Origin of the sequence: Nocardia sp. NBC_01499 (assembly GCF_045040275.1) — a bacterium.
Lineage (GTDB): Bacteria > Actinomycetota > Actinomycetes > Mycobacteriales > Mycobacteriaceae > Nocardia.
The window spans coordinates 4,080,684-4,137,587 of record NZ_CP109426.1 but is presented as its reverse complement, the minus strand read 5'-3'; the positions used below and the strand labels follow the sequence as shown (position 1 = coordinate 4,137,587).

The following is a 56,904-nucleotide window of genomic DNA, read 5'->3' as shown; positions in this document are numbered from 1 at the left end:
TCGGGTGGTGCGCCCGCCGCCGTCGCCATCAATCCCGGCGCGGGTGCTCCGGCCGCGCCGAATGCCGCTGCGCCGAACAGTTCCGTCCCGCTCGGCGCTGGGGGCGCGCCGAACAGTTCGGTTCCACTCGGCGGTTCCGGTGGGAGCGCGCCGAACGGCTCTGTGCCGCTCGGTGAGGCGGGCGGTAGTAATCCGTTCGCCGCCGCGCCGCTGGCCGCGCAGCCCGCCTGCCCCCTCGGCTGGCCCGCACCGAAGCAACAGGGCGGCCTGGCCTCCCTGATCGGCCTCGCACCGCTGGCCGGGCCGTTCTCCTCGGAGGCGTTCGCACTCGGCTCGGTCTACCAGCCGATCCTGCAGCTGGCGGGGCCGGTCCTGGCCGAGATCGCGCCGGTGCTCGCGCAGTACCAGCCGACGATCGACCCGTTCATCACCCAGGTGCAAGGCGTGGAAGCCGTTGTGCTGCAGGCGATCCTGCCGTACTACGGGCCTTACCGCGACCAGCTTATCGCCGCCGAGGGTGACCTCGCCAAGGTGCTGGCCCCGATCCTGACCCGCGCCTACAACAGCGAAGCCGCCTCCTGCTTCGTTGCTTGGCAAGGCCAGATCATCGACCAGGCCAAGGGTGGCCGCATCACCGTCGCTTCCCTCGCCCACCCCGGCGCCGTCGTGGAGCTCGGCCCCGAATCCTGACCCCGCGCATCTCTCCCGTCGCGCCGCGCACGATTTCGCCGCATATGTGTCGTGCGCGGCCTGATGGGACGTATGCGCGGCGGCGGTAAAGGTGGGATGAATCACACTCGAGAAATACATGGACGTCCAACTATAGGATGACCGCATACCGCGCTGCGCGGTGTCATGGTCGGCTACGAGAACAGGACTGGCATGGTTCGCGAACTCACTCACTTCATCGGCGGGCAACACGTCGCGGGTACCTCCGGCAACTTCGGTGACGTCTTCGACCCGAATCTCGGTCAGGTGCAGGCTCGGGTGCCGCTGGCGAGCAAGGCCGAGGTCGCGGCCGTCATCGCGAATGCCGAAGCGGCGCAGCTGGTCTGGGCCGCGTTCAACCCGCAGAAGCGGGCGCGGGTGCTGATGCGGTTCCTGACGCTGGTGCAGGACGAGATGGATTCGCTTGCCGCGCTGCTCTCTTCGGAGCACGGCAAGACCATCGCCGACGCGAAGGGCGATATCCAGCGCGGCCTCGAGGTGATCGAGTTCGCCGTCGGCGCCCCGCACCTGCTCAAGGGCGAGTACACCGAGAGTGCGGGCACCGGCATCGACGTCTACTCGATGCGCCAGCCGCTCGGCGTCGTCGCCGGTATCACCCCGTTCAATTTCCCGGCCATGATCCCGCTGTGGAAGGCGGGTCCGGCGCTGGCCACCGGAAACGCGTTCGTGCTCAAGCCATCCGAGCGCGACCCGTCGGTGCCGCTGCGGCTGGCCGAACTGTTCCTGGAGGCGGGTCTGCCGCCGGGTGTCTTCAACGTCGTCAACGGTGACAAGGTGGCCGTCGACGCGCTGCTGCACGATCCGAGGATCAAGGCCGTCGGCTTCGTCGGCTCCACCCCGATCGCCCAGTACATCTACGAGACCGCGACCGCGAACGGCAAGCGCGCCCAGTGCTTCGGCGGCGCGAAGAACCACGCGATCGTCATGCCCGACGCCGACCTCGACGATGTCGCCGACCAATTGATCGGCGCCGGTTACGGTTCCGCTGGCGAGCGCTGCATGGCCATCTCGGTGGCCGTTCCGGTCGGCGAGGAGACGGCGGATCGCCTGCTGGCCAAGCTCACCGAGCGGGTGGAGAAGCTCAACATCGGTCGCTCCGACGATCCCGGCGCCGACTACGGCCCGCTCGTCGGCCAGGACGGCGTGGAGCGGGTGAACAAGTACGTCCAGATCGGCATCGATGAGGGGGCCGAGCTGGTTGTCGACGGTCGCGGCGTGGTCGTCGCTGGCGCTGAGGACGGATACTTCGTCGGCGCAACGCTTTTCGACAAGGTCACCCCGGAAATGCGGATCTACAAAGAAGAGATCTTCGGTCCGGTGCTGACCGTGGTGCGCGCCAAGGACTACGAAGAGGGCCTGCGGCTGGCCAACGAGCACGAATACGGCAATGGCGTCGCGATCTTCACCCGCGACGGTGACACGGCCCGTGACTTCGCCGCCCGCGTGCAGGTCGGCATGGTCGGCATCAACGTCCCGATCCCCGTGCCGATCGCGTACTACACCTTCGGCGGCTGGAAGCGTTCCGGCTTCGGCGACCTGAACCAGCACGGCCCGGACTCGTTCCGCTTCTACACCAAGACCAAGACCGTCACGCAGCGCTGGCCTTCCGGCATGAAGGAAAGCAATGCCTTCGTCATTCCCACGATGGACTGACAGATGTTCATCCTCGACGACGACGAGAAGGCGATCCGCGACACCGCGCGCGGATTCGCCGACGAGTTCCTCGCCCCGAACGCCCTGGAATGGGATGAGCAGAAACACTTTCCGGTCGACGTGCTGCGCAAGGCGGGCCCGCTCGGCCTCGGCGGCATCTACGTCAAGGAGGACGTAGGCGGCTCAGGCCTGCGCAGGCTCGACGCCGTGCGCATCTTCGAGCAGCTCGCCACCGGATGCCCGGCCATCGCGGCCTACATCTCCATCCACAACATGGCGACCTGGATGATCGACAGCTACGGCGATGGCGCGCAGCGCAATGCCTGGCTGCCGAAGCTGACATCGATGGAGCTGCTGGCGAGTTACGCGCTGACTGAACCCGGCGTCGGCTCGGACGCGGCGGCGTTGAGCACCAAGGCCATTCGCGACGGTGACGACTACATCTTCAACGGCACAAAGCAATTCATCTCCGGCGCGGGCGCCACCGACGTGTACGTGGTGATGGCGCGCACCGGCGAAACGGGCGCGCGCGGCGTCTCGGCATTCATCGTGCCTGCCGACACCCCGGGAGTCTCCTTCGGCGCCAACGAAAGAAAGATGGGCTGGCATGCCCAGCCAACCCGTCAGGTGATCTTCGAGGACGCCAGGGTGCCCGCGGCGAACCTGCTCGGCGCGGAAGGCGACGGCTTCCGCATCGCGATGAACGGCCTCAACGGCGGACGACTGAACATCGCCGCCTGCTCGGTCGGCGGCGCGCAGGCGGCGCTGGACAAGACCGTGCCGTACCTGGCGCAGCGTCAGGCCTTCGGCAAGCCGCTGTTGAAGAACGAGGCGCTACGGTTCCAATTGGCCGATATGCGTACCGAATTGGAGGCCGCCCGCACCCTGCTGTGGCGTGCCGCGGCGGCGCTCGATGCCGACGCGCCGGACAAGGTCGAGTTGTGCGCCATGGCAAAGCGTTTCGCGACCGACGCGGGCTTCGAGGTCGCGAACAAGGCCCTTCAACTGCACGGCGGCTACGGTTACCTGGCCGAATACGGTCTGGAGAAGATCGTCCGCGATCTGCGGGTGCATCAGATCCTCGAGGGCACCAACGAAATCATGCGGGTGGTCGTCGCCCGCGCGGTGGTAGGAGCGGCATGACCGAACCGGAAGTTCTGATCGAGAAACGCGCTGGGCTCGGGCTCATCACGTTGAACAGGCCCAAGGCCATCAACGCGCTGAATCACCCGATGACACTGGCCATTACCGACGCGCTGCGCGCCTGGGCCGATGATGACGAGGTCCGCACCGTTGTCGTCACCGGCGCGGGGGAGCGCGGCCTGTGCGCGGGCGGCGATATCGTCGCCATCCACACCGATGCCACCGGCGGTGCCACCGGCGCGGATTCGCCGACCGGTCGCTTCTGGCGCGACGAGTACGTCCTCAACGCGCTGATCGGGCGCTACCCGAAGCCCTACCTCGTGGTGATGGACGGCATCGTGATGGGCGGCGGCGTCGGGCTTTCCGGCCACGGCAGCCACCGGATCGTCACCGAGCGGTCCAAGATCGGCATGCCCGAGGTCGGCATCGGCTTCATCCCGGATGTCGGCGGCACCTACCTGCTCGCGCGCAGTCCCGGCGAGATCGGCACGCACGTCGCGCTGACCACCGCCAGGATGGCCGCCGGCGACGCCATCGCGGCCGGTTTCGCCGACTACTTCGTCGCCACCGAACACCTTCCGGCACTGCTGGATACGCTCTGCACCGAGGCCGTCGAGGTCGCGATCGCCAAATTCGCCACGGCCGCACCGGAATCCGGCCTGCTCGCGCAGCGGACGTGGATCGACGCCTGCTACAGCGCTGACAGTGTCGAGGAGATCGTCGCGAGGCTGCAGGCACACGATGCGCCGGAGGCCGCCGAGGCCGCAGCCGACATTCTGACGAAATCGCCTGTCGCGCTGAAGGTAGCGCTACGGTCGTTGCGTTCGGCGCGCACCGCGCCGAACCTGGAGACGGTGCTGAACGAGGAATACCGGGTCTCCATCGCGGCGCTGTCCTCGCCCGATCTGGTGGAAGGCATCCGCGCGCAGGTCATCGACAAGGACCGCAAGCCGCGGTGGTCACCGGCGACCCTCGCCGAGGTCAGCACCGCGCAGGTCGACGCATACTTCGCCGAATTGGGCGATCAGGAACTGGGTTTGGTGAGCAATGACTGAAAAGATCGGATTCCTCGGACTCGGCCACATGGGCGCGCCGATGGCGGCGAACCTCGTCAAGGCCGGATATGAAGTGCTGGCCTATGATCCGGTGCCCGCCGCGCAGGAGCAGGCCATCAAGGACGGCGCCACCGTGGTGAGCACGGCCGTCGAAGTCGCGGACGCCGGTGTGGTGATCACCATGCTGCCCAACGGAAAACTCGTCCTCGACGTGTACGCCGAACTGCTCCCGGCCGCCAAGCCGGGCACCCTGTTCGTCGACTGCTCCACCATCGACGTCGCCGACGCCAAGTCGGCCGCGGTCCTGGCCATCGGCGCTGGCCATCGCGCCCTGGATGCCCCGGTCTCCGGCGGCGTCGCCGGCGCGGCCGCCGGCACGCTGACCTTCATGGTCGGCGGCGGTGCCGAGGACTTCGCCGATGCGCTGCCGCTACTCGAGATCATGGGCGGCAAGGTCGTGCACTGCGGCGGCTCCGGCGTCGGCCAGGCCGCCAAGATCTGCAACAACATGCTGCTCGGCATCTCGATGATCGGCCTGTCCGAGGCCATGGTCCTCGGTGAAAAGCTCGGTCTGACCCACCAGTCGTTCTTCGACGTGGTGTCCACCGCCTCGGGCCAGAGCTGGGCGCTGACCAGCTACTGTCCGGTCCCCGGCCCGGTGCCGACCAGCCCGGCCAACAACGACTACCAGCCCGGTTTCGCCACCGCCTTGATGAACAAGGACTTGGGTCTTGCCGCAAATGCGTTGCGCGAGAACAGCATCGACGGCCAGCTCGGTCTGCTCGCGGCGGAGATCTATCAGCGGTTCAACGAGTCGTCGGGCGCACGGGACTTCTCGGCCATCGTCACCGAGATCCGCGACCGAAGTGACCGTCCGGGCCCGGACGCCTGACCCGCGAGATAGTTGACACGTCTCGAACATGCGTTCGACTCGAGGTATTGTTCGAGCCGTGTCTCCACTCTCCCGCAAGGACTGGGCAAGGATGAACCTCGAGCAGGTCCGTGACCAGCTGCTCGACGCGGCCGCGTTCGGCAAGTACCTGCCGCCCGAGCAGCTCGAGAACGCCGCGGGGAAGATCGCCGAGGGCCTGCGGGTGTACACAGAACTGACAAGTGACCGGGGCGAAGCCGGATAGGGCTTGTATCGTCACCGGTGATCCTGACCAATCCCGACCGAGAAGGTGCCTGAAGATGACTGCATCGCGAAGCGATTCCGTGGGGGGCGACGGCCGGGCGACGGGCGGGCCCGAATTCGAGACGATTCTGCTGGAGCGCAAGGGCCGGGTCGGCTGGATCACGCTGAACCGCCCGAAGGCGCTCAACGCACTCAATGCCAAGGTCCTCGACGATGTCATCGCCGCGCTCGACGAGCTGGAACGCGATGACGAGATCGGCGCCGTTGTCATCACCGGCTCAGACCGCGCCTTCGCGGCCGGTGCCGATATCAAGGAGATGCAGCCGAAGTCGTACATGGACATGTTCCTCAACGACTACTTCGCGCGCTGGGACCGGCTCGCCCAATTCCGCAAGCCGACCATTGCCGCGGTCGCCGGATACGCCCTCGGCGGCGGCTGCGAACTCGCCATGATCTGCGACATCCTGATCGCGGCCGACACGGCGAAGTTCGGCCAGCCCGAGATCAAGCTCGGCGTCATCCCCGGCATCGGTGGTTCGCAGCGGCTCACCCGCGCGGTCGGCAAGGCCAAGGCGATGGACCTGGTGCTCACCGGACGCAACATGGACGCGGAGGAGGCCGAGCGCGCCGGGCTGGTTTCGCGCATCGTGCCCGCCGCCGAACTCCTGGACACCGCGCTCGAGGTCGCCGACACCATCGCGTCGATGTCGTTGCCGGTCACCATGATTGCGAAGGAATCGGTCAACCGCTCCTTCGAAACCACGCTCGCCGAGGGGCTTCGCTTCGAACGCCGAGTGTTCCACTCGCTCTTCGCGATCGAGGATCAGAAGGAAGGCATGGCCGCCTTCGTGGAGAAGCGTCCCGCGAAGTTCACCAACCGCTGAGTCATTCCGTCAACGGCACCTGGCCGCGCACCAGGTGCCGTTGATCATGATGAGGTGCGGTCCGCGGCAGAATGGCTGTCCACTTAGCCGCGGACGAGCTAGCCGAAAGCCGACGGCGACGGCCCGACGATCTCGATCGGCGTCGGCGTGGTGCCGTGGCTCGGTTCGGCCGAAGTCCGGTCCATGGCAAGGATTCCCGCGATCGTCGCGCCGAGCGCCGCGGTCACCGCGACGGCGGCGATGAGCTTGCGCCGGTCGACCGGGCCGTGCACCAGGGAGGCGGACAGCGACGCGCCCGCCCGCACCCGCGCCATCCGCACGTCGCCGCTGTGGCGTTCCGCCGCGAGCAGCACCGCGCCGCGGGCCGAGACGTAATCCGGTTCCGGGTCGTAGATGATCGGCAGATCGATCAGCTCCGCGAGCTCGTCACGGATGCTCGGGTTGCGGGTGCAGCCGCCGAGCAGCACCAACGCCTCCGGCTGCACGCCGCTCTCCTCGATGAGCTGACGCACGAACGACGCCGAATGATGGATGCTCGCCGCGCACAATTCCGCCAGGTCACTGCGGGTGACCACCTCGCGGCCGCCGGAGATCGGATCGATCGCGGTGACTACCCGCTCGCTGCTCAACGCCTCGCGATGCCTGCGGCTGGTCAGCTTGTCGGTGAGCACGCCGCCGCGCGCGAGCTGCCAGCGCAGCAGCGCGTCGTAGCCGTCGCCGCCGAGCACCGTGCTGCGTTTGCCGGCCAAGATGGTGTCGTTGCGGCAGTCGGCGTGCGTAATGGTCAGGCCGGAGGTGCCGAGGTCGTAGAGCAGCACCGAGCCGTCGTCGGGCAGCTGGCCGGTGAAACGCAGATAGCGCAGCTGGGCGAGCGGTTCGTCGACGATGGTGAGGCGGTTGCGGCCCGCGATGGTTCGGATGGCGTCGGCGTGCATGGTGCAGCGGCAGGTCACGGCCGTTCCGGTGACCAGTTCGTCGCGCCGGTCCGCGGCGCCGCGCATCTGGCGGATGGCCTCGAAAACGGGTTCTTCGATACTGCCGCCCGCGCGGCGCGGCACCTGGCAGCGGTCGATCGGGGGGAGGTGTGGCTGATCGGAATGTGTCAGCATCGCGCGTGCGCCACCAGCGCCCGCCGATACCCCCAAGACCAGCACCATGGTTTACATGGTGAACCCTTTTGGGCCCGCTGCCAAGACAACGGGCCGGTAAATTCGCTAGTTGGATGCCGGACCGTTACCCGGTGGTCAATCAGCGGGTGTATTGAACCGACCAGTACGGACGTCTCGTTTCCGCTAGGTCGTGGACCAGCGCGCCTGTTCGCCGCCGGTATCGAAGTCGCCTGCGGCCTGTCGGAATTCCGCGAGTAACTGCAGCAGCGTGTGCAGCCGATCCGGCGCGAGACCGGGCAGTGCGAAGACCTTCGTGTTGAGTTCCTCGGTCGCCTGAGCGACCAATTCCCTTCCCGCCGCGGTGATCTCGATCAGGGTCGCGCGCCGGTCGGTCGGGTGCGGCACCCGCTCGACCAGCTTCGCCGCCTCGAGCCGATCGACGGTGTTGGTCACGCTGGTCGGGTGCACCTGCAGCCGGGCGCTGGCCTTCGCCATCGGCAGTGCGCCGGTCTTGCTGAAATTCAGCAGCATGAGAAGTTCGTATCGGGAGAAGGTCAAACCGGTCGGTTTCAACGCCTCGTCCACCCGGGCCATCACGATTTGCTGGGCGCGTACCAAGGAGGTCACCGCGGCCATGCCATCGGCCACGTCACCCCAGCCGTGGCCGACCCATTGGCGATGGGCCTCCTCGATCGGGTCGAGCGGAAGTGGGCGTGGCCGAGACATGTTCCGATCATTCCATGTGCGCTTCGAATCAGTGTGAGCGCAAGGGTGTGGCCGGGAGTCCGTTCGCGGCAATATCTATCGCGAGGCGGGCGTGGCTGAGTGGTTGAGGCAACGGTCTGCAAAGCCGTTTACGCGGGTTCAATTCCCGCCGCTCGCTCCAACAGGGTTCGAGGGTCGCCTCAGGCGGTAACGCTCGGTTCGGCATTCGCCACAATGCCGAATCGAGCACCTCGTCCCTCGGCGTCAGCCGAGTCCCGAGAAGTCGCGCAGCACAACGTGATTGCGGTCGGCGGTGGTGCCGAGGGTGTAATCCGGGAGCAGGCCGAAGTATTCGGATCTGGTGGTCGCGCTCCAGCGGCGGGCCGCGTCGGTGCGGGTTTTGTAGAAGTTGAGCATATAGCCGCCCTCGTACAGGCGGAGCAGGCTGTAACCGCCCGGATATTCCTTCACCGCAGCCACTTCCAGGAATTCGACGGCGCAGGCGGTGTCGGGTCGGGTGCGGCGATTGCGGTGGGTATGGCCGCTGTGGTGCAGGAAGACGCCGGGGGATCGGTCATACAGTGCTTGCAGTTCGGCGCTGTCGCGGCAGTTGAGGACGAATCCCGGTCCCGCGAGATTGGTCAGGCCGGATTCGATGGTGACCGGGTGGTGGCCGAAGACGAGGGTCGGCCGGTCGGGGTCGGCGCGCAATCGCTCGGCGAGCACGTCGAATTGCGGGCGATCGATGGTGCCGCCGGAGCCGTCGAGCTCGCTGGTGTCCAAGCCGAGCAGGCGCAGGCCGCCGAATTCGTGCTCGATCAGCTGCTGGCGCGGGAGGAACGCGTCGGCCCAGCAGTCGTAGTGGTCGGCGGGTGCGGGCTGACAGCTCGCGTAATCCGGGCCGACGTGTGGACGATCGTGGTTGCCGCGCACGACGAAGTAGTCGCTGCCGAGCGTGCCCCACGCGTCGAGCTTCGCGCGCACGGCGCGCGAATCCCGCTGGGACGCTTCGCTGGTGAGGTCGCCCGCGATGAGCAGGTGCTCGGCGCCGCGGTCGGGGCGGCGCACATCGTCGAGCAGGGCGGCTAGCATCACCTCGGGGTAGGGCGGCACGTCCTGACGGACGCCGGGCGGCAGATTATCGACGATCAGGCCGCTGACCTCTTCGCCGTAGTGCACGTCGTTGGCGAGGGCGAGGGTGTGCAGCTGGCGGCCCGGCGGTGGCACCAATGTGGTGAATTCGCCGGTGGTTTCGGGAGTTCCGGGGCTGAGCGTGGTCAGCGAGAGCGTGGGGATCGCGCGCACGCCGTTGGACCAAGCCTCGAAACGGTAAGTGCGGCCGGGTTCGAGGCCGTCGATTTCGGCGTAGTGGAACGGTGTCGGTTGCGGGTCGGCATGCATTGGAACGGGTGCGCTGGCCGAATCTGACGGGACAAGACGGACTTCCGCGTCGGCGTCCACCGGCGTCAACCGTCCGGTGGGATCGGGCGTCACCGTTGTCCAGGTCACGATCACCGAGGTGTCGGTGATCGTGACCACCTCCAGGTCGGTCGCGATCAGCGGATTCGGTTGGGCCCGAGCCGAACCGGGCCGCGCCAACGGCAGCAGTGCGGCAAAACCGATGGCGCCGAGCACGGTTCGCCGGGTCGGCCCGCAGCATGCCGTGCCGATGGTTCGGTTATTCATGGGCGTAGGCGCGGCGTCAATTCTTGCCCGAGCCCGCGGAGCAGACCTTCCACTTACCGTCTTCCTTCTTCAGGTGTTCGGTGGTGCTCGTGTCGGTATCGGGTGCCTGACCCGGCACCTCCAGGGTGAGTTTCCCGACGATGTGCGCGGTCGCGGCTTCGCCGTTGATCACGATGTTCTCGATCTTATCGATGTTCACCGCGACCGTCGCCGACTCGAACTCTTGCTTCTGTTCCTCGGGCAGCGCGTCGAACTCGGCCTGATCCGCCGCGCACGCCTTGCCCGCGGCCGCCCGGAATCCCTTGGCCTGCAGCGTGTCGTAGAAGTCGTGGATCGCGACCTCGATCCGCTTCCCATCGGAGGCGAGCGGTCCCTTGCCCTGCGTCGTCAGGACGGCGCCGAGGACGACCACGCCGCCGAGCGCGAGCAGTAGCACCACGACCAGCGCGACGATCAGGCCGATCTTGCTCTTGCGCGACGGCTGATGGCCGCTCGGCGGCGCCTGCTGGTAGCCCGTCGGCGGCGGATAGCCGGTGGGCTGCTGCGGTCCGTGCTGCGGCGGCTGCCCGCCCGGCGGATAAGTCATCGTCTCGTCCTCCGTCAGCCCCCTCGGCTTCCTGGAAGATTACGGCAACCGCATGCCAAGGCGAGTGAAAAGCGGCTCCGGCCGATGTCGACGGCGACGTCGCGCCCGCGGACGCCTATATTGGCCGGGTGCGGGATCACCGCCCATCTTCGTTCGTACAGAAGGAGATTCGGATGCGCAGGCTATTCGTCATGTCCGTGCTAGGCGTCGGGCTGCTTGCCATCGCGCAGGGCGCGGGAACCGCGGGTGCCGACCCGGTTCCCGCTGGTCAGGGCGCGCTGCGGGTGCAGGCCGCGACCACAGGTGCCGAGCCGGCCGCCGTCGCCGGCGTCCAGATCGGGATCACCACGTGCGCGGCGGGCCCGGTGCTCGCCACCCTGACCACCGGCCCGGACGGCAGCGCGACCACGAACCTCGACCCCGGCTGCTACCTCGCCCAGTTCACCTCGGTCTCCGGCTGCGAGCCGAAGAGCTCGACGTCGGTCAAGCTCGAGGTCACGCCCGCCAGCACCCAGACCGCCGCCTTCCAGGTCAGCTGCGCCTAGCCGCTGTTACGAGTGCGGCGCGACGGTGCGTCCGGCGAACGCGGCGAGACGGTCGAGGGCCGGGGCGGCGTCGTCGATGGGTTTCGGCTCGGCGAATTGCGCGCCGCGTGGACGGGTGGCGAGTTGCTCGCGCAGGAACGTCAGTGATCCTTCGGCAAGCTCGGCGGGGACCTGGACCGGAATTCCGGTGGCCTTGGCGAGATCCCAGCCGTGCGTGATCAGGTCGGCGAGGCGAAGCCGCAGTCGGTCGACACCGGGGCTGTCCGATGGTGTCCGCGCGAGCGCGTCCAGCAGCGTTGCGGCAGACGTGCGGAAGGCCGCGACCGGGTCGTCACCGAGGCGGTCCACGCCGAGCTCGGGCGCAGGACCGCCGCCGAGCTGAGCCGCGAACGTCAGATTCACTACGACCAGGTGATCGACCACGCCGCGCACATCCCACGCACTGCACGGTGTCGGCGCGGCCCACTGATCGGGCCGGATCGCGGCGAGCAGATCGCCGACGGCTTCGGACGCACGCGCGAGATCATCGACGGAAGCGGTCACCCGGCGAGACTACGGTGTGCCGCGCACGGCCGCTACGGATTTCGCCGCCGCGCCGATTTCGCTGATAGCGCAACGGATTCCAGCAACGCGGTCGTAGACCTACCGTTGGCGCATGAACTCACCGATCACGGGAACGGCTGCTGGCGTGCCGTTTACCGCATTGCCGCCAGCCGGTGACGCCACCGCGCCGTTGATCGTCACCTGGCACATGCTGGACGCGCCGAGGTCGGACGCCGCGTTCGCGGCCGCGTTGCCGATGAACCACCTGCCCGCGTGGCGGGTGCACCTCGGTATGCCGATGTGCGGTGCGCGCATGGTCGACGGCAGCACGGACGCCGTCGTGGCACTGTTCAACAAAGACCCGCTGATGTCGTTTCTGTACCCGTTCGCCCGACAGGCCGCCGAGGAGTTCCCGGCCGCGCTGGCCTCGATCCGTACGCAACTTCCGGTCGATGACGGCCCGATCGGCGTGCTCGGCGCCTCGCTCGGCGGCGCCGTCGCGTTGCGAATCCTCGCCGAGACCGAGCTACCGATCTTCGCCGCCGCCCTGGTGAACGCCGCCATCCGGATGCGCTCCGTCGTCGACCTGTTCCCTGGCGACTACCCGTACGACGCCGAGTCCGAAAAGGCCGTCGACAGCCTGGATTTCGTCGAAAAGGCGAGCGCCATCGCCGGTCGCGCACCCCTGCTCGTCATCAGCGGCGAGCTGGATCACCCAGCGCTGCGCACCGACGCGCGCGACCTCGTCGACGCGGTAGGAGATAGTTCCGAATTGCGGTCGATCCCCGGCCTGGCACACCCACTCGCCGACGAGCCCGGCATCGAACCCGCACCACAACTGCCTCACGCCCGCGCGGTCGACACCGCCCTCACCACATGGTTCCGCCACCAACTGCCGGATGCGGGCTAGACGAGGCGGGTCGACCGCTGGAACGAGAACGGCCCCTGATCGCAAGTTCTGCTGATCAGGGGCCTCTCTGCTGTGTGCCCTCGGCAGGATTCGAACCTGCGGCCTTCTGCTCCGGAGGCAGACGCTCTATCCCCTGAGCTACGAGGGCGGGATAGGACCGGTCGGGGCTGTGGGGCCGCCGATCGGGCGGGGAAAGCGTATCGCATCGGCCGCCGTGCGCCAAAAAGGGTTGTCGGGGGCGGCGGTTCGGGTCAGCTCGTGGCGAGTGGGGTGGCGTTGCGTGCGGTGAGCATGGTGGTGATGAGTTGGGCTTCGCCGCGTTGGGTCTTGTCCATGGTGTCGGCGAGGGTGCGTACGGCGGTGGTTTCGGCGTGTTGGGCCGCGTATTGGATCATCGTGAGCCCGCCTTGATGGTGGCGCAGCATGAGTTGCAGGAAGAGGGTGTCGAGCGGGGGGCCGGTGGCTTGGCGCAGCGCGGCGAGGTCGGCGGGGGTGGCCATGCCCGGCATGGTCGACATGGGACCGGACATGGTCTGGGTCGCGCTGGAATGTCCGTGGCCGCTCGGCTGCTCGTTCATCCAGCCCATATAACCGTCGACGCTCTGCGCGGGCTTGCCCCACAGCTGCAGCCAGCCCTGCATCCGACCGACCTGGTTCTGCTGGGTGGTCATGATGTCGTAGGCGAGGCGGCGCACGTCGGTGTCGGTGGAGCGGACCAGCACGACGCCCGCCATCTCGACGGCCTGCGCGTGGTGGGCCGACATGTCCTGGGTGAAGCCGATGTCGACCGCGCCGGGGTCCGGTTCGGACGAGGTGTTCAGCGGCAACCGAATCAGCGTGCCGATGGCGACGCCGATCAGGATGGCGCCGATCGCGCCGAGGATCAGCAGTGCGGTGCTCTGGCGGCGGACCTTGGCACCGAGGCCGGACTCCGCGGAATCCGGCTCGATTTCGGTGGCCACTAGCGGCTCGGCTGCGGCTGGCCCGGCACCGGCTGGGCCGGGTTGGGCACGGGCTGGGCCGGGTTGGGCCCGGGTCGCGGCGCAGGCTGGTTCGGCAGCGGCATGCCGGGCAGACCTGGCAGCCCCGGAACCCCGGGCACGCCGGGCAGACCACCGGGCATCCCGCCCGCCTCGGTCTGATCCTGCTGCAGGCCCTTGCCATCCATCGGCACCGCGTCGGGTCCGGGCGGCGTCGGGTCGAACGGCGGCGGATTGTCGGTGTCGAACGCGATCGTCGAGCAGTCCGCGCCGACCTCGGGGTAGGTGTAGTTGTTCAGGCGCAGTGCCTGGATGAACTGGCCGACGCGCTCGTCGTTCGCGCTGTCCAGCTTCAGCTGATGGCCCCACGCCTGCAGCGAGACCGCGTGATCAAGACCGGGATACGGCGACATCAACGAGTACGGCTTGCCCTGCACCTTGCTCTTCAGCGAGTCGATACCGGCCGCATCGACCTTGTCCGGGTTGTAGGTGATCCAAATCGCGCCGTGCTCGAGCGAGTGCACCGCGTTCTCCATCCGGATCGGCTTGTCGTACACGACACCGGTACAGGTCGCCCAGGACGCGTCGTGCGGTCCGCCGAACGCGGGGCTCTGGTCGTAGGCCACCCGCTGCGTCGGGCCGATGTGCAGCCCGGCCGGGTATTCCTTCTTGACCACGCCCGTGATCGCGTCCGACGGGTCCTTGCGCTCGGCGCTCGGCGTGAACTTCTCCAGGTCGGCCTTCTCCTGGTACTTAGGTACCAGGGTGTAGGCGAGTGCACCGATCAGTGCGATGATGACTACGGCCGCGCCGAGGGCCAACCAGGGGATCTGACGATTCTTCTTGGGAAGTTGACCTCGCCCGCCCCCTTTGCGGGGACCCGACAACTTGGCGGCGGCCTTGGCCGATTTGGCGCTGGGACTGCTCGGCATCGCTCGTTGTGCTTTCTCGATGTGATGGATCCGCGGTATGGCTGTGGATTGCGGACGGTTCCGGCGCAGTGCCCACTCGAGGTGTACACCCGCCAAGACCATAGGATAGAGACTCGTGACTCCAGCTGACCTTGCAGATCTCCTTCGCACTACCGCGGCGAAGGTGCTTGTCGAACGCGGACTGGACCCCGCGGTCCTGCCCGATGAGGTCACTGTCGAGCGCCCCCGCAACCCGGAACACGGTGACTATGCCACGAATGTGGCGATGAAGGTCGCGAAAAAGGCGGGCGTGAATCCGCGCGATCTGGCGACCTGGCTCGCCGAGGCGCTGAGCGCGGCCGACGCGGTGTCCTCGGCCGAGGTGGCCGGGCCCGGCTTCCTCAACATCCGGCTCGCCGCGTCCGCGCAGGGCGCGATTCTGGAGCAGGTGCTCGCCGCCGGTGCCGCGTACGGCAGCTCGGAGACGCTGAAGGGCACCAGGATCAACCTGGAGTTCGTATCGGCGAACCCGACCGGGCCGGTGCATCTCGGCGGGACCAGGTGGGCCGCGGCGGGCGACGCGCTCGGCCGAATCTTGGCCGCGCAGGGCGCCGACGTGGTGCGCGAGTACTACTTCAACGATCACGGCGCGCAGATCGAGCGGTTCGCCAGGTCGCTGGTCGCGGCGGCCACCGGCGCGCCGACGCCGGACGACGGCTACGCGGGCGCCTACATCGGCGAGATCGCGAACACCATCGTCGCCGCGCATCCGGAGGCGCCGACACTGCCGGAAGCCGAGCAGCAGGAGCTGTTCCGCGCCGAAGGCGTCGAGCTGATGTTCGCGCAGATCAGGCAGTCGCTGCACGAGTTCGGCACGGACTTCGATGTCTTCTTCAACGAGAGCTCGCTGTTCGAATCCGGTGCGGTGGATCAGGCCGTCGCGAAGATGAAGGATTCCGGCGACCTTTATGAAAAAGACGGCGCGTGGTGGATCGCGAGTTCCGAATACGGGGACGATCAGGACCGCGTCGTCATCAAAAGCGACGGCAAGCCCGCATATGTCGCCGGTGATATCGCCTACTTCCAGAACAAGCGCGAGCGCGGTTTCGATCTGTGTATTTACATGCTCGGCGCCGACCATCACGGCTATATCGGCCGGTTGAAGGCGATCGCCTCGGTATCCGGTGACGATCCGGCCACCGTCGAGGTGCTGATCGGGCAGATGGTGAATCTGCTCAAAGACGGTGTCGCCGTGAAAATGAGCAAGCGTGCCGGCACCGTGGTCACCCTCGAGGATTTGGTCGAGGCGATCGGCGTTGACGCCGGTCGGTACGTGCTCGTGCGTTCCTCGGTGAACTCCAGCATCGATATCGACCTCGATCTCTGGACCAGCCAGAGCAGCGAGAACCCGGTCTACTACGTGCAATACGCGCACGCGCGGACCGCGTCGATCGCGCGCAATGCCGCCGAACTCGAATACGACAAGGTGACACCGGATCTCGCGCTGCTGACCTCCGACGAAGAGGGCGAGCTCATTCGCACCCTCGGCGAGTACCCCAGGGTGGTGAGCAGCGCCGCTGGCCTGCGCGAGCCGCACCGGGTGGCCCGCTACCTGGAGGAACTGGCCGGTACCTATCACCGGTTCCAGACCAACAAGAACCTGCGCGTGCTTCCCCTCGGGGACGAGCCCGTCAGCCCGACCAATGCCGCGCGCTTGGTGATGGTCAACGCGACCCGTCAGGTCCTCGCGAACGGCCTCGCCCTGCTCGGCGTAAGTGCACCGGAGCGCATGTGAACGGGCACAAGACTTTTCAGACGAGCGCCAGGGAGGATTTAGTATGAGTGCACACCCCGCTGGACCTCGGCACGCTGAGATTCCGCACGCCCCCAATCTGCCGGAGCGTCCCCGTGACCCGCGGCAGATGATCGATCTGCCCGCGAATGTGTGGCCGCGCAACGCCTCCCGCGACGCCGACGGCGTGGTGCGGCTGGCCGGTGTGCCGGTGCACGAGCTTGCCGCCGAATTCGGCACCCCGCTGTTTGTGATCGACGAGGACGACTTCCGCTCCCGCTGCCGCGATATGGTGCGCGCGTTCGGCCCGAACGCGCGAGTTCACTACGCGTCCAAGGCTTTTCTGTGCGGCGAGATCGCCCGATGGATCCGCGACGAGGGCCTGTCGCTCGACGTGTGCTCCGGCGGCGAACTCGCGGTCGCCCTGCACGCCGGCTTCCCGGCCGAGCGAATTGCCTTGCACGGCAACAACAAATCGGCGACTGAGCTGGAGGCCGCGGTGGCCGCCGGTGTCGGCCACGTTGTCGTCGATTCGCTGATCGAGATCGAGCGACTAGAGGCTATCGCTGGCCGCGCCGGTGTGCTGCAGGACGTGCTCGTCCGAGTGACTGTCGGCGTGGAAGCCCATACGCACGAATACATTTCGACCGCGCACGAGGATCAGAAGTTCGGCTTCTCGATCGCCGGTGGTGACGCCATGGAGGCGCTCGCGCGCGTCTTCGACGCGGACAACCTGCGCCTGGTCGGCCTGCACAGCCACATCGGTTCGCAGATCTTCGATATCGACGGCTTCGAGATCGCCGCGCGCCGCATGCTGCGGTTGCTGCACGACGCCATCGAAAAGTTCGGCGTCGACCGCACCGCGCAGATCTCCACGCTGGATCTCGGTGGCGGACTTGGTATTTCGTACCTGCCGAGCGATGACCCGCCGCCGCTGGACGACTTCGCCGGTAAGGTGTGCGACCTGGTCGCCGCGGAGGCGGCCGTCATCGGCCTGCCGCAGCCGAGGATCGCGGTGGAGCCCGGCCGCGCCATCGCCGGACCAGGCACCGTCACCCTGTACGAGGTCGGCACCGTCAAGGACGTCTCCCTCGACGGCGGCCTGCGCAGGCGCTACATCAGCGTCGACGGCGGCATGAGCGACAACATCCGCCCGGCGCTGTACCAGGCCGACTACGACTGCCGCCTGGTCTCCCGTTCCTCCGATGCCGCGCCCGTGGTCGCGCGCGTCGTCGGAAAGCATTGTGAGAGTGGCGATATCGTCATCCGTGACACCTGGATGCCCGAAGATGTCGGCCCCGGCGATCTCGTCGCCGTCGCCGCGACGGGCGCGTACTGCTATTCGATGTCGAGCCGATACAACCAGCTGACCCGCCCCGCGGTGGTCGCGGTGCGTGACGGACAACCGCGACTCATTCTGCGCCGGGAAACGGTGGCGGACCTGCTCAGCTTGGAGGTGCAATGAACTCTGTATCGCGCAGCGATTCCATCGGGGGTGGTGGCCGGGCGGCGGGTGGGCCCAATCCCGCTCAGAACACCTGGGGGAGAGATCAACCGATCGGCGTCGCGGTCCTCGGCATGGGCAATGTCGGCACCGAGGTGGTGCGGATTCTGCGTGAGCATTCCGACGATATGCGTTCCCGCGTCGGCGCGCCGCTGGTCCTTCGCGGCGTCGCCGTCCGCAATCTCGACACCGACCGCGGCCTGCCTGCCCACCTGCTGACCACCGACGCGGACGCCCTGGTCGCCCGCGACGACGTCGACCTGGTTGTCGAGGTGATCGGCGGCATCGACCCGCCGCGCCGCCTGATCCTGGCCGCGCTGAACGCTGGCAAATCCGTGGTGACCGCGAACAAGGCGCTGCTGGCCGACTACACCGGCGAACTCGCGGCGGCCGCCGAACGCAACCGCGCCGACCTCTACTTCGAGGCCGCGGTTGCCGGTGCCATCCCGGTGGTCCGCCCGCTGATCCAGTCGCTGGCCGGTGACCGGGTCAACCGGGTCGTGGGCATCGTCAACGGCACCACCAACTTCATCCTCTCCGCGATGGACGAGACCGGCGCCGACTACTCCGACACCCTGGCCGAGGCCACCCGCCTCGGTTACGCCGAGGCCGACCCGACCGCCGATGTCGAGGGCTACGACGCCGCCGCCAAGGCCGCGATCCTGGCCTCGCTCGCCTTCCACACCAGGGTGACCGCCGCCGACGTGTACCGCGAGGGCATCTCCAAGATCAGCTCCGAGGATCTGGAGACCGCGTCCGCGCTGAACTGCACGGTCAAGCTGCTCGCCATCTGCGAGCGGGTGCCCGCCGGACCCGGCGAGCCGAGCCTGGCCGAGGGCGGCAAGGAGCGCGTTTCGGTGCGCGTCTACCCGGCCCTGGTGCCGCGCAAGCATCCTTTAGCCGCCGTGAGCGGCGCGTTCAACGCGGTGGTCGTGGAGGCCGAGAACGCGGGACGGCTGATGTTCTACGGACAGGGCGCCGGCGGCGCGCCGACCGCGTCCGCGGTGCTCGGCGATCTGGTGATGGCCGCGCGCAACAAGTTCTACGGTGGCCGCGCTCCCGGCGAATCGGTTTATGCTGAGCTACCGATCGCGCCGATCGGCGATACACCCACCCGCTATCACGTGAACCTGCAGGTGGCAGACCGTCCCGGGGTACTTGCCGCGGTGGCGGGCGAATTCGCCAAGCACGGGGTGAGCATTTCGACCGTCCGCCAAGAGGGGCACGGCACCGGAGCTCGCTTGGTCGTGGTTACCCACCACGCCGTGGAATCCGCGCTCGCGGACACCGTCGCCGCCCTTGGCGAGATGGAATCCGTCACATCAATCACCAGTGTTTTGAGATTGGAAGGCACCGAAGAATGAGTAGGACTGGCGTGGCGCCGCAAGCAGGAGTGCACTCCCGCTGGCCGGGTCTGATCGCGGCTTACCGCGATCGGATCGCGGGCGCGGCCGAGTGGGAGCCGGTCACCCTGTACGAGGGCGGTACGCCGCTGGTGCCCGCACCGCACCTGTCCGAATTGACCGGATGTGATGTTTATCTCAAGGTCGAGGGCCTGAACCCGACCGGCTCGTTCAAGGACCGCGGCATGACGGTCGCGATCACCGACGCCAAGTACCAGGGTCAGCAGGCGGTGCTCTGCGCGTCCACCGGCAACACCTCGGCATCCGCGGCGGCCTACGCCACTCGCGCGGGCATGACCTGTGCCGTGCTGATCCCGCAGGGCAAGATCGCGATGGGCAAGCTGGCCCAGGCGGTCATGCTGGGCGCCAAGATCATTCAGGTGGACGGCAACTTCGACGACTGCCTGGAGCTCGCCCGCAAGGTGACCTCGGACTTTCCGAGCATCGGCCTGGTCAACTCGGTGAACCCGGCCAGGATCGAGGGCCAGAAGACCGCGTCGTTCGAAATCTGCGACGTGCTCGGCAGGGCGCCCGACGTGCACGCGCTGCCGGTGGGCAACGCCGGCAACATCACCGCCTACTGGCGCGGCTATCGCGAGTACTACGCCGACGGCATCACCACCCAGCTGCCGCGCATGCTCGGCGTGCAGGCCGCCGGTGCCGCGCCGCTGGTCAACGGCGCCCCGGTGCGCAATCCGGAGACCATCGCGACGGCCATCCGGATCGGCGCGCCCGCGTCCTGGAACGGCGCGATGGCGGCCAAGGACGAGTCCGGCGGCGCGTTCCGCGCCGCCACCGACGACGAGATCCTTGCGGCATACCGCCTCGTCGCCGCGCGTGAGGGCGTGTTCGTCGAGCCAGCCTCGGCGGCCAGCGTCGCCGGTCTGCTCGCCGCGCACAAGGAGGGCTGGCTCGACTCGGGCCTGACCGTCGTGTGCACCGTCACCGGCAACGGGCTCAAGGATCCCGACACCGCGCTGCTTGGAATGCCGCAGGTGCAGGCGATTCCGGTCGACCCGGTCGCGGTCGCCGCCGAACTAGAGCTGGCCTGAGTTGGATTCGCGCGAAGGCCAGCTGTACGTACGGCCGCGGACCGCGAGCCCGAGTCGTACGCTGCCAGCGGGTCTTTCGGTGACCGCGCGGGTGCCGGCCTCCAGCGCGAACCTCGGTCCCGGATTCGATTCGCTCGGTATGGCTTTGGGGATCTACGACGAGATCGAGGTGCGCACTACCGATTCCGGGCTCAACATCCGGGTCGAGGGTGAGGGCGCCGACGATGTCCCCTGGGGCCCTTCACATCTCGTGGTGCGCGCGATCGAGCGCGGACTCGAATCGGCGGGCGTCTGGGCCGACGGGCTCGATGTGGTGTGCCGCAACGTGATTCCGCATTCGCGCGGGCTCGGGTCCTCGGCCTCGGCGGTCGTCGGCGGGCTGGCCGCCGGGTGCGCCATCGCGGCGAAGTTCGATCCGGAGCTTGCCATCTCCACCGACCAATTGGTGCAGCTCGCAGCGGAATTCGAGGGCCACCCGGACAACGCGGCGGCCAGCGTGCTCGGCGGCGTCGTTGTGTCCTGGACCGAGACCGACCGGGCCGCCGACATCGGCCAGGACGGCGTGCCGGTGGCCGAGCACCACGGCCGGGTCTACCGGGCCGTGCGGCTCGACGCTCATCCGGCGCTGCGGCCGGTGGTGCTCATTCCGGAAGAACGCTCGTCCACCGCGCACACCAGGGGTTTGTTGCCCGAGGTCGTGCCGCACGGTGACGCCGCGTTCAACGTAAGCAGGGCCGCTTTGGCGGTGGTGGCGCTGACCCAACGTCCCGATCTGCTGATGCCAGCGACAGCCGACCGGCTGCACCAAGCCCAGCGCGCGCCCGCGCTCCCGCTGACCACCACCTGGATTTCCCGGCTGCGCGCGGCGGGCATCGCCGCTACCGTGTCGGGGGCAGGCCCCACCGTTTTGGCCTTGAGTACCTGCGAATTCCCTGCCGAACTCCGTGAACTCGCGGCCATCGACGGGTTGCGGGTGGTCGAACCGGGACTGGCCGACGGAGTACTGATCGACTGACGGCGAGTCTGGCTTGCCGAGATTCGCAATGGGCAGCTATCCTGAGCGAGTCCGTACATCGTGCGCATCAGACGCCGGTGCTTCATCAGGGCAATCGCTCCAGCAGGCTCCAGGCTCGAGCCTCCAGGCCATGGGGGTGCTGCGTAGCTGCGCAACTGGAATGATCACTCCCCACCTCACACCACCGGTGGCGAAGCGGACGGACGCATCCGAGTCCGGCAGAATGCCCGGACTGCGGGACGAACCCTCGAAACAGCACACGGCAATCGGGGGAAGGAAAGGATTTCCGTGACAGATACGGACCTGCTCGCAACACCCGGGGTGGAATCCAACCCAACATCTCCGGGGGACCGCGAAAGTGACTCCGGACAGATTTCGAAGATGAGCGAACAAACCGACGTCGCACGATCGGGGCTGACTGGAATGTTGTTGCCGCAGTTGCGCGCGCTCGCGGGGGAGCTCGGTATCCGAGGCACCTCCGGAATGCGCAAAGGCGATTTGATCGCCGCTATCAAGGAAAATCAGTCCGGGAAACCGGCCAAGGGTGAAAAGCCCGAAGGGGGACAGGCCAAGTCCGCGGTTTCCGCCAAGGCCAACACACCCGGTAATGCGGAAGCACCGGCCGCCGCGCCGGCGCCCGCTCGCGCAGAGCAGGGGACCCTCGATGTGTCCACCGCCCCGGCGAAGGAAACTCCGGTCGTCGAGGCTGCTGCCCCGGCGAAGGAATCCGCTCCCGTGAACTCGGCACCGGCCGAGGCCACACCGACCACCACGACCGAGTCCACCGAGGATTCCGGCCGCGATGGCGGTCAGCGTGGTCGTGGTCGGCAGCGGCGCGGCCGTGACCAGGCGCGATCCGGAGGCGGCGAGACCGCGACGGCCGATGCGCGTGGTGACGAGCCGAAGCAGGACACCGAGCAGGGCGAGCGGCGCCGCGAGCGCAACCAGTCGGGCGAGCGGAACCAGTCCGAGCGCAATCAGGGCGAGCGCAGTCAGTCGGGCGAGCGCAATCAGGGCGAGCGCAATCAAGGTGAGCGCAATCAGTCCGGCGACCGCGCACAGTCGGGTGAGCGGAATCAGTCCGGTGAGCGCGGCCAGTCCGGTGAGCGCAACAACCAGAACGGTAACGGTGGCGGCAACGCCAACGGCGGCCGGAACAACGACCGCAATAACGCTCGCAACAACAATGACGACGACGAAGGTGACGGGCGCGGTCGGCGGGGACGCCGATTCCGTGAGCGTCGTCGTGGGCGCGACCGCGAGACCGGTGGCGGTGGCGGCGAGGCACGCGAGCTGGAGATCCGCGACGACGACGTGCTTCAGCCGGTCGCGGGCATCCTCGACGTGCTGGACAACTACGCCTTCGTCCGGACCTCGGGCTACCTTGCCGGGCCGAACGACGTCTATGTCTCGATGAACCTGGTGCGCAAGAACGGCCTGCGCCGCGGTGACGCGATCACCGGTGCGGTGCGTGCTCCGCGCGACGGCGAGCAGAACAACCAGCGACAGAAGTTCGATCCGCTGGTCCGGCTCGACACCGTCAACGGTGGTGACGTCGAGGATTCGAAGCGTCGGCCCGAGTTCAGCAAGCTCACCCCGCTCTACCCGAATCAGCGGCTGCGCTTGGAGACTCAGCAGAACAAGCTGACGACCCGAGTCATCGACCTGATCATGCCGATCGGTAAGGGCCAGCGCGCCCTGATCGTCTCGCCGCCGAAGGCCGGTAAGACGACGATCATGCAGGACATCGCCAACGCCATCGCCATCAACAACCCCGAGGTCTACCTCATGGTTGTGCTGGTCGACGAGCGTCCTGAAGAGGTCACCGACATGCAGCGTTCGGTGAAGGGTGAGGTCATCGCCTCGACCTTCGACCGTCCGCCGGGCGACCACACCTCGGTCGCCGAGCTCGCCATCGAGCGGGCCAAGCGGCTGGTGGAAATGGGCAAAGACGTTGTGGTGCTGCTCGACTCGATCACTCGACTGGGTCGCGCGTACAACAACTCCTCGCCCGCTTCGGGTCGAATCCTGTCCGGTGGTGTCGATTCCACCGCGCTGTACCCGCCCAAGCGGTTCCTCGGCGCGGCGCGCAATATCGAGAACGGTGGCTCGCTCACCATCATCGCGACCGCGATGGTGGAGACCGGTTCCACCGGTGACACGGTCATCTTCGAGGAATTCAAGGGCACCGGTAACGCGGAGCTCAAGCTGGACCGCAAGATCGCGGAACGGCGCGTGTTCCCCGCGGTGGACGTCAACCCGTCCGGCACTCGTAAGGACGAGCTACTGCTCAACCCCGACGAGGCCGCGGTACTGCACAAGCTGCGCCGCGTACTGTCCGGCCTTGACTCGCACCAGGCGATCGATCTGCTGATCGACCGTTTGAAGAAGTCCAAGAACAACCTCGAGTTCCTGATGCAGGTGAGCAAGACCGCGCCTGGCGCCTTGGACGAATAGGTTCGCACGTTGTACTGCCGAAAGGGCCTCGCTACGGCGGGGCCCTTTCGGCGTTCTCGGCACGAAGAACATGAGCCCGATGATGGTCGCGCCGCTGATCAGGAAGCCGAGGATGATCGCCGAGGTTGCCACCGCGCTCCCCTCCGGGGCGGTGGTCGAGGCCTGGAAGTACCCGGCGGTTCCCGGAGCGGCCGAGGCGGCGGTGTCGGGCAGAGCGCACCAGCCGACCACGACGGCGAGAATCAACAGACCGAAAATCGCCGACGCGACCCGGATGTTCACAAGTTCTCCCTTCGCTGGTCACGGCACGCCGCTGTGCCAAGGTCTCACACTCTATGAACGAAGCTGTTCGCATACCTGAGTAGCCAACTACCCGTCTTCAGGGTTGCTGAGACAGCCGCGAAGTGCGTGCCCGGAGTTCCTGGGGCGGGGGCGATAGGGGGAGTACCTAGGGTGGGAACAAACCGCTTGCCGGGGGCGTTTTGGGAGCGTAGGGACTGTTCTGGCATACTGAACGGTCGTTGCGTCTGCTCTGTTTCGAGCAGACCTCCCGCCTAAGTCGGCTCCGGTTCACGTTCCCGCGATTCGCGCGCGAGCGACCCGGCGGCCAATATCGAGAGGACACCCATGAAGGCAGGAATTCACCCCACGTATGTCGAGACCACGGTCGTCTGTGGTTGCGGCAATACGTTCCAGACTCGCAGCACCAAGGAGTCGGGACACATCAACGTCGAGGTCTGCTCGCAGTGCCACCCGTTCTACACCGGCAAGCAGAAGATCCTCGACACCGGTGGCCGCGTGGCCCGCTTCGAGGCTCGCTACGGCAAGCGCGCGGGCAAGAAGGCCGACGCGGACGACGCCGCAGCCAAGTAGCTTCCTCGCCGACGCCCGGTCCTGCTCCGCAGGCCGGGCGTCGGTGTTTTTTGTATGGGGTCCTTTTTAGACAGGGAATTCAGGAAGAGGAAGCACAGTGACGCAACCGTCCGCGATCGACGACATTCTGGCCGAGCACGCCGGCCTGGAGACGCAGCTGTCCGATCCGGCGCTGCACAATGATCCGGGCGCCGCGCGCCGGGTCGGCAAGCGGTTCGCCGAACTCGCGCCGATCATGGCCACCTATACCAAATTGAAGTCCGCGCGTGACGATCTCGCCGCCGCGCAGGAACTCGCCGCCGACGACGCGTCCTTCGCCGCCGAGGTCCCCGACCTGGAACGCCAGGTCGCCGAGCTGGAGCAGACCCTCGCCGACCTGCTCGCCCCGCGCGACCCGCACGACGGCGACGACGTGGTGCTCGAGGTGAAATCCGGTGAGGGCGGCGAGGAATCGGCGCTGTTCGCCTCCGACCTGGCGCGCATGTACGTCCGCTACGCCGAACGGCACGGCTGGAAGGTCGAGATCCTCGACGTCACCGTGTCCGATCTCGGTGGGTACAAGGACGCGACGCTGTCGATCAAGAGCCGCGACGCCGCGCGCGACGGTGTCTGGTCGCGATTCAAGTTCGAGGGCGGCGTGCACCGCGTGCAGCGCGTCCCGGTGACCGAATCGCAGGGCCGCATCCACACTTCGGCCGCCGGTGTGCTGATCTATCCGGAACCCGACGAGGTGGAAGAGGTGCAGATCGACGAGACCGACCTGCGCATCGACGTCTACCGTTCGTCGGGCAAGGGCGGCCAGGGCGTCAACACCACCGACTCCGCCGTCCGCATCACCCACCTGCCCTCCGGCATCGTGGTGACCTGCCAGAACGAGCGTTCGCAGCTGCAGAACAAGGCCCGCGCCATGCAGGTGCTCGCCGCGCGACTGCAAGCTCTCGCCGAGGAGCAGGCCGATCAGGAAGCCGCGGCGGGCCGGGCGAGTCAGATTCGCACCGTCGACCGCTCCGAGCGCATCCGCACCTACAACTTCCCGGAGAACCGGATCGCCGACCACCGCATCGGTTTCAAGGCGCACAACCTGGATGCCGTGCTGGACGGTGACATGGACGCGTTGCTCGACGCACTCGGCAAGGCGGATCGCGAAGCTCGAATGGCCGCGGAATAAACACCTTTCGGGAAGAGTCGTTGCCATGTCTATGACCCGCGAAGCGCTGCGCCCCGCCATCAACGACGCTATCCAGACATTGCGTCAGGCCGGGGTGCACAGTCCGCAGGCCGATGCGGAGCAATTGGCCGCACACGTGCTCGGGGTCGAGCGCAGCAGGCTGGCCCTCACCCCGCTTGTCACGCCGGACCAGCTGACCGAGTACCGCGCCCTGGTCGACCGCCGGGCGCAGCGAATTCCGTTGCAGCACTTGACCGGAACCGTGGCGATGGGCGAGATCGACCTGGCGGTCGGGCCCGGTGTCTTCATCCCGCGTCCGGAGACCGAGCTGCTGTTCGCCTGGGCGCTGGCTCAGCTCGAGGCGCTCCCGCACGATCACCCGCCGATCGTCGTCGACCTGTGCACCGGCTCCGGCGCGCTGGCGCTTGCCATCGCGCACGCGCGCCCCGACGCCGATGTCCATGCGGTAGAACTCGATTCGGCGGCGCTTGGATGGGCCCGCCGCAATGCCGACCAGTGCATCGCCGACGGCGACACGCCCATCACCCTGCACGCGGACAACGTCACCGACCCGAACCTGCTGACCGTACTCGACGGCCGAGTCGACGTCCTGGTGTCCAACCCGCCCTACATTCCCGAAGGCGCGCGACTGGATCCCGAAGTCGCCGAACACGATCCGCACCTGGCCCTCTTCGGCGGCCCCGACGGTCTCGACGTCATCCGCGGCATGATCCCCACCATCACCCGCCTACTGCGCACGGGCGGCGCCACGGCCATCGAACACGACGACTCCAACGGTTCCGACCTCGCGGCCCTGCTCGGCAAGCAGGGCGACTTCACCGACATCGTCGAACACCCCGACCTCGCGGGCAGGCCCCGCTTCGTCGCCGCGACTCGTGCGTGACCGCGCGATGCCCGGATTGCGGCATTCGCTGCGGCGGTCGGCCAGGGGATGGTGGTCCGTGAGCGCACGCGTGACAGGATGGACGCCGTGAGTACCGTCTATGACTGCGCGGATCCCGACGCCCGCGCCGCCGGACTGACCGCAGCCACCAGCGCCCTGAAGTCCGGGCGACTCGTCGTGCTGCCCACCGACACGCTCTACGGCCTTGCCGCCGACGCTTTCGACTCCACCGCGGTGAGCTCGCTGCTCGCGGCCAAGCGTCGTGGTCGCGACATGCCGGTGCCGGTCCTGGTCGGTTCCTGGCACACCATCGACGGCCTGGTCTTCTCGGTGCGCCCACAGGCCCGCGAGCTGATCCGGGCGTTCTGGCCCGGCGGCCTGAGTCTGGTTGTGCAGCAGGCCCCTTCGCTCGCCTGGGACCTCGGCGACACGCGCGGCACCGTGATGCTCCGGATGCCGCTGCACCCGGTCACCCTCGAGCTGCTCCGCGAGGTCGGCCCGCTGGCCGTCTCCAGCGCCAATGTCTCCGGCCAACCGCCAGCCAAGACCGCCGCGGAGGCCCGCGACCAACTGGGTGAACACGTCGGCATCTACCTCGACGGTGGCCCCGCCGACCACGCGGTCGCCTCCACCATCGTCGACCTCACCGCCGACCAGCCGCGCATCCTGCGCGAGGGCGCGGTGCCCATCGGCGATATCGCCGATGTCCTCGACATGTCGCCGGAGGCGCTGTCCGGCGCCTCCACCCGATGAGCGGTGGGTGCCGCGGATGAGTGGTTCGGGTGCGGTCGTCCCGTCACGGGAGCTACTGCTCGTCCTGCTGATCTCCGCGGTCGTGACCTTCCTCGCTACCGGCGGAATCCGGGTGCTCGCCATCGGGTTCGGCGCCGTCGCGGTGCCGCGCGACCGTGACGTGCACGTCAAGCCGATTCCGCGGATGGGCGGTGTCGGCATCTACATCGGGGTGGTCGCGGCGATGCTGTTCGCCTACCGACTCCCCGCGCTGCGCCGTGGCTTCGACTACACCCCGAACATTCCGCTCGCGGTGCTGGTGGCGAGCACGATCATCGTCGCGGTCGGCATCGTCGACGACCGCTGGGGTCTCGACGCGCTGACGAAGTTCGTCGGACAGGTAACCGCGGCGGGTGTGATGGCCGTCATGGGTCTGAGCTGGTACAGCATTTACAACCCGTTCAACAACACCACGGTTTTCCTGGATGCGCTACAAGGTGGTCTGATCACGGTGGGGGTCACCGTGACCCTGGTCAACGCGATGAACTTCGTCGACGGGCTCGATGGACTCGCCGCCGGGTTGGGGCTGATCGCGGCGGTCGCGGTGTTCGTCTTCGCGATCGGGTTGATGACCGAACAGGGCGGCTCGGTCGACACCTACCCGCCCGCGTTGCTCGCCGCCGCGTTGGCCGGTGCCTGCCTCGGTTTCCTGCCACACAATTTCCAGCCAGCCCGGATATTCATGGGCGACTCGGGTTCGATGCTGATCGGCCTCGTGCTCGCCGCCGTCTCCACCAGCGCGTCAGGGCGTATCCCGCTGCAGGGCTTCGGCACACGCGACATCGTCGGTCTGCTGTCGCCGCTGCTGCTGGTCGGCGCGGTCATGTTCATTCCGGTGCTCGACCTGGTGCTCGCGATCGTGCGCCGGGTACGAGCCGGGGTGAGCTTCTCCACGCCGGACAAGATGCACCTGCATCACCGGTTGCTGCAGATCGGGCATTCCCATCGACGCGTGGTGCTGCTCATCTACTTATGGGTCGGCATCCTCGCATTCGGTGCGGTCGGCACCTCGTTGATGAACCTCACACTCGTCGTGCTGCTGGTGGCAGGCGGGCTGGTCTTCGCCCTCGTGGTGACCGCTATTCCCGGGCTGCGCCGCAGGGAGGCGGCGGGGGACCAGCCGCCCGCCGGGTAGTCTTCGCAAACGTGAGCTTCACACCTACCCCAGTTCCCGGTCCCGACGCCCCGCTGAAGGCGGCGCTGCGCTACGGCCTGATCGGATTGGGCGTGCTGGTGGTGCTGTCCGTCGCGATCGGCGCCGCGGCCGCAGGCACGCCAGGTCTGTGGGGCGCGCTGATCGGCTCGGCCATCGGCGGCGGCTTCATCCTGACCACCGCTGCCGTGGTGTTGTTCGGCGCGAAATTGCCGCCGTCCACCGCGGGCATGGTGATGTTGGCCAGCTGGGTCGGCAAAATGCTGGTGGGCCTTTTGGTCATAGCAATACTGAATCAATTCGACTTTTATGACCGAATGGTCCTTTTCTTGACCGTGGTCGGCGCCCTGGTCATCGTGCTCGGCGCGGAGACGTATGGCGTTGTGCGCCAGAAGGTTCCGTACGTGACGGTGCCCGAGGAGACGGCGGATTCGCAGACTCGGGAAGATTGATCCCCACCCACCTACACGCTGTCGTAGATAACTTGGTAAAGTGTTGGTAAGCAAGCAACCAAGCGAGGGGGGATCGTCAAGATCCCTCCGAGTGCCGCTATGCTTACTGCCGTGCCGGGCTCTGAGGGTTCCGGTTCTGCATGTCGACGATGTCGCCGACACACGTACAGACGCCAGGCGGAATCAAAACCCGCCGCACAGCTGCTGACGAATTTCGAGCCGACCTGAGTCGACCCAAATTGATCGTCAATGTCCGATCGAACCGTGGGATCAACCGAACCCACGGCCCGAACACGGGAGAGAACGCTGAGCGTCACCACTTTGGCGGGCGAGTTCCACGCGCCATCGCTGTCCGACTTCTTCCCTCCAGCGCTGCTGTTCGAGGGTACGCCGTTCGAACTCGATCGTTTGATGCTGATCCGGCTCATCATGTCGGCCGTCCTGATCATCGTCATGCTGCTCGCATTCCGGAATCCGCGCCTTGTCCCGCGCGGCCTGCAGAACATCGCCGAAACCGGTCTGGTGTTCGTCAAGGAGCAGATTTGCGACGAGGTGCTCGGTAAGGAAACCGGTCGCAAGTACTTTCCGCTGATCGCGACAATCTTCTTCTCGGTGCTCTTTCTGAACTTCTCCGGCATCATTCCGGGTTTGAACATCTCGTCGAACGCCCGAGTCGGCTTTCCGCTGGTGTTGGCCCTCATTGCCTACCTCGCGTTCAACTACGTCGGCATCAAGAAGTACGGGTTCCTCACCTACATGCGCAGCAGCATCGTGGTTCCGAATGTCCCGCCCGCGCTGCACATACTGCTGATTCCGATCGAGTTCGTCTCGACGTTCATCCTCCGTCCGTTCACGCTGACGGTGCGACTCATGGCCAACATGCTGGCCGGACACATCATGCTGGTGCTCTTTTTCAGTGCCACCTGGTTCTTCTTGTTCGACGCCGTCGCGTGGATGAAGGTGTTCTCGCCGTTCTCGCTGATCGCGGGTCTCGGGTTCACCCTCTTCGAGATCCTGGTCATCTTCTTGCAGGCCTACGTTTTCGCCCTGCTGACCGCGGTCTACATCGGGCTCGCGCAGCACGCAGATTCGCACTGACCCACAACTACCGGATACCTGCTACACACGCCGACCGGCGGGTGAGCAACAGAAAGGGAATGGAACTCATGAGCCTCGCGTACCTGGCCCAGGAAGCCGCTTCGAACTCTGACAAGATCAAGGGCTACGGCGCCATCGGCTACGGTCTCGCCGCGATCGGCCCCGGCATCGGCGTCGGCATCGTTGTCGGTAAGGCGATCGAGGGCTTTGCCCGTCAGCCCGAGCTTCAGGGTGCGATCCGTACCAACATGTTCCTCGGTATCGCGTTCACCGAGGCCCTCGCCCTGATCGGCCTTGTGGCCGGCTTCATCTTCTGATTGCCATGAACGGGCTTTCTGTGTTCGCCGCGGATGCTGGGGAAGACATCAACCCCCTCATCCCCGAGACATACGACATCGTGTGGTCGGTGGTCTGCATCGCGATCATCGGCGTCGTTTTCTACAAATATGTGATCCCACGCTTGCTCAAGGTGCTCGACGAGCGCGGCGATAAGATCGAGGGTGGTATCGCTCGGGCCGAAGCCGCTCAGGAACAGGCTCAGCTCACGCTGCAGCAGTACCAGCAGCAGTTGGCCGAAGCCAGGCTAGAGGCATCGCGTATCCGTGAGGACGCGCGCACCCAGGGCCAGCAGATCCTCGCGCAGATGCGCGCGGACGCGCAGGCCGAAAGTGACCGCATCGTCGCCGCGGGCCACAGCCAGCTGGAAGCACAGCGCCAGCAAATCCTTACCGAACTGCGCTCCGAACTCGGCCACACCGCCGTAGATTTGGCCGAAAAGATTATCGGGCAGTCGGTTTCGGACGAAGCTAAGCAGGCGGCGTCGATCGAGCGGTTCCTGACCGAGCTCGATGACGAGTCGAAAGCCGGCATCGGGGTCGGAAGGTAGCGACGCGAAAGTGAGAAGCATGTACGCAGCGAGCCGCGAGGCCTGCGCCCGGTCTCGGGAGGCGCTCAGGGCCGCTCTGACCGGAAGCGACAGTGTCGCGGCCACAACGGGTTCCGAACTGTTCGCCGTTGTCGCCGTGCTGGACGACCAGCGTTCGCTGCGTGTTGCGCTCGCGGACGTGTCGGTGCCCGGCTCGGTCCGGGCCGAGCTCAGTGAGCGGGTCTTCGGCGGCAAGGTCAGCCCGGCCACGCAGGCCGTGCTGACCACCGCGGTGGCCCAGGACTGGTCAAGGACCGCCGACCTGGTCGCCACCCTGGTGTTGCTCGGCCAAGAAGCGTTGCTGGAGTCGGCGTCCGACAGTGGTCGGCTCGACGCGGTCGAGGACGAGCTGTTCCGGCTCGGTCGGATCATCAGCGACAACCCCGACCTGGAGCAGGCACTCGCCGATCGGACCAAACCGGCGCAGGCCAAGCGGGAACTGATCGATCGCCTCCTCACCGGCAAGACCGAATCCATCACCCTAACCCTGGCTGAGCAGGTGGTGACCAGGCAGAAGACGGCAGTCGGGGTGGCATTCGACGAACTGTCCGACCTGGCCGCGGCCCGTCGCGACCAGATCGTGGCGCACGTGCGTGCGGCGATCGAACTGTCGGCGCAGCAGCGCGAGCGGCTCGCCGCCTCGCTGCATCGCATCTACGACAAGCCGATCCAGGTGCACGTGCAGGTCGACCCGAGTCTGCTGAGCGGGCTCGTCGTACACGTCGGCGACGACGTGATCGACGGCAGCGCCATCGGCCGGCTCGAACGGCTGCGTCGGTCCCTGACCTGACGTCCAATACCCCCGACATTCGACACAGCGAGAGCAGGAAGAACATGGCGGAGCTGACGATCTCCTCCGACGAGATCCGTAGCGCGATCGAGAGCTACACGCAGAGCTACACCCCCGAGACCTCCATCGAAGAAGTCGGTGTTGTCACCGACACAGCCGACGGCATCGCGCATGTCAGCGGCCTGCCTTCGGCAATGGCCAATGAGCTGCTGGAGTTCCCTGGTGGCGTGCTCGGCGTTGCGCTGAACCTCGAAGACCGCTCGATCGGTGCGGTCATCCTCGGCGAATACGCCGACCTCGAAGAGGGCCAGCAGGTTCGCCGGACCGGCGACGTGCTCTCGGTTCCGGTGGGCGACAACTTCCTCGGCCGCGTGGTCGACCCGCTCGGCCACCCGATCGACGGTCTCGGCGAGATCGAGGCGGAAGAGCAGCGCGTGCTCGAGCTGCAGGCCGCCTCCGTGCTGGAGCGTCAGCCCGTCGAGGAGCCGCTTGCCACCGGCATCACCGCCATCGACGCCCTCACCGCGATCGGCCGTGGCCAGCGTCAGCTGATCATCGGCGACCGCAAGACCGGCAAGACCGCGGTCTGCATCGACGCCATCCTGGCGCAGAAGGCGAACTGGGACTCCAACGATCCGGCCAAGCAGGTGCGCTGCATCTACGTCGCCGTCGGCCAGAAGGGCTCCACCATCGCGGGCGTCAAGTCCGCGCTCGAGGCCCGTGGCGCGCTGGAGTACACGACGATCGTCGCCGCTCCCGCCTCCGACTCCGCCGGCTTCAAATGGCTTGCGCCGTACACCGGTTCGGCCATCGGCCAGCACTGGATGTACCAGGGCAAGCACGTCCTCATCGTGTTCGACGACCTGACCAAGCAGGCCGAGGCGTACCGCGCCATCTCGCTGCTGCTGCGTCGCCCGCCGGGCCGCGAGGCCTACCCGGGTGACGTCTTCTACCTGCACTCCCGTCTGCTGGAGCGCTGCGCCAAGCTGTCCGACGAGCTCGGCGCCGGCTCGATGACCGGTCTGCCGATCATCGAGACCAAGGCCAACGACATCTCGGCGTTCATCCCGACCAACGTCATCTCGATCACCGACGGCCAGGTCTTCCTCGAGTCCGACCTGTTCAACAAGGGTGTCCGCCCGGCGATCAACGTCGGTACCTCGGTCTCCCGTGTCGGTGGCGCCGCCCAGACCAAGGGCATGAAGAAGGTCGCCGGTTCGCTGCGTCTGGAAATGGCGCAGTTCCGCGAGCTGGAGGCGTTCTCCGCCTTCGCCTCCGACCTCGACGCCGCGTCGCTGGCGCAGCTCGAGCGTGGCGCCCGCTGGGTCGAGCTGCTCAAGCAGGACCAGTACTCGCCGGTCGCCGTCGAGGACCAGATCGTCTCGATCTTCCTGGTCGACGACGGCCGCTTCGACTCGGTCCCGGTCGCCGACATCCGTCGCTTCAACAGCGAACTGCTCGAGCACCTGCACCGCGCCGCGGCCGACGCCTTCAAGTCGATCGAGGGTGGCAAGGTCCTCAAGGACGAGGCCGCCGACCAGATCAAGTCGGAGACCGACAAGTTCAAGCAGGGCTTCCTCGCCTCCGACGGCAGCCGTGTGGTGAACGAGGCCGAAGCGGCCGATCTCGAGCACGAAGAGGTCGAGACGTTGTCGGTCACCCGCAAGCACGTCGAGAAGTGACCCAGGTTCGGGACTGATGCGAGTAATTCGTAAAACCGATGCGAATGAAGGGAGTGTGACTGATGGCAAGTTTGCGTGAATTGCGCTCCCGCATTCGTGGTGTGAATTCGATCAAGAAGATCACCAAGGCCCAGGAGCTGATCGCGACCTCGCGAATCTCCAAGGCGCAGGCCAGGGTTGCGGCCGCCAAGCCGTACGCCGAGGAGATCACCAAGGTCCTCGGTGAGCTGGCGAACGCGTCGAAGAACCTCACCCACCCGCTGCTGACCGAGCGTGCCGAGCCGCGCCGGGCGGCGGTGCTGGTGATCACCAGCGACAGCGGCATGGCCGGTGGCTACAACTCCAACGTGCTCAAGCGTGCCGAAGAGTTGATGCACACGCTGCGTGGCGAGGGCAAAGAGCCGGTGATCTACGTGATGGGCAACAAGGGCCTCACGTACTACACCTTCCGCAACCGCACCCCCGTCGCCTCGTGGGCCGGGTTCTCGCAGCAGCCGAAGTACTCCGATGCCTCGGCCGCCTGCAACCACCTGGTCGAGGCCTTCATGGCCGGTTCGGAGGGCGTGGTTCCCGCGCCGAACGGCACCGGCGATATCGCGGGTGTCGACGAGCTGCACATCGTGTACACGCGGTTCGTGTCGATGCTGACGCAGACCCCGGAGGTGCGCCGCTTGGCGCCGATCCAGGTGAGCTACGTCGATGAGAACTTCGACATGGGTGAGGACTTCGTGTCCGATTCGCCGACGGCGGATGTGCACGCGCAGTACGAGTTCGAGCCCGACGCCGATGTGCTGCTTGCAGCCCTGCTGCCGAAGTACATCAACACGCGTATCTACTCATCGTTGCTCGAGGCAGCGGCATCCGAGTCCGCGGCTCGGCGCACCGCAATGAAGGCAGCCACCGATAACGCCAACGACCTTGCCACTGATCTTTCCCGGCAGGCGAACTCGGTGCGGCAGGCCCAGATCACGCAGGAAATCAGCGAAATTGTCGGCGGCGTAAACGCGCTGGCTTCGAGCTCGGACCGCGACTAAGCGCAGGAAGAGAAAAATGACCGCAGCAGTCACGCAAGACAACACGAGTCGGACCGGCGCAGACTCAGGTCGCGTCGTCCGAGTCATCGGCCCCGTCGTCGACGTCGAGTTCCCCCGGGGCTCGATCCCAGAGCTGTTCAACGCTCTGCACGCCGAGATCACCCTCACCTCGGTGGCCAAGACCCTGACCCTCGAGGTCGCCCAGCACCTCGGCGACGGCATCGTGCGCTGCATCTCCATGCAGCCCACCGACGGCCTGGTCCGTAGCGCGCCCGTCACCGACACCGGCAAGCCGATCTCGGTGCCGGTCGGCGACGTCGTCAAGGGCCACGTCTTCAACGCCCTCGGCGATTGCCTGGACAGCCCCGGCCTCGGCCGCGACGGCGAGCAGTGGGGCATCCACCGCAAGCCCCCGTCATTCGACCAGCTCGAGGGTAAGACCGAGATCCTGGAGACGGGCATCAAGGTCATCGACCTGCTCACCCCGTACGTGAAGGGTGGCAAGATCGGCCTGTTCGGTGGCGCCGGTGTCGGCAAGACCGTGCTCATCCAGGAGATGATCACCCGTATCGCGCGTGAGTTCTCCGGTACCTCCGTGTTCGCCGGTGTCGGCGAGCGCACCCGTGAGGGCACCGACCTTCGCCTGGAAATGGAAGAGATGGGCGTCCTCCCGGACACCGCCCTCGTCTTCGGTCAGATGGACGAGCCACCGGGCACGCGTATGCGCGTCGCCCTCTCGGCCCTGACCATGGCCGAGTACTTCCGCGACGTGCAGCACCAGGACGTGCTGCTGTTCATCGACAACATCTTCCGGTTCACCCAGGCCGGTTCCGAGGTGTCGACCCTGCTCGGCCGCATGCCGTCCGCCGTCGGTTACCAGCCGACCCTCGCGGACGAGATGGGTGAGCTGCAGGAGCGCATCACCTCGACCCGTGGTCGGTCGATCACCTCGCTGCAGGCGATCTACGTGCCCGCCGACGACTACACCGACCCGGCGCCGGCCACCACCTTCGCCCACCTCGACGCGACGACCGAGCTTTCCCGCCCGATCTCGCAGAAGGGCATCTACCCGGCCGTCGACCCGCTGACCTCGACCTCCCGCATCCTGGAGGCCTCGATCGTCGGCGACCGGCACTTCGCCGTTGCCAACGAGGTGAAGCGAATCCTGCAGAAGTACAAGGAACTGCAGGACATCATCGCCATCCTCGGCATGGACGAGCTCTCCGAAGAGGACAAGGTCCTCGTCGGCCGCGCCCGTCGTCTGGAGAAGTTCCTCGGCCAGAACTTCATCGTGGCCGAGAAGTTCACCGGCCAGGTCGGTTCGGTGGTTCCGCTGGAGCAGACCATCGACGACTTCGACCGGGTCTGCAAGGGCGAGTTCGACCACTTCCCGGAGCAGGCGTTCAACAGCTGCGGTGGTCTCGACGATGTCGAGGCGGCCGCGAAGAAGATCGCCGGAAAGTAGTCCCGATGTCGGAAATGTCAGTTGATCTGGTCGCCGTCGAACGGCTGCTCTGGTCCGGCCAGGCGACGTTCGTCAGCGCGCAGACCACCGAGGGCCAGATCGGCATCATGCCGGGCCACGAGCCGCTGCTCGGTCAGCTGGTCGAGGGCGGCACGGTGGCCATCGTCTCCACCGACGGCGAGCGCATCGTCGCAGCGGTGCACGGCGGCTTCTTCTCCGTGACCGCGAGCACGGTCCGGATCCTGGCCGAGTCCGCGGAATTCGCGGACGAGGTCGATGTCGAGGCGGCCCGTCGCGTGCTGGCCGACTCGGCGGCAAGCGAAGAGGACCAGCTGGCGGCGCAGGCCCAGGTCCGCGCGGCGGAGCAGGCCGCGAACGCGTAAGCGACAACCGAATACAGAGCACGAGACTGTCGGCGGCGAAGGGATCTTCGCCGCCGACAGTCGTCTTAAAACGGTTGACGATCGTCTTAATACACGGCCCCCCAGTTTGTAAACTTGGTGTCGTGGTTGAATGACCGCGGGGTGTCGACGACACGGCGACAGAGCGAAGGGACGAACTGCATTGCAGACCGGGATGGTTCTCCTGATCATTCTGGTGCTCACGCTCGTGTTCTTGGCCCTCGCCTCGACCTATCGCCTGATCATGTTGCGGCGCGGCGGAACCGCCGCACTGCTGCGCGTCTTACCCGCCCGCGGTGGTCAGGGCTGGCGGCACGGACTGATCAGATACGACGAGGACCGAATGGTCTTTTTCAAGTTGACCAGCCTGAAACTCGGCCCGGACTGCACAATTCATCGGCAGGGCATCGAGATCGGCGACCGACGCGGACCCGTCGGCGACGAATACGACATCATGAGCGACGATATCGCGGTGATCGCGGTGACCGATCGGGACGGCAGCTACGAGCTTGCCCTTGACCGCGCCTCGCGGACCGCATTTCTTTCCTGGGTGGAATCCCGCCCGTCCGATCGCACCCGCCGTATGCGCTAGGAAACTTCGGAGCGGCGGGGGAGCTAGGGTTGGTCCTGTGAGTGTTCATCTGACGCGGATTTACACGCGTACCGGCGACGACGGGACCACCGGTCTCAGCGACTTCTCGCGGGTCGCGAAGACCGATCCGCGCCTGGTCGCGTATGCCGACTGCGATGAGACGAACGCCGCGATCGGGGTGGCCATCGCGCTCGGGCAGCCCGAACAGCAGCTGCGCGAGGTGCTGCTGCAGATACAGAACGATCTGTTCGATGCCGGGGCCGATCTGTCTACCCCCGTTGTCGCGGCGCCGAAGTACCCGCCGCTGCGCATCACCCAGCTCTACATCGACCGGCTCGAAGGTTGGTGCGATGAGTTCAATGCTGAACTGCCAGCACTGAATTCGTTCATTCTGCCCGGTGGCACACCGCTCGCGGCGCTGCTGCACACGGCGCGCACCGTCGCCCGCCGCGCGGAACGTGCCGCCTGGGCGGCGGTCGAGACACACCCGGACGACACGAACGTTTTGCCTGCCAAGTACCTCAACCGGCTGTCGGATCTGCTGTTCATCCTGAGCCGCGTGGCCAATCCGGGCGGCGATATCCTGTGGAAGCCCGGCGGAACCAGGTCGAGCACCTGATAATGCTCGAGACACGAGGACGCACGTCCTCGAGTTCATGGGTGACACTCCGGGTACACCCAGAACTCATCCCGGCATCCGACCGCCGGTCCGTAACCGAACTACCGTGGCACCCACTAGTGCGCTGAATACCCGGAGTGGCGGAACAGTGCCGCAACTATCCTTGCACCCAACAGTGCGCCGAATACGCGGAGAGGCGGCATGGAACGGTTTTTGGTTACCGGCGGGAATCGACTCGTCGGTGAAGTCGCGGTGGGGGGCGCCAAGAACAGCGTCCTCAAGCTGATGGCCGCTGCCTTGCTGGCCGAGGGCACCACCACGATCACGAACTGCCCGGACATTCTCGACGTGCCGCTGATGGGTGACGTGCTGCGCGGCCTCGGCTGCGACGTCGCGATCGACGCGGGGGTGGTCACCATCAACACCCCGGCAGAACCGAAGTACCACGCGGACTTTCCCGCGGTGACGCAGTTCCGCGCGTCGGTCTGCGTGCTCGGTCCGCTGATGGCGCGCTGCAAGCGGGCGGTGGTCGCGCTGCCTGGCGGTGACGCGATCGGCTCCCGTCCACTGGACATGCATCAGGCCGGACTGCGGTTGCTCGGTGCGACCAGCGAGATCGAGCACGGTTGCGTGGTCGCGCGGGCCGACGAACTGCAGGGTGCCAAGATTCGGCTCGACTTCCCTTCGGTGGGTGCGACCGAGAACATCCTGATGGCGGCCGTCCTCGCCGAGGGCGAGACGGTGATCGACAACGCCGCGCGCGAGCCCGACATCGTCGACCTGTGCAACATGCTTGTGCAGATGGGTGCCCGGGTTACCGGCGCCGGTACGTCTGTACTCACAGTGCAGGGCGTCAAGCGGCTCTCGCCGACGACGCACCGCGTGATCGGCGACCGCATCGTCGCGGCGACCTGGGGTATCGCCGCGGCGATGACCATGGGTGATGTCCGGGTGACCGGGGTCAATCCCAAGCATCTGTCGCTGGTACTGGACAAGCTGCGCTCGGCGGGCGCGCGTATCTCCTTCGAGCAGGACGGTTTCCGTGTCGTGCAGGCCGAGCGGCCGCGCGCGGTGAACTTCTCGACGCTACCGTTCCCCGGATTCCCGACCGACCTACAGCCGATGGCGATCGGGCTCGCCGCGATCGCCGACGGCACGTCGATGATCACCGAGAACGTCTTCGAGGCGCGGTTCCGTTTTGTGGAAGAGATGATCCGGCTGGGTGCCGACGCGCGGACCGATGGTCATCACGCGGTGGTGCGCGGTATTCCTCGATTGTCGAGTGCGCCGGTGTGGTCGTCGGATATTCGCGCCGGTGCCGGTTTGGTACTCGCCGGTCTGGTTGCCGACGGAACCACCGAGGTGCACGACGTCTTCCACATCGACCGCGGCTACCCGAATTTCGTCGAGCAACTGCAGGCTTTGGGCGGCGAAGTGAAGCGAGTCGGCGCTGCCGAATGAAGTGTTAACCTCGAAAACACTTCTTGACCAGCAGATTTGACATGATGCACGCAGACACGTAACTTTATTCGAGTCAGAGCGACGCGGACACCGACCCGGTGCCGAGGAGCTGAGCGGTAACGCTGAGCGACGGCCAGGGACACGAGGTAGTACGAGGAGCGCCTGACGCTCACACTGGTTCGATCGAGACCCCGGATTTGGTTCTGGGGGAGCGACTGAGCTAAGCTGGATAAGTTGCCTCATCGACCAAGCGAACATAGTTCGGGCGGTGGTGTGTGCGTGTGTTCTTTGAGAACTCAATAGTGTGTCGATGAATGTCAGTGCCAATATTTTTATTGGTTCCGGCCTCGCATACCCCCCGGTTGTTGAGGTCGGACATTTAGTCAGCAAATCTTTTTGCTGGCGTTTTGTTTTGCTAGGTTTTCGGACTCTAGTTATTCTTCTGATTAGCCCTTCGGGGTAGGTCAAGAGTCTTCAACGGAGAGTTTGATCCTGGCTCAGGACGAACGCTGGCGGCGTGCTTAACACATGCAAGTCGAGCGGTAAGGCCTTCGGGTACACGAGCGGCGAACGGGTGAGTAACACGTGGGTGATCTGCCTCGCACTTCGGGATAAGCCTGGGAAACTGGGTCTAATACCGGATATGACCTTCCAGTGCATGCTGGTTGGTGGAAAGATTTATCGGTGCGAGATGGGCCCGCGGCCTATCAGCTTGTTGGCGGGGTAACGGCCCACCAAGGCGACGACGGGTAGCCGACCTGAGAGGGTGACCGGCCACACTGGGACTGAGACACGGCCCAGACTCCTACGGGAGGCAGCAGTGGGGAATATTGCACAATGGGCGAAAGCCTGATGCAGCGACGCCGCGTGAGGGATGACGGCCTTCGGGTTGTAAACCTCTTTCGACAGGGACGAAGCGCAAGTGACGGTACCTGTAGAAGAAGCACCGGCCAACTACGTGCCAGCAGCCGCGGTAATACGTAGGGTGCGAGCGTTGTCCGGAATTACTGGGCGTAAAGAGCTTGTAGGCGGTCTGTCGCGTCTTCTGTGAAAACTTGGGGCTCAACCTTAAGCTTGCAGGCGATACGGGCAGACTAGAGTACTTCAGGGGAGACTGGAATTCCTGGTGTAGCGGTGAAATGCGCAGATATCAGGAGGAACACCGGTGGCGAAGGCGGGTCTCTGGGAAGTAACTGACGCTGAGAAGCGAAAGCGTGGGTAGCGAACAGGATTAGATACCCTGGTAGTCCACGCCGTAAACGGTGGGTACTAGGTGTGGGTTTCCTTCCACGGGATCCGTGCCGTAGCTAACGCATTAAGTACCCCGCCTGGGGAGTACGGCCGCAAGGCTAAAACTCAAAGGAATTGACGGGGGCCCGCACAAGCGGCGGAGCATGTGGATTAATTCGATGCAACGCGAAGAACCTTACCTGGGTTTGACATACACCGGAAACCTGCAGAGATGTAGGCCCCCTTGTGGTCGGTGTACAGGTGGTGCATGGCTGTCGTCAGCTCGTGTCGTGAGATGTTGGGTTAAGTCCCGCAACGAGCGCAACCCTTATCTTATGTTGCCAGCGCGTAATGGCGGGGACTCGTGAGAGACTGCCGGGGTCAACTCGGAGGAAGGTGGGGACGACGTCAAGTCATCATGCCCCTTATGTCCAGGGCTTCACACATGCTACAATGGCCGGTACAGAGGGCTGCGATACCGCGAGGTGGAGCGAATCCCTTAAAGCCGGTCTCAGTTCGGATCGGGGTCTGCAACTCGACCCCGTGAAGTTGGAGTCGCTAGTAATCGCAGATCAGCAACGCTGCGGTGAATACGTTCCCGGGCCTTGTACACACCGCCCGTCACGTCATGAAAGTCGGTAACACCCGAAGCCGGTGGCCTAACCCCTTGTGGGAGGGAGCCGTCGAAGGTGGGATTGGCGATTGGGACGAAGTCGTAACAAGGTAGCCGTACCGGAAGGTGCGGCTGGATCACCTCCTTTCTAAGGAGCACATCTCCAGAGCCGTCCAACATAGGTTGGATCGTGCCTGGCAGAGACCGTTTAGTTCTCATATGTAGAACTGCGGACGCTCATGGGTGGAACACTGACTACTTCTCACGCATATGGTTGGTCCTCAGTGATCGACTGCGGGGGATATATCGACACACTGTTGGGTCCTGAGAGAACACGCGAGTGTTTCTCTGGGCAAGATAACGATCCGCTCGGATCTTCCTCGATACCGCCAGTTTCGACTGGTCAGGTCAAGGAGCCCGATCTGAGTGGGTGTGTTGTTTGAGAACTGCACAGTGGACGCGAGCATCTTTGTTAGTAAGTGTTTAAGAGCGTACGGTGGATGCCTTGGCACCAGGAGCCGATGAAGGACGTAGGAGGCTGCGATAAGCCTCGGGGAGCTGTCAACCGAGCTGAGATCCGAGGATTTCCGAATGGGGAAACCCAGCACGAGTGATGTCGTGTTACCCGCATCTGAATATATAGGGTGTGTGGAGGGAACGTGGGGAAGTGAAACATCTCAGTACCCACAGGAAGAGAAAACAATAGTGATTCCGTGAGTAGTGGCGAGCGAAAGCGGAAGAGGCTAAACCATGCACGTGTGATACCCGGCAGGGGTTGCGTGTGTGGGGTAGTGGGGCTCACTTTCTTACTACTGCCGTAGTGGGCGAGAGTCAGAAACCGTTGTGTTAGTCGAAGTGGTCTGGAACGGCCTGTCGTAGAGGGTGAGAATCCCGTAGACGAAAACTCAGCGGCTCTTGTAGTGAGTACCCGAGTAGCAGCGGGCCCGTGAAATCTGCTGTGAATCTGCCGGGACCACCCGGTAAGCCTGAATACTCCCTGGTGACCGATAGCGGACTAGTACCGTGAGGGAAAGGTGAAAAGTACCCCGGGAGGGGAGTGAAATAGTACCTGAAACCGTGCGCTTACAATCCGTCAAAGCCTGTGAGTCATTTGGTTGACTGTGGGTGATGGCGTGCCTTTTGAAGAATGAGCCTGCGAGTTAGTGGCATGTGGCGAGGTTAACCCGTGTGGGGTAGCCGTAGCGAAAGCGAGTCCGAATAGGGCGGTAGAGTCGCATGTTCTAGACCCGAAGCGGAGTGATCTACCCATGGCCAGGGTGAAGCGACGGTAAGACGTCGTGGAGGCCCGAACCCACTTAGGTTGAAAACTGAGGGGATGAGCTGTGGGTAGGGGTGAAAGGCCAATCAAACTCCGTGATAGCTGGTTCTCCCCGAAATGCATTTAGGTGCAGCGTCACGTGTTTCACGCCGGAGGTAGAGCTACTGGATGGTCTAGGGGGCCTACAAGCTTACCGAAATCAGCCAAACTCCGAATGCCGGTGTGTGAGAGCGTGGCAGTGAGACTGCGGGGGATAAGCTTCGTAGTCGAGAGGGAAACAGCCCAGATCGCCGGCTAAGGCCCCTAAGCGTGTACTAAGTGGAAAAGGATGTGAAGTCGCGAAGACAACCAGGAGGTTGGCTTAGAAGCAGCCACCCTTGAAAGAGTGCGTAATAGCTCACTGGTCAAGTGATTTTGCGCCGACAATGTAGCGGGGCTCAAGTACACCGCCGAAGCCGCGGCATTCACACAATACGTCCGCACATCTCTACGGGGGTGTGTGCAGCGGTGTGGATGGGTAGGGGAGCGTCCTATAGCCATGGAAGCAGCAGGGTGACCTAGTTGTGGAGGCTATGGGAGTGAGAATGCAGGCATGAGTAGCGAAAGACGAGTGAGAAACTCGTCCGCCGAATGACCAAGGGTTCCTGGGCCAGGTTAATCCGCCCAGGGTGAGTCGGGACCTAAGGCGAGGCCGACAGGCGTAGTCGATGGACAACGGGTTGATATTCCCGTACCCGTGTATCCGCGCCAAATATCGAATCAACTTTGCTAACTGTCCAAATGTTCTCTTATCAAGCCTTCGGGCGAGAGGGAGGATTGCTGCACAGGACCCGGGTTGTAGTAGGTAAGCGATGGGGTGACGCAGGAAGGTAGCTGGGCCAGTCAGTGGTTGTACTGGTGTAAGCCTGTAGGGCGTGGTGTAGGCAAATCCGCACCGCATGAAGCCTGAGAGGTGATGCGTAGCCGATTGAGGCGAATTCAGTGATCCTATGCTGCCGAGAAAAGCCTCTAGTGAGTTGGTACACGGCCCGTACCCCAAACCGACACAGGTGGTCAGGTAGAGAATACTAAGGCGATCGAGAGAACTGTGGTTAAGGAACTCGGCAAAATGCCCCCGTAACTTCGGGAGAAGGGGGACCACAACCGGTGACGGAACTTGCTTCCTGAGCTGGGGGTGGTCGCAGAGACCAGTGAGAAGCGACTGTTTACTAAAAACACAGGTCCGTGCGAAGTCGTAAGACGATGTATACGGACTGACGCCTGCCCGGTGCCGGAAGGTTAAGAGGACCGGTTAGCACTTTTGGGTGCGAAGCTGAGAATTTAAGCCCCGGTAAACGGCGGTGGTAACTATAACCATCCTAAGGTAGCGAAATTCCTTGTCGGGTAAGTTCCGACCTGCACGAATGGCGTAACGACTTCTCAGCTGTCTCAACCACAGACTCGGCGAAATTGCATTACGAGTAAAGATGCTCGTTACGCGCGGCAGGACGAAAAGACCCCGGGACCTTCACTATAGCTTGGTATTGGTGTTCGGTACGGTTTGTGTAGGATAGGTGGGAGACTGTGAAGCGGGCACGCTAGTGTTTGTGGAGTCATCGTTGAAATACCACTCTGATCGTATTGGACTTCTAACCTCGGACCATGATCTGGTTCAGGGACAGTGCCTGGTGGGTAGTTTAACTGGGGCGGTTGCCTCCTAAAATGTAACGGAGGCGCCCAAAGGTTCCCTCAGCCTGGTTGGCAATCAGGTGTCGAGTGCAAGTGCACAAGGGAGCTTGACTGTGAGAGCGACAGCTCGAGCAGGGACGAAAGTCGGGACTAGTGATCCGGCACCGGCAAGTGGAAGCGGTGTCGCTCAACGGATAAAAGGTACCCCGGGGATAACAGGCTGATCTTCCCCAAGAGTCCATATCGACGGGATGGTTTGGCACCTCGATGTCGGCTCGTCGCATCCTGGGGCTGGAGTAGGTCCCAAGGGTTGGGCTGTTCGCCCATTAAAGCGGCACGCGAGCTGGGTTTAGAACGTCGTGAGACAGTTCGGTCTCTATCCGCCGCGCGCGTCAGAAACTTGAGGAAGGCTGTCCCTAGTACGAGAGGACCGGGACGGACGAACCTCTGGTGTGCCAGTTGTTCCGCCAGGAGCACTGCTGGTTAGCTACGTTCGGAAGGGATAACCGCTGAAAGCATCTAAGCGGGAAGCCTGTTCCAAGATGAGGTTTCTCACCACCTTCGAGTGGTTAAGGCCCCCCACAGACCATGGGGTTGATAGGCCAGAACTGGAAGCCCGGTAACGGGTGTAGGTGACTGGTACTAATCGGCCGAGGACTTACCAACAAAGAAGCTACGCGTCCACTGTGCAGTATCTGAAACAACACACGATCCGTGTTCACGGGTTCGGAGTGGGAACTTTCAGAGGCTGCGCCTTTGAACATCCCCCCGGACTGGTGGGATTTCAGGGTTCAGGCCCTGGGGTTCTCCTGCACTGGTGGGGTTTCAGGGGCCGCAGGCCCCTGAAGAAAACTCCTTCTGGTGAACCTGGGACACGGAGTGTGACAGTTTCATAGAGTTACGGCGGCCATAGCGGCAGGGAAACGCCCGGTCCCATTCCGAACCCGGAAGCTAAGCCTGCCAGCGCCGATGGTACTGCACTCGACAGGGTGTGGGAGAGTAGGACACCGCCGGAACATCCTTCACGAAAGCCCCCCAGCTCACGCTGGGGGGCTTTCGTCGTTTGCGCGTGAACACACCGCGCAAATGATTCCGTCCGGACGCACCGCCGCAACGAATACTAGATAGCCACTCCGGATGGCTGGTCCTGCTCACCGCTGACCCTGCCGAGCAGGATCGTGACCGCCTGTCTCGGGCTGCTTGCCCACAGCCGCGGTCGCCGCGAAAGCCGTTGGTGCATGACTGATCTGCAGGAAGCAGGCAAAATGCTGCGTACGCGTTTCGAGTCGATCGGGCGCTACACCCCCGAAACCGTTGTCTCCACCGCGGAATTGATCGCCCAACTATCGGTGCGTCGCGCATTGGATCTGGAGCGGATCACGGGGATCAAGAATCGGCGGGTCTACGACTCGCACCCGGACCGGTACGAATCCTCCTTCGAACTCGCACTGCGCGCGATGCAGGACTGCCTACAGCGTTCCGACTATGCCCCCGATGAGCTCGACATCATCATCTCGACCTCCATCACCCGCACTCGCGGCAAGGGAATCTTCTGCGGCGCACCGGCATTCGCGCTGATGCTGGGCAATGCGATCGGCGCGACCAACGCCAGGCACTTCGATATATCCAACGCGTGCGCCGGAATGATGACCGGGGTGCTCGTGCTGGACCGGATGATCAAGGCCGGGGTGGTGCGCAACGGAATGGTGGTGAGCGGCGAGCAGATCACCCCGATCGCCGAGACGGCGGTACGGGAGATCAGCAAGTCCTACGATGCCCAGTTCGCCGCGCTGACCGTCGGCGACGCGGGCGCCGCCGTCGTGCTCGACGGTCGCGGCGACGATGACGACGAAATCCATTACGTCGGACTGATGACCGCCGCCGACGGCGCCGAGGATTGCCTCGGCATGCCGAGCGACAAGTCGAGCGGGATGGCGCTCTACACCGACAACCGCACCATGCAGAACCCGGACAGGTATATGCAGGCCATCCATCGCATGGACCTGTTCCTGAAAGAGACCGGCCGTAGTTGGGAGAGCGAGAAGTTCGACTACTCAATCCTTCATCAGTTCAGTCGACCGCTGTCCGACTACATCCTGCAACTGGTCGAGCAGCACTTCGGCGGCCCGATGCCGGAGCCGCTCAATGTGCTGGAGGAGTACGGGAATACGGCGTCGACATCCCACTTCCTTGTGCTGCACGAGCATCTCGCACGGCAGACGATTCCCAAGGGATCGAAGATACTGATGGCCGTCCAGGCGTCCGGGATTGTCTCCGGTCACCTCGCCGCGACCATCTCGCGACTGGAGGCCTGAGCCATGCCCGTAACCATCCTGTCCGCCGCGGCAAACACGGATCTGGATACCGGCAGCTATTTCGAGCTGGCCACGCGCGTCGCGCGAACCTGCCTCGAACGCTCGGGCGTCGCCGTCGACGAGGTCGGAATGCTGATCAGCAGCTGCGCTATCAAGGACAACAACCTCGTCGAGCCGGCGGCGGCCGCGCTCATCCAGAAGCGGCTCGGCCTCGGCCTCGCGTATGCGCCGGGCCGGGTTGCCACCCTCTCCTTCGACCTGATGCACGGTGCCAACGGCCTGCTGCACGCCTTCACCACCGCCGAATGCTTCATGGACACCGGGGAAGTGAAGTACGCACTGCTGCTCGCCGGGGACACTCATCCGTCGACCGAGCGCGGGGCAGCCGAATTCCCGCTCACCGCGAGCGCCGTCGCGGTCCTGCTCGGAAGCTCGCCCACCGCAGGCGGATTCGGCCGACTGCGTACCGTCGACACCACTGGCCCGGTCGAGCCGTCGGCCTGGTTGGATTTGAACGAGGTCGGCGCGAACGGCCGCACGTCCGGTCACGTGAAGGCCAGTGATGATCCGCTGATCCCGGCTGCCGAGGCGGTGCGTGCGTGCCTCGGCGATGAGGGACTCGACGGTGCGGATTTCGCATCGGGACGCGCGGTGCTGCTCGTCCCGGCCCCTGTCCCTGGATTTCCGGCCCGCCTCGCGGCCACACTCGGGCTCGCGCCGGAGTCGGTGGTCGGCGTCGACCCCGCGCTCGGCGATCCATACTCCGCGGCACCGGTCCACGCATATCTGAACGCCAAGCACTCCGGCGTGCTCGACGCGGCCAACACGGTGCTGTTCCTGGCCGCCTACGACGCCTCCGCCGCCTGTGTCGCGTATCACCCAGGGTTACCCGCCACCGCAACCGCCAGCGCCGTAGGAGCGCAAGGAACTGAAAGGTAGCTCAGGCCGCCCGCCTGTCCGAGCCCGATGTCCGATGGCACCGGGGCCCGTCCACTCGACTGGGGTCGTCCTTGCCCTGACGCGATGGCCAGGTTTGTGGCACAGTGGGGCACCGCCGAAATCCTTTCTCGGCACGCGCCGACGATCGGTTTCGCAGCAAAATCACAGGGAATACCCTGATCGAGCCCAGCGCAGGCCTCGATCATGAAGAGGTACCGCAGGACAATGGAGGTGTGCATGGCCGTCGCGACGATCGCGGACGACCGGACAACGGTCGTCGCTTCTCGTTGGTGGCGACCACGGGTGCCAGCGACTGTCGGCTATCTGGTCGTGCTGGTTGCTGTCACATCGGTTTTCTCGGCGCTGAGCGATTCGGCCCAGTCGAAGGTGGTGCTGCACGCCAGCACCAATCTGCACAATCTGCTGCAGGGTCGCGTCGTCACGCTGCTGTCCAGTGCGCTGGTGATCGGCGATGTCGGCACCGCGTGGCTGATCATGCCGCTGCTGGCGAGCCTGCTCGCGCTGGCCGAACTGCGGTTCGGCGCGCTGCACATGGTGCGCGTCTTCCTGGCGGGACATATCGGCGCGACGCTGCTCGTCGCGGCGGGGCTGTGGGTGGCCGTCGAGTTCGACTGGCTGCCCGCGAGCGTGCGCTGGAGTGAGGATGTCGGCGTCAGCTACGGCGCGATGGCGTTGATCGGTGCGCTGGTGTTCGTGGTGCCCGGCCGGTTGCGCATCGCGTGGGCGGTGGGGTGGTTCGCGGCCGCGATCGGCGGCGTGCTGCTCGGGCAGAGCTTCACCAACGTCGGGCACCTGGTTGCCTTCTGCATCGGCTCCGCCGTCGGCTACGGCATGATCCGGACCAAGGTGCCGGTCACTCGCCAATTCACCAGGGTGGAACGGGCTTTGCTCGCTACCAGCGCGATCTTGGCCGCGGCGATCCTGTTGGGCTGACGACAAGCTCGCGCACCCGTTCACCTAGAGTGCTTGGGTGCGCCTAGTGATTGCTCGCTGTCAGGTCGACTACGTGGGGCGACTTACCGCCCATTTGCCGATGGCCCGCCGTCTGCTGTTGATCAAAGCGGACGGTTCGGTCCTCGTGCATTCCGACGGCGGTTCGTACAAGCCGCTGAACTGGATGAGCCCGCCGTGCTGGCTGGACGAGCGCGGCGCCGACGACCTGCCCGAGGACGCGAAAGCGCTGTGGGTCGTCACCAACAAGGCGGGTGAGGAACTCCGCATCACCATCATGGACATCGAGCACGACTCTGCGCACGAGCTCGGCGTCGACCCCGGCTTGGTGAAAGACGGTGTGGAGGCCCATCTTCAGGTCCTGCTCGCCGAACACGTGCAGACCCTCGGCCCCGGCTTCAGCCTGATCCGGCGCGAGTACATGACCGCGATCGGCCCGGTGGATCTGCTGTGCCGGGACGCGGGCGGCGCGACCGTCGCGGTCGAGATCAAACGCCGCGGCGAGATCGACGGCGTCGAACAGCTGACCCGCTACCTCGAACTGCTCAACCGCGATCCGCTGCTCGCCCCGGTGGTCGGCGTCTTCGCCGCTCAGCAGATCAAGCCGCAGGCACGCACGCTCGCCGAGGATCGCGGAATCCGTTGTCTCGTCCTCGATTACGACGCACTGCGCGGCACCGAGAGTACCGAGTTCCGCCTGTTCTGATCCGCGCTCGACGACCGAAGGCGACCTCACCGGCCCGGACGGGCGCACCGGCGCCTTCGGTCGAGTAATAGTCTGGGAGCATGCCTCGTCGGAAACCACGCGCAGACGGTCAAACGGGCCGCTCGCGGACGGGCGGCGCACCGCTCGGTGATGTCTTCGGCCGGACCGAGGCGGGGCCCGACGGCGACGAGACCTACATCGTTCGCACCATCCCAGGCGCCCGTGCGGTGAAGATCTACCGCTGCCCGGGATGTGACCATGAGATCGCCCAGGGCGTCGCGCATATCGTCGCCTGGCCCGCCGACGGCGGTGAGGACGATCGTAGGCATTGGCACCGCGGGTGCTGGAACGGTCGCCAGACACGTGGGATTACCCGCCGCTGGTCGTAGCGGGTGTAGCCGAATGTCCCTGTCGTGGTGGGTGATTCCGGCGGAACGCGACGTTCGTGCCCGATGTCCGGTTGATCGAGGCGATTCCGGGTAAGCGGCGCCTGTCGGGGCAAGGGAATTAGGAAGGCCGCCCCGGTCAGGGGGCGGCCTTGGGTTGAATTCGGTTGGGGTACTGCGTTAGTCGCCGCGTGGCCCGCCGTTGGTTGCTTAGGTCGGCGTTCCGTCAGTTGCTGATATCGGCGTTCTCGCGCTCCTCGTCGACGATGTCGTCTTCTTCGGAGGCAGCCTCGGAGATGGCCTTGCGGCTGGAACCGGAGACCTGCTTGGTGTTGTTGCCGATCTTGCGCTGATCCGGAACACCGTCGAGCAGTTCGCTTTCCCGGTTGACCGCGGCGAGCATCGCGGGCACGGAGTCGAGCTGGCCGCGGATGCCGAGCAGCTGGGCGAGCACGCGGCCGCGCAGTACGCGCATCTCCTCGGCCAGTTCCTTCGCGTGCGCGATCTTGCGCTCGGAGGTCTGGGTCGCGGAGGTGATGAGGCGGTTGGCCTCGTCGGTCGCGTCCTTGATCCGCTGTGCGGCCTCGGCGCGGCTGGTGGCCTCCAGCTCCTCCATGGCGCGGGTGAGCTTGGTGCGCCGCTCCGCCATGGTGACCTCGAAGTCCTGCTGGTTCGCCTTGCGCTTGGCGTCGGCTTCCTTGCCGAGGCGGTCGGCCTCGGCCTGGGCGGCTTCGATGATCTTGGCGGACTCGGTGCGCGCGTTGGCCAGGGTCTGCTCGAACTCGATCTCGAGCGCCTCGCGCTTTTCCTTGGTTTCGGCCAGCAACGACTCGTACTTGCCACGCATCTCGGTGGCCTGCTGCTCCGCGATCGACACCATCTCCGCGGCTTCGGCCTGTGCCAGGGCACGGACCTCGGAGGCCTCGTCGGAGGCCAGCCGCAGCATGCGGGAGATGCGGTCGGACATGCCTTCCGCGGTGGTGGGCGGCACCGAGAGACGGTCGACCTCCTTGCGGAGCTCGTCGATCTCGTCACGCGCGTCCTCGAGCTGGCTCGCGAGGTTACGGGCCTGTGCCGCAGCAGCATCCCGGTCGGTAGCGGTGACCCTTAGTTCGGCGTCGAAGCGGTCGAAGTAGTTGCGTACCTCGTCTTGCGCATAACCCTTGCGCACAACGGTGAAGGGCAGTGCAACGAAGCGATTGCGATCGGACTCAGGTGACGACATGGCACACAAACTACAGCCTACAGAGACCTGATGGTGACTCGACCGCGAATGTGATTCCGAAGAGTTTTGCGCACCCGATCTTGATACTAGTGCGTAACATTCGCGTTCGGCTCGACCAACTCGATCAGCACACCGCCAGCATCCTTCGGATGGATGAAATTGATGCGGGAATCCGCTGTTCCAGGCCTCGGAGCCTCGTACAGCAAACGCAGGCCCCGCGCGCGCAGGTGCGCGGAGACCGCATCGATGTCGGTGACGCGGTAGGCCAGTTGCTGCAGGCCCGCCCCGTTACGGTCGATGAACTTGGCGATGGTCGACTCCTCGTTGAGCGGAGCCAGCAACTGCAGGGCAGTCCCGCGATCGGGGGCGCCGGGCAGCGAAAGCATCGCCTCGTGCACGCCCTGGGCGTCGTTGACCTCGCGGTGGGTCTCGATCATGCCCAGATTCTCGGCATACCAGGCAACCGCGACATCCAGGTCGGGTACGGCGACACCGACGTGGTCGATGGCGACGACGTAGTCCGCGGGGATGAAATCGGACGAATCCATAACGTTGCTCACCACTCGAAGGTAGCCGTTACCTGCGTACCGGCAACCTGGACACAGCGGTTACCGTTGAGTACGGAATCCTGCGAAACAAGATAGCGAGGCTTGTCGTGACCACTGTGCCCACCCGCCCCGGCGGCTCCGCCTCCGACCGTCCCTCGAGCGTGATCGTCTCCGGTGCGCGTACCCCGGTCGGTCGGCTGCTCGGCGGCCTCAAGGACTTCAGCGGGTCCGATCTCGGCGGCTTCGCCATCAAGGCCGCGCTGGAAAAGGGCGGCGTCGCGCCCGAGCAGGTCGACTACGTGATCATGGGCCAGGTGCTCACCGCCGGTGCCGGCCAGATCCCGGCCAGGCAGGCGGCGGCGGCCGCTGGCATTCCGATGGACGTGCCCGCGCTGACGGTCAATAAGGTCTGTTTGTCCGGAATCAACGCGATCGCGTTGGCGGACCAGCTGATTCGGGCTGGCGAGTACGAGATCGTCGTCGCGGGCGGCCAGGAGTCGATGAGCCAGGCCCCGCATCTGCTGGAGAAGAGCCGCGAGGGATTCAAGTACGGCGATGTCACGCTGCGCGACCACATGGCCTACGACGGCCTGCACGACATCTTCACCGACCAGCCGATGGGCGCGCTGACCGAACAGCGCAACGACACCGAGCCGGTCAGCCGCGAGCAGCAGGACGCGTTCGCGGCGGCCTCGCACCAGCGCGCGGCCGAGGCGTGGAAGAACGGCGTCTTCGACGAGGAGGTCGTCCCGGTCTCGGTGCCGCAGCGCAAGGGTGACCCGCTGGTGGTCGCCGCCGATGAGGGCATCCGCGCCGACACCACCGCGGAGTCGCTTGCCAAGCTGCGTCCCGCGTTCCGCAAGGACGGCACGATCACCGCGGGCACCGCCTCGCAGATCTCCGACGGCGCGGCCGCGGTCGTGGTGATGAGCAAGGCCAAGGCCGAGGAACTTGGCCTGAGCTGGATCGCCGAGATCGGTGCCGCCGGCGTTGTCGCCGGTCCTGACTCGACGCTGCAGGATCAGCCGGCCAACGCCATCGCGAAGGCCTGTGCGCGCGAAGGTATTTCGCCCGCGGACCTGGATCTGGTCGAGATCAACGAGGCGTTCGCGGCAGTCGGTGTCGCGTCGACGCGCAAGCTCGGCGTCGATCCGGCGAAGGTGAACGTCAACGGTGGCGCGATCGCGATCGGACATCCGTTGGGCATGTCCGGCGCGCGCATCCTGCTGCACCTGGTGCTGGAGCTGAAGCGGCGCGGCGGCGGCGTCGGCGCGGCCGCGCTGTGCGGTGGCGGCGGCCAGGGTGACGCGCTGATCGTGCGTGTGTAACCGAGTTTCTCGCCACAGCCCCCGCGACGACGTTTCGCGGGGGCTGTGGCGTATCCGGTCGAAAGTCGTGCCCTTGCCCCGGCTTTCGCCGCGCTGACATCGAGCTGAGCGTTCTCGATGTGACCCGCCCCACTACGACACGTCGTAGTGCATCCGGCACAATGGTGCGCATGGGCAAAGTCTTCGACCTGAGTACTGTCGCGAAGCGGTTTCGTTTCATCGCGGTGCTCGAGGCGATCTCCTGGGTTTTCCTGATCGTCGGCATGGTGTTCAAGCGACTCCCCGAGCCGGTGCTGTGGCCGGTCAAGGTGTTCGGTATGACGCACGGCATCATCTTCGTGCTGTTCGTGATCGCCGCGATCATGGCCGCGCGTGAGCTCGGTTGGAGCGCGAAGACCACGGTGCTCGCGCTGCTGTCCAGCATTCCGCCGTTCTGCACCGTGGTGTTCGAGATCTGGGCGGTCCGGTCAGGCAAGCTCGGTGAGCTGAGCAACGCGGTTTCCGCCGACTCCGGAGCCCCGGCCGCCGCCACGTCGTGACAAACTGGAAACCGTGACTCGACCTGCCGCACGCCGCCCTTCGCCAGCCGCTGTCGCCGCCATGTCCGGGGCAGTTGATCTTTCCGGTTTGAAGCAACCGCCCGCCGGTGCGCCCGGTGCGGGCGCCGGTGGCGATTTCGCGGTGAACGAGGCGAACTTCGAGACCAAGGTACTGCGCCGTTCGGTGCAGGTGCCGGTGGTCGTCGCGCTGTACTCGCAGCGCAGCCCGGGCAGCGTCGAGCTGGTCAAAACGCTCGAGCGTCTGGTCGGCGAGGCCGACGGCGCCTGGGACCTGGCCACCGTCGAGGCCGAGAGCAATATGCGGATCGCGCAGGCGTTCGGTGTGCAGGGCATCCCGACCGTCATCGCGGTCGCGGGCGGCCAGCCGCTGGCCGACTTCCAGGGCGCCCAGCCGGAAGCACAGGTCCGGCAGTGGCTGAGCGCGGTCGTCGACGCGGTGGCGGGCAAGATGCCCGAGGGTGAGGAGCCAGCGGAAGCGCCGGACGATCCCCGCTTCGTCGCTGCGGAGACCGCGCTGGAGCAGGGTGACATGGCGGGCGCCGAGGCCGCCTACGAGGCGATCATCGCGGCGGAGCCGGGCAACGAGGAGGCCAAGGGCGCGCTGCGGCAGCTGCGGTTCCTCGTGCGCGCACAGGTGCTTCCCGAATCCGCGATCGCGACCGCCGACGCCGACCCGGACAATGTGGACGCCGCGCTCGACGCCGCCGACGTGGAGATGCTCAACCAGCAGCCGGACGCCGCGTTCGACCGCCTGATCGGGGTCGTGAAGCGCTCGGCGGGCGACGAACGCACCAAGGCACGTACTCGGCTGCTCGAACTCTTCGAACTGTTCGATAAGGCCGAGCCGTTCGTGGTCGCCGCGCGCCGCAAGCTCGCCGCCGCGCTGTACTGAGTCGCGTTACACCGAGTCGCTGCGGAGCTGAGCTTTGCTGCAGCGCTGAGTCTTGCCGCAGCGCTGAGTCTTGCCGCAGCGCTGAGTCTTGCCGCAGCGCTGAGTCTTGCCGCAGCGCTGAGTCTTGCCGCAGCGCTGAGTCTTGCCGCAGCGCTGAGTCTTGCCGCAGCGCTGAGTCTTGCCGCAGCGCCGGTGTCAGCTGTTCGGGGCCAACCAGACGGCGCTGTTCGGGGCCAGCGCGATCGTGGCGGAGGCGGGACGACCGTGCCAGCCGTCGTCGGTGGCCTTGACGGCGCCGAGGTTGCCGATGCCCGAGCCGCCGTATTCGGTGGCGTCGGTGTTCAGGATCTCGGTCCACTGCCCGGCGAAGGGCAGGCCGAGGCGGTACTCGCCGTGCATCGAGCCGGAGAAGTTGTAGACGCACGCGACCACGGACCCGTCCGACCCGTACCGCAGGAACGCCAGCACATTGTTCGCCTGGTCGTTCGCCTCGATCCACGAGTAGCCGCCAGGGGTGGTGTCCTGGCTCCACAGTGCGGGATGGGCGCGGTAGACCGTGTTGAGGTCGCGCACGGCCGCCGTAATCCCTTGGTGCAGTGGGTTTTCCAGCTCTTGCCAGTCCAGACCTCGATCGTGTGACCACTCGCGGAACTGGCCTAAATCCTGGCCCATGAACAGCAACTGCTTGCCGGGATGGCCCCACATGTAGGCCAGCAGTGCCCGCACCCCACCGGCTTTGGCGAAATCGTCGCCGGGCATCCTGGTCCAGAGGGTGCCTTTGCCGTGCACGACCTCGTCGTGGCTGATCGGCAGCACGAAGTTCTCGCTCCACGCGTACATCGCCGAGAAGGTGATCTCGTTGTGGTGCCAGGAGCGGTGGATCGGGTCGCGCTGCAGGAAGCCGAGGGTGTCGTGCATCCAGCCCATGTTCCATTTCATGGTGAAGCCGAGACCGCCGACATCGGTGCCGCTGGTGACGCCTGGCCAGCTGGTGGATTCCTCGGCGATGGTGACCACGCCGGGATGGTGGCGGTGCACGGTGTCGTTGAGGTCCCGCAGGAAGTCGACGGCCTCGAGGTTTTCCCGGCCGCCGTGCACGTTGGGCTCCCAACCCCCTTCTGGGCGTGAGTAATCCAGGTACAGCATGGAGGCGACGGCGTCGACGCGCAGGCCGTCGATGTGGAATTCCTCGATCCAGTACCGCGCGTTGGCCACCAGGAAGTTGCGCACCTCGTGTCGGCCGAAGTCGAAAACGTAGGTGCCCCAGTCGAGTTGCTCGCCGCGGCGCGGGTCGGCGTGTTCGTAGAGCGGGGTGCCGTCGAAGCGGGCCAGCGCCCATTCGTCACGCGGGAAGTGGGCGGGGACCCAGTCGAGCAGCACGCCGATGCCCGCTGTGTGTAGTCGATCGACGAAGGCGCGGAAGTCATCCGGCGAGCCGAAGCGCGCGGTCGGCGCGTAGTACGAGGTGACCTGATAGCCCCAGGAACCGCCGAACGGGTGCTCGGCGATGGGCAGCAGTTCGATGTGGGTGTATCCGGCGGCCCGCACGTAATCGGCGAGCTGGTCGGCCAATTCGCGATAGCCGAGGCCGGGGCGCCAGGAACCGAGGTGGACCTCGTAGACGCTCATCGGCGCCTGGGTCGGGTCGGTCGTCGCGCGAAGATCGAGCCACGCCTTGTCATCCCAGGTGTAACTGCTCTCCGTGACCACCGACGCGGTGGCAGGCGGCAGTTCGGTCGCGAACGCCATCGGGTCGGCATGATCGATGGTGCGGCCGTCGGCGCCGTGCACCCGGAACTTGTATTTGGTGCCAGGCCCGACCCCCGGCACGAAAACCTCCCAGACGCCGGAAGTTCCGAGCGCGCGCATCGGCGCGGTGGTTCCGCTCCACCCGTCGAAATCGCCGATCACGGTGACCCCGCGCGCATTCGGCGCCCACACCGCGAACGATGTCCCGTCCACGTCGCCGTCGAGGGTGTTGTAATGGCGCGGGTGCGCGCCGAGCACGTCCCACAGGCGCTCGTGGCGGCCCTCGCCGATCAGGTGCAGGTCCAGTTCGCCGACCGTCGGCAGGAATCGGTAGCCGTCGGCGGAGAGAATGGTCTGGCCTCCTGGATAGGTGGTTCGGATGCGGTAGTCCATCACATCGGGGTACGGGACCACTGCGGCGAAGATGCCGTGCCCCAACGACTTCAGCGGATGGTCGGCGGTGCCGATGCGGGCGGTCACCGATTCCGCGTGCGGGCGAAGCACGCTGATCTCCGTGCCGTCCGGATGCGGGTGCGCGCCGAGCACGGTGTGCGGGTCACCGTGGGTGCCCGCGGCCAACAGCATCAGGTCCCGGCGTTTCACAGTGTGCTCCGATAGGCGAGTTCGGTGCGGGCCTGCTGCGCGACCGGCGGCAGGGTGAGGATGTGCGCGACCGACGTCGCCGGGTCAAGGCGCACGTAATTCGTTTGGGCCCAGTGGTATTCTTCGACGCTGACCTCGTCGTACACCACGGGGTGGTCGTGCCATTCGCGGCCGATGGCGGGCAGGTCGAGCGAGACCATGCCCCATTCGGCGGCGAACGGGTTCAGGTTCACCACGACGAGCACCGCGTCGCCGCTGATCGGATCGACCTTCGAGTAGGCGATCAGCGAGTCGTTGTCCACGTGGTGAAAGTGGATGCAGCGCAACTGTTGCAGCGCCGGATGCGCGCGGCGGATCTCGTTGAGCCGAGTGATCCACGGCTCCAACGATTCTCCGCGCGCCAGCGCCTCGGCGAACGGGCGCGGGCGCAGCTCGTACTTCTCCGAATCCAGGTATTCCTCGCTGCCCGGGCGCACCGCCTGATGCTCGAACAGCTCGAAGCCGGAGTACATGCCCCAGGACGGTGCGAGGGTCGCGGCGAGTACCGCGCGGATGGCGAACATGCCTGGGCCGCCGTGCTGCAGGCTCTCGTGCAGGATGTCGGGGGTGTTGACGAACAGGTTGGGTCGTGCCTCGTCCGCCTTGGCGGCCAGTTCGTTGCCGAACTCGGTCAGCTCCCACTTCG

52 protein-coding genes, 2 tRNA genes and 3 rRNA genes (2 of these 57 running past the window's edge) are annotated in these 56,904 nt (G+C 65.7%); 45 read left to right on the top strand and 12 right to left on the bottom strand.

Annotated elements, in window-relative coordinates:
- The 7 genes from OG203_RS19105 to OG203_RS19075 form a co-directional block, all read left to right on the top strand.
- On the top strand, positions 1–690 hold the 3' portion of the coding sequence (locus OG203_RS19105) for a hypothetical protein (protein WP_405167004.1). 276 nt of this gene lie to the left of the window's left edge; the window shows 690 of its 966 coding nt (coding positions 277–966); the start codon falls outside the window, past its left edge; the stop codon is at positions 688–690.
- A 192-nt stretch (positions 691–882) separates the two neighbouring features.
- Positions 883–2,382 (top strand): CoA-acylating methylmalonate-semialdehyde dehydrogenase, encoded by a 1,500-nt coding sequence (locus OG203_RS19100; RefSeq protein ID WP_405167003.1) that lies wholly within the window; start codon positions 883–885, stop codon positions 2,380–2,382.
- A gap of 3 nt (positions 2,383–2,385) precedes the next feature.
- Entirely contained in the window at positions 2,386–3,525 is a 1,140-nt protein-coding gene (locus OG203_RS19095; RefSeq protein ID WP_405167002.1) for an acyl-CoA dehydrogenase family protein, read from the top strand.
- Entirely contained in the window at positions 3,522–4,580 is a 1,059-nt protein-coding gene (locus OG203_RS19090) for an enoyl-CoA hydratase/isomerase family protein (protein ID WP_405167001.1), read from the top strand. Before OG203_RS19095 ends, OG203_RS19090 begins: the two co-directional genes overlap by 4 nt.
- Positions 4,573–5,472 carry a 3-hydroxyisobutyrate dehydrogenase gene (mmsB, locus tag OG203_RS19085; protein WP_405167000.1) on the top strand — a complete coding sequence of 300 codons (900 nt, stop codon included), beginning with the start codon at positions 4,573–4,575 and terminating at the stop codon, positions 5,470–5,472. The genes OG203_RS19090 and mmsB overlap by 8 nt, the downstream gene beginning before the upstream one ends.
- A 58-nt stretch (positions 5,473–5,530) precedes the next feature.
- Positions 5,531–5,716: a DUF6374 family protein gene (locus OG203_RS19080; RefSeq protein WP_405166999.1), complete on the top strand. Its 186-nt coding sequence runs from the start codon at positions 5,531–5,533 to the stop codon at positions 5,714–5,716.
- Positions 5,717–5,771: 55 nt separating this feature from the next.
- Positions 5,772–6,599, top strand: a complete 828-nt coding sequence (locus OG203_RS19075) for an enoyl-CoA hydratase (RefSeq protein WP_405166998.1) — start codon at positions 5,772–5,774, stop codon at positions 6,597–6,599.
- 98 nt (positions 6,600–6,697) lie between these two features.
- Here OG203_RS19075 and OG203_RS19070 read toward each other — a convergent pair whose 3' ends face one another.
- The gene (locus OG203_RS19070; RefSeq protein WP_405166997.1) at positions 6,698–7,756 is read right to left on the bottom strand and encodes an Hsp70 family protein; all 1,059 of its coding nucleotides are present in this window, start codon (positions 7,754–7,756) and stop codon (positions 6,698–6,700) included.
- 135 nt (positions 7,757–7,891) lie between these two features.
- Entirely contained in the window at positions 7,892–8,434 is a 543-nt protein-coding gene (locus tag OG203_RS19065) for a MarR family winged helix-turn-helix transcriptional regulator (protein ID WP_405166996.1), read from the bottom strand.
- Positions 8,435–8,519: 85 nt separating this feature from the next.
- Between OG203_RS19065 and OG203_RS19060 the strand changes: the two genes are divergently transcribed.
- A tRNA-Cys gene (locus tag OG203_RS19060) sits at positions 8,520–8,594 on the top strand.
- Between the two features lie 83 nt (positions 8,595–8,677).
- On the opposite strand, the gene OG203_RS19055 is transcribed toward OG203_RS19060, so the two are convergent.
- Positions 8,678–10,099 carry a metallophosphoesterase gene (locus tag OG203_RS19055; protein WP_405166995.1) on the bottom strand — a complete coding sequence of 474 codons (1,422 nt, stop codon included), beginning with the start codon at positions 10,097–10,099 and terminating at the stop codon, positions 8,678–8,680.
- Between the two features lie 16 nt (positions 10,100–10,115).
- Positions 10,116–10,685, bottom strand: coding sequence for a hypothetical protein (locus tag OG203_RS19050; RefSeq protein WP_405166994.1), 570 nt, complete (start codon positions 10,683–10,685; stop codon positions 10,116–10,118).
- Positions 10,686–10,858: 173 nt separating this feature from the next.
- On the opposite strand from OG203_RS19050, the gene OG203_RS19045 reads away from it, so the two are divergent.
- Complete coding sequence (locus OG203_RS19045; RefSeq protein WP_405166993.1) at positions 10,859–11,230, top strand: hypothetical protein; 372 nt, start codon at positions 10,859–10,861, stop codon at positions 11,228–11,230.
- Between the two features lie 6 nt (positions 11,231–11,236).
- Here the strand turns inward: OG203_RS19045 and OG203_RS19040 are convergent, their stop codons facing one another.
- Positions 11,237–11,773, bottom strand: a complete 537-nt coding sequence (locus OG203_RS19040) for a TIGR03086 family metal-binding protein (RefSeq protein WP_405166992.1) — start codon at positions 11,771–11,773, stop codon at positions 11,237–11,239.
- Between the two features lie 112 nt (positions 11,774–11,885).
- Here OG203_RS19040 and OG203_RS19035 point away from each other — a divergent pair, with 112 nt between their 5' ends.
- Positions 11,886–12,683 carry an alpha/beta hydrolase family protein gene (locus OG203_RS19035; RefSeq protein ID WP_405166991.1) on the top strand — a complete coding sequence of 266 codons (798 nt, stop codon included), beginning with the start codon at positions 11,886–11,888 and terminating at the stop codon, positions 12,681–12,683.
- Positions 12,684–12,758: 75 nt separating this feature from the next.
- Here OG203_RS19035 and OG203_RS19030 read toward each other — a convergent pair.
- The 3 genes from OG203_RS19030 to OG203_RS19020 form a co-directional block, all read right to left on the bottom strand.
- Positions 12,759–12,831 (bottom strand) — tRNA-Arg (locus OG203_RS19030).
- A gap of 103 nt (positions 12,832–12,934) precedes the next feature.
- Positions 12,935–13,645 carry a DUF305 domain-containing protein gene (locus OG203_RS19025; protein ID WP_405166990.1) on the bottom strand — a complete coding sequence of 237 codons (711 nt, stop codon included), beginning with the start codon at positions 13,643–13,645 and terminating at the stop codon, positions 12,935–12,937.
- Complete coding sequence (locus tag OG203_RS19020; protein WP_405166989.1) at positions 13,645–14,595, bottom strand: DUF3105 domain-containing protein; 951 nt, start codon at positions 14,593–14,595, stop codon at positions 13,645–13,647. The genes OG203_RS19025 and OG203_RS19020 overlap by 1 nt, the downstream gene beginning before the upstream one ends.
- 115 nt (positions 14,596–14,710) lie before the next feature.
- On the opposite strand from OG203_RS19020, the gene argS reads away from it, so the two are divergent.
- The 32 genes from argS (at position 14,711) to OG203_RS18860 (ending at position 49,317) form a co-directional block, all read left to right on the top strand.
- On the top strand, positions 14,711–16,369 hold the full coding sequence (gene argS, locus OG203_RS19015) for an arginine--tRNA ligase (protein ID WP_405166988.1): 1,659 nt from the start codon (positions 14,711–14,713) through the stop codon (positions 16,367–16,369).
- A 43-nt stretch (positions 16,370–16,412) separates the two neighbouring features.
- A complete protein-coding gene (lysA, locus tag OG203_RS19010; protein ID WP_405166987.1) occupies positions 16,413–17,831 on the top strand; it encodes a diaminopimelate decarboxylase in 1,419 nt (472 codons plus the stop codon).
- Positions 17,828–19,234: a homoserine dehydrogenase gene (locus tag OG203_RS19005; RefSeq protein ID WP_405166986.1), complete on the top strand. Its 1,407-nt coding sequence runs from the start codon at positions 17,828–17,830 to the stop codon at positions 19,232–19,234. The genes lysA and OG203_RS19005 overlap by 4 nt, the downstream gene beginning before the upstream one ends.
- Positions 19,231–20,325, top strand: coding sequence for a threonine synthase (gene thrC, locus OG203_RS19000; RefSeq protein ID WP_405166985.1), 1,095 nt, complete (start codon positions 19,231–19,233; stop codon positions 20,323–20,325). The genes OG203_RS19005 and thrC overlap by 4 nt, the downstream gene beginning before the upstream one ends.
- A 22-nt stretch (positions 20,326–20,347) precedes the next feature.
- On the top strand, positions 20,348–21,340 hold the full coding sequence (thrB, locus tag OG203_RS18995; RefSeq protein WP_405167914.1) for a homoserine kinase: 993 nt from the start codon (positions 20,348–20,350) through the stop codon (positions 21,338–21,340).
- A 288-nt stretch (positions 21,341–21,628) separates the two neighbouring features.
- Positions 21,629–23,797 (top strand): transcription termination factor Rho, encoded by a 2,169-nt coding sequence (gene rho, locus OG203_RS18990; RefSeq protein WP_405166984.1) that lies wholly within the window; start codon positions 21,629–21,631, stop codon positions 23,795–23,797.
- A 79-nt stretch (positions 23,798–23,876) separates the two neighbouring features.
- The gene (locus OG203_RS18985; protein WP_405166983.1) at positions 23,877–24,158 is read left to right on the top strand and encodes a hypothetical protein; all 282 of its coding nucleotides are present in this window, start codon (positions 23,877–23,879) and stop codon (positions 24,156–24,158) included.
- A 266-nt stretch (positions 24,159–24,424) separates the two neighbouring features.
- Positions 24,425–24,670: a 50S ribosomal protein L31 gene (rpmE, locus tag OG203_RS18980; protein WP_150407940.1), complete on the top strand. Its 246-nt coding sequence runs from the start codon at positions 24,425–24,427 to the stop codon at positions 24,668–24,670.
- A 97-nt stretch (positions 24,671–24,767) separates the two neighbouring features.
- Complete coding sequence (gene prfA, locus OG203_RS18975; protein ID WP_405166982.1) at positions 24,768–25,838, top strand: peptide chain release factor 1; 1,071 nt, start codon at positions 24,768–24,770, stop codon at positions 25,836–25,838.
- 31 nt (positions 25,839–25,869) lie between these two features.
- Entirely contained in the window at positions 25,870–26,742 is an 873-nt protein-coding gene (prmC, locus tag OG203_RS18970) for a peptide chain release factor N(5)-glutamine methyltransferase (protein ID WP_405167913.1), read from the top strand.
- Positions 26,743–26,829: 87 nt separating this feature from the next.
- Complete coding sequence (locus OG203_RS18965) at positions 26,830–27,495, top strand: L-threonylcarbamoyladenylate synthase (protein WP_405166981.1); 666 nt, start codon at positions 26,830–26,832, stop codon at positions 27,493–27,495.
- Positions 27,496–27,511: 16 nt separating this feature from the next.
- Positions 27,512–28,669, top strand: coding sequence for a glycosyltransferase family 4 protein (locus tag OG203_RS18960; protein ID WP_405166980.1), 1,158 nt, complete (start codon positions 27,512–27,514; stop codon positions 28,667–28,669).
- A gap of 11 nt (positions 28,670–28,680) precedes the next feature.
- Positions 28,681–29,139, top strand: coding sequence for a hypothetical protein (locus tag OG203_RS18955; protein ID WP_405166979.1), 459 nt, complete (start codon positions 28,681–28,683; stop codon positions 29,137–29,139).
- A 249-nt stretch (positions 29,140–29,388) separates the two neighbouring features.
- Complete coding sequence (gene atpB / locus OG203_RS18950; RefSeq protein WP_405166978.1) at positions 29,389–30,237, top strand: F0F1 ATP synthase subunit A; 849 nt, start codon at positions 29,389–29,391, stop codon at positions 30,235–30,237.
- Between the two features lie 68 nt (positions 30,238–30,305).
- Positions 30,306–30,554: an ATP synthase F0 subunit C gene (locus OG203_RS18945; protein ID WP_405166977.1), complete on the top strand. Its 249-nt coding sequence runs from the start codon at positions 30,306–30,308 to the stop codon at positions 30,552–30,554.
- 5 nt (positions 30,555–30,559) lie between these two features.
- Positions 30,560–31,123, top strand: coding sequence for a F0F1 ATP synthase subunit B (locus OG203_RS18940; RefSeq protein WP_405166976.1), 564 nt, complete (start codon positions 30,560–30,562; stop codon positions 31,121–31,123).
- A gap of 19 nt (positions 31,124–31,142) precedes the next feature.
- Positions 31,143–31,952, top strand: coding sequence for a F0F1 ATP synthase subunit delta (locus OG203_RS18935; RefSeq protein WP_405166975.1), 810 nt, complete (start codon positions 31,143–31,145; stop codon positions 31,950–31,952).
- A gap of 44 nt (positions 31,953–31,996) precedes the next feature.
- A complete protein-coding gene (gene atpA, locus OG203_RS18930) occupies positions 31,997–33,634 on the top strand; it encodes a F0F1 ATP synthase subunit alpha (protein WP_405166974.1) in 1,638 nt (545 codons plus the stop codon).
- 62 nt (positions 33,635–33,696) lie between these two features.
- Positions 33,697–34,668, top strand: coding sequence for a F0F1 ATP synthase subunit gamma (locus OG203_RS18925; RefSeq protein ID WP_364739410.1), 972 nt, complete (start codon positions 33,697–33,699; stop codon positions 34,666–34,668).
- Between the two features lie 16 nt (positions 34,669–34,684).
- Positions 34,685–36,133 (top strand): F0F1 ATP synthase subunit beta, encoded by a 1,449-nt coding sequence (gene atpD / locus OG203_RS18920; protein ID WP_405166973.1) that lies wholly within the window; start codon positions 34,685–34,687, stop codon positions 36,131–36,133.
- Positions 36,134–36,138: 5 nt separating this feature from the next.
- Positions 36,139–36,516, top strand: a complete 378-nt coding sequence (locus OG203_RS18915; RefSeq protein ID WP_396965811.1) for a F0F1 ATP synthase subunit epsilon — start codon at positions 36,139–36,141, stop codon at positions 36,514–36,516.
- 193 nt (positions 36,517–36,709) lie between these two features.
- On the top strand, positions 36,710–37,126 hold the full coding sequence (locus OG203_RS18910) for a DUF2550 domain-containing protein (protein ID WP_357392215.1): 417 nt from the start codon (positions 36,710–36,712) through the stop codon (positions 37,124–37,126).
- Positions 37,127–37,163: 37 nt separating this feature from the next.
- Positions 37,164–37,745, top strand: a complete 582-nt coding sequence (locus tag OG203_RS18905) for a cob(I)yrinic acid a,c-diamide adenosyltransferase (protein ID WP_405166972.1) — start codon at positions 37,164–37,166, stop codon at positions 37,743–37,745.
- A 201-nt stretch (positions 37,746–37,946) separates the two neighbouring features.
- Positions 37,947–39,206: a UDP-N-acetylglucosamine 1-carboxyvinyltransferase gene (gene murA, locus OG203_RS18900; RefSeq protein WP_357392211.1), complete on the top strand. Its 1,260-nt coding sequence runs from the start codon at positions 37,947–37,949 to the stop codon at positions 39,204–39,206.
- A gap of 474 nt (positions 39,207–39,680) precedes the next feature.
- A 16S ribosomal RNA gene (locus OG203_RS18895) occupies positions 39,681–41,197 on the top strand.
- A 325-nt stretch (positions 41,198–41,522) separates the two neighbouring features.
- Positions 41,523–44,662, top strand: a 23S ribosomal RNA gene (locus tag OG203_RS18890).
- A 233-nt stretch (positions 44,663–44,895) separates the two neighbouring features.
- A 5S ribosomal RNA gene (rrf, locus tag OG203_RS18885) occupies positions 44,896–45,012 on the top strand.
- The 16S, 23S and 5S rRNA genes sit together here, the layout of an rRNA operon.
- Before the next feature lie 222 nt (positions 45,013–45,234).
- A complete protein-coding gene (locus OG203_RS18880) occupies positions 45,235–46,311 on the top strand; it encodes a 3-oxoacyl-ACP synthase III family protein (RefSeq protein WP_405166971.1) in 1,077 nt (358 codons plus the stop codon).
- Between the two features lie 3 nt (positions 46,312–46,314).
- Positions 46,315–47,250, top strand: a complete 936-nt coding sequence (locus tag OG203_RS18875; protein WP_405166970.1) for a hypothetical protein — start codon at positions 46,315–46,317, stop codon at positions 47,248–47,250.
- 237 nt (positions 47,251–47,487) lie between these two features.
- The gene (locus OG203_RS18870; protein WP_405166969.1) at positions 47,488–48,204 is read left to right on the top strand and encodes a rhomboid-like protein; all 717 of its coding nucleotides are present in this window, start codon (positions 47,488–47,490) and stop codon (positions 48,202–48,204) included.
- Positions 48,205–48,241: 37 nt separating this feature from the next.
- On the top strand, positions 48,242–48,928 hold the full coding sequence (gene nucS, locus OG203_RS18865) for an endonuclease NucS (RefSeq protein ID WP_405166968.1): 687 nt from the start codon (positions 48,242–48,244) through the stop codon (positions 48,926–48,928).
- An 80-nt stretch (positions 48,929–49,008) separates the two neighbouring features.
- Positions 49,009–49,317, top strand: coding sequence for an ATP/GTP-binding protein (locus OG203_RS18860; RefSeq protein WP_405166967.1), 309 nt, complete (start codon positions 49,009–49,011; stop codon positions 49,315–49,317).
- Positions 49,318–49,540: 223 nt separating this feature from the next.
- Here the strand turns inward: OG203_RS18860 and OG203_RS18855 are convergent, their stop codons facing one another.
- Complete coding sequence (locus tag OG203_RS18855) at positions 49,541–50,539, bottom strand: hypothetical protein (protein WP_405166966.1); 999 nt, start codon at positions 50,537–50,539, stop codon at positions 49,541–49,543.
- A gap of 86 nt (positions 50,540–50,625) precedes the next feature.
- Complete coding sequence (gene mce, locus OG203_RS18850) at positions 50,626–51,087, bottom strand: methylmalonyl-CoA epimerase (protein WP_107654464.1); 462 nt, start codon at positions 51,085–51,087, stop codon at positions 50,626–50,628.
- A gap of 116 nt (positions 51,088–51,203) precedes the next feature.
- Here mce and OG203_RS18845 point away from each other — a divergent pair, with 116 nt between their 5' ends.
- From OG203_RS18845 to OG203_RS18835, 3 genes are all read left to right on the top strand, one after another.
- Positions 51,204–52,415, top strand: a complete 1,212-nt coding sequence (locus tag OG203_RS18845) for an acetyl-CoA C-acetyltransferase (protein ID WP_405167912.1) — start codon at positions 51,204–51,206, stop codon at positions 52,413–52,415.
- Between the two features lie 161 nt (positions 52,416–52,576).
- Positions 52,577–52,954, top strand: a complete 378-nt coding sequence (locus tag OG203_RS18840) for a DUF3817 domain-containing protein (protein ID WP_405167911.1) — start codon at positions 52,577–52,579, stop codon at positions 52,952–52,954.
- A 61-nt stretch (positions 52,955–53,015) separates the two neighbouring features.
- On the top strand, positions 53,016–53,867 hold the full coding sequence (locus OG203_RS18835; protein WP_405166965.1) for a tetratricopeptide repeat protein: 852 nt from the start codon (positions 53,016–53,018) through the stop codon (positions 53,865–53,867).
- A gap of 195 nt (positions 53,868–54,062) precedes the next feature.
- Here the strand turns inward: OG203_RS18835 and glgB are convergent, their stop codons facing one another.
- Positions 54,063–56,201, bottom strand: a complete 2,139-nt coding sequence (gene glgB, locus OG203_RS18830) for a 1,4-alpha-glucan branching protein GlgB (protein ID WP_405167910.1) — start codon at positions 56,199–56,201, stop codon at positions 54,063–54,065.
- A gap of 14 nt (positions 56,202–56,215) precedes the next feature.
- A protein-coding gene (locus tag OG203_RS18825; protein WP_405166964.1) for a maltotransferase domain-containing protein crosses the window boundary here: on the bottom strand, positions 56,216–56,904 show its end. Its footprint extends 1,312 nt past the window's final position; the window shows 689 of its 2,001 coding nt (coding positions 1,313–2,001); its start codon lies beyond the right edge, outside the window — the gene reads right to left on this strand; its stop codon occupies positions 56,216–56,218.

What these genes read in the sequence shown, in the direction of transcription:
- OG203_RS19095 (WP_405167002.1), top strand. Translation starts at nt 2,386, where the DNA reads ATGTTCATCCTCGACGACGACGAGAAGGCGATCCGCGACACCGCGCGC.
- OG203_RS19050 (WP_405166994.1), bottom strand. Translation starts at nt 10,685, where the DNA reads ATGACTTATCCGCCGGGCGGGCAGCCGCCGCAGCACGGACCGCAGCAG.
- OG203_RS18925 (WP_364739410.1), top strand. Translation starts at nt 33,697, where the DNA reads ATGGCAAGTTTGCGTGAATTGCGCTCCCGCATTCGTGGTGTGAATTCG.
- atpA (WP_405166974.1), top strand. Translation starts at nt 31,997, where the DNA reads ATGGCGGAGCTGACGATCTCCTCCGACGAGATCCGTAGCGCGATCGAG.
- OG203_RS18855 (WP_405166966.1), bottom strand. Translation starts at nt 50,539, where the DNA reads ATGTCGTCACCTGAGTCCGATCGCAATCGCTTCGTTGCACTGCCCTTC.
- OG203_RS19005 (WP_405166986.1), top strand. Translation starts at nt 17,828, where the DNA reads ATGAACTCTGTATCGCGCAGCGATTCCATCGGGGGTGGTGGCCGGGCG.
- atpB (WP_405166978.1), top strand. Translation starts at nt 29,389, where the DNA reads ATGTCCGATCGAACCGTGGGATCAACCGAACCCACGGCCCGAACACGG.
- OG203_RS18835 (WP_405166965.1), top strand. Translation starts at nt 53,016, where the DNA reads ATGTCCGGGGCAGTTGATCTTTCCGGTTTGAAGCAACCGCCCGCCGGT.
- rpmE (WP_150407940.1), top strand. Translation starts at nt 24,425, where the DNA reads ATGAAGGCAGGAATTCACCCCACGTATGTCGAGACCACGGTCGTCTGT.
- OG203_RS19045 (WP_405166993.1), top strand. Translation starts at nt 10,859, where the DNA reads ATGCGCAGGCTATTCGTCATGTCCGTGCTAGGCGTCGGGCTGCTTGCC.
- thrC (WP_405166985.1), top strand. Translation starts at nt 19,231, where the DNA reads ATGAGTAGGACTGGCGTGGCGCCGCAAGCAGGAGTGCACTCCCGCTGG.
- OG203_RS18860 (WP_405166967.1), top strand. Translation starts at nt 49,009, where the DNA reads ATGCCTCGTCGGAAACCACGCGCAGACGGTCAAACGGGCCGCTCGCGG.
- OG203_RS19075 (WP_405166998.1), top strand. Translation starts at nt 5,772, where the DNA reads ATGACTGCATCGCGAAGCGATTCCGTGGGGGGCGACGGCCGGGCGACG.
- OG203_RS19020 (WP_405166989.1), bottom strand. Translation starts at nt 14,595, where the DNA reads ATGCCGAGCAGTCCCAGCGCCAAATCGGCCAAGGCCGCCGCCAAGTTG.
- OG203_RS18985 (WP_405166983.1), top strand. Translation starts at nt 23,877, where the DNA reads ATGATGGTCGCGCCGCTGATCAGGAAGCCGAGGATGATCGCCGAGGTT.
- OG203_RS18960 (WP_405166980.1), top strand. Translation starts at nt 27,512, where the DNA reads ATGAGTGGTTCGGGTGCGGTCGTCCCGTCACGGGAGCTACTGCTCGTC.
- glgB (WP_405167910.1), bottom strand. Translation starts at nt 56,201, where the DNA reads ATGCTGTTGGCCGCGGGCACCCACGGTGACCCGCACACCGTGCTCGGC.
- mce (WP_107654464.1), bottom strand. Translation starts at nt 51,087, where the DNA reads ATGGATTCGTCCGATTTCATCCCCGCGGACTACGTCGTCGCCATCGAC.
- OG203_RS18880 (WP_405166971.1), top strand. Translation starts at nt 45,235, where the DNA reads ATGACTGATCTGCAGGAAGCAGGCAAAATGCTGCGTACGCGTTTCGAG.
- OG203_RS19090 (WP_405167001.1), top strand. Translation starts at nt 3,522, where the DNA reads ATGACCGAACCGGAAGTTCTGATCGAGAAACGCGCTGGGCTCGGGCTC.
- OG203_RS18940 (WP_405166976.1), top strand. Translation starts at nt 30,560, where the DNA reads ATGAACGGGCTTTCTGTGTTCGCCGCGGATGCTGGGGAAGACATCAAC.
- murA (WP_357392211.1), top strand. Translation starts at nt 37,947, where the DNA reads ATGGAACGGTTTTTGGTTACCGGCGGGAATCGACTCGTCGGTGAAGTC.
- OG203_RS18870 (WP_405166969.1), top strand. Translation starts at nt 47,488, where the DNA reads ATGGCCGTCGCGACGATCGCGGACGACCGGACAACGGTCGTCGCTTCT.
- OG203_RS18945 (WP_405166977.1), top strand. Translation starts at nt 30,306, where the DNA reads ATGAGCCTCGCGTACCTGGCCCAGGAAGCCGCTTCGAACTCTGACAAG.
- OG203_RS18875 (WP_405166970.1), top strand. Translation starts at nt 46,315, where the DNA reads ATGCCCGTAACCATCCTGTCCGCCGCGGCAAACACGGATCTGGATACC.
- mmsB (WP_405167000.1), top strand. Translation starts at nt 4,573, where the DNA reads ATGACTGAAAAGATCGGATTCCTCGGACTCGGCCACATGGGCGCGCCG.
- OG203_RS19055 (WP_405166995.1), bottom strand. Translation starts at nt 10,099, where the DNA reads ATGAATAACCGAACCATCGGCACGGCATGCTGCGGGCCGACCCGGCGA.
- OG203_RS19070 (WP_405166997.1), bottom strand. Translation starts at nt 7,756, where the DNA reads ATGGTGCTGGTCTTGGGGGTATCGGCGGGCGCTGGTGGCGCACGCGCG.
- prmC (WP_405167913.1), top strand. Translation starts at nt 25,870, where the DNA reads ATGACCCGCGAAGCGCTGCGCCCCGCCATCAACGACGCTATCCAGACA.
- OG203_RS18840 (WP_405167911.1), top strand. Translation starts at nt 52,577, where the DNA reads ATGGTGCGCATGGGCAAAGTCTTCGACCTGAGTACTGTCGCGAAGCGG.
- lysA (WP_405166987.1), top strand. Translation starts at nt 16,413, where the DNA reads ATGAGTGCACACCCCGCTGGACCTCGGCACGCTGAGATTCCGCACGCC.
- OG203_RS18910 (WP_357392215.1), top strand. Translation starts at nt 36,710, where the DNA reads ATGGTTCTCCTGATCATTCTGGTGCTCACGCTCGTGTTCTTGGCCCTC.
- atpD (WP_405166973.1), top strand. Translation starts at nt 34,685, where the DNA reads ATGACCGCAGCAGTCACGCAAGACAACACGAGTCGGACCGGCGCAGAC.
- OG203_RS19100 (WP_405167003.1), top strand. Translation starts at nt 883, where the DNA reads ATGGTTCGCGAACTCACTCACTTCATCGGCGGGCAACACGTCGCGGGT.
- OG203_RS18935 (WP_405166975.1), top strand. Translation starts at nt 31,143, where the DNA reads ATGTACGCAGCGAGCCGCGAGGCCTGCGCCCGGTCTCGGGAGGCGCTC.
- OG203_RS19035 (WP_405166991.1), top strand. Translation starts at nt 11,886, where the DNA reads ATGAACTCACCGATCACGGGAACGGCTGCTGGCGTGCCGTTTACCGCA.
- OG203_RS18915 (WP_396965811.1), top strand. Translation starts at nt 36,139, where the DNA reads ATGTCGGAAATGTCAGTTGATCTGGTCGCCGTCGAACGGCTGCTCTGG.
- OG203_RS19065 (WP_405166996.1), bottom strand. Translation starts at nt 8,434, where the DNA reads ATGTCTCGGCCACGCCCACTTCCGCTCGACCCGATCGAGGAGGCCCAT.